We start from the raw sequence: 42,059 nt of genomic DNA, 5'->3' as shown, positions 1-42,059 counted from the left end.
GTGATTAGCGCAGCTTGGTAGCGCATCTGGTTTGGGACCAGAGGGTCAGAGGTTCGAATCCTCTATCACCGACCACTTTTATATTTATAAGCTTGGTAGCGCATTGTCGCGAAGCTTATAGATGGTTGGACTAGAGGGGCCGTTCTTAGGTTCGAATCCTCTATCACCGACCACATTTTAAAACCTGTGATTCTAAAATATTACAGGTTTTTGCTTTTAACTAAGCATAGTTTAGCGGCGGATGTAGCTCAGTTGGTAGAGCCCCGGATTGTGATTCCGGTTGTCGCGGGTTCAATCCCCGTCATTCGCCCCATCTTTTCTCGATGTAAAACAAGATTATCGGTGATTAGCGCAGTTTGTTAGTGCATCTCCTTGGGTTTATAAAGAGCTGGAACAGAGGGTAAAACCCGATAGTTAAGCAGAATTAAATCCTAAATAATACTCGGTGATTAGCGCAGCTTGGTAGCGCATCTGGTTTGGGACCAGAGGGTCAGAGGTTCGAATCCTCTATCACCGACCACATTAAAGAAACCGCTTTATGCCTAAACGCAAAAGCGGTTTTTTTTCGTCTGCAGTTTGAGTATTTCAATCAAACTAGCAGAGATAGAGATAAAAGACTGCTCAGACACTAAGCTGCCGCTTATTCGCTCCATCTATCACCGACCACATTTGATTAACCCGCTTAGTTCATAGAGCTCAGCGGGTTTTTTCATTTTAGAGAACCTCTACCCCAGAAACCCCGGGGGACATTCACTGGTTCGAATATTCTAGCACTGAGCACTTCGATTTTTTACTTTTTTAAAACGGCTGGTTAAGCATCACCCACATGCTTGAACCTTCGCTTCCATAAGCATACTCAAAGCGTACCGGCATTTTAGCCGCTAATGCGCGAAGACTGAAGCCGACATCATATTTCATATCCGAGAGTAAAATACTCAAGTCATAACTCTCAGCTACGCGTCCTGCTTCAACAAACAGTACTGTTTGAAACCAGTCAATGGCGAAGGGGCTCCAGCTTTGATCTTTCATTGGGTTTAGCGATGGAATCAGGCGGTACTCCATTGTTCCATAAACAGCCGCTTTATCACTGAAGCGGTTGTTGTCGTAAGCACGCATTCTGTTCCAGCCGCCTAATCGGGCGCCTTCCCACATTGGTGTCTGATGTTTTTCTAGGATACCGCCTTCAACCAGTTCCTGATCGGTCCGCCATGAAGGGGAGTAAGCCGTCCAGGCATTAAATGCTAATACATTCTGGCGAGTCCATGAAAAATTAAGCAGTTCAATATAATGTGCATAATCAAACTCCAGAGAATTCCAGCTTTGTGTTGAATTTCCTATGCCTAAGTCAGCTGAAAACTGGCCTTTAAAGGAGTAACCGCGGGAAGGATTACTCGGGTAATCGGTATTATCATGATCTAAATAAAAACGTATGCCGTTGGTATTGATTGAGGGGGCTTCTTTAAGTTTTTCCGCGCTCCATTTTGAATAAAACAGTTTACTGCCAAAAATAGTCTGCCCGGTTGAAAAAGGACGGCCGCCTCCAATGTCGGCCCGGTTAACCGGGATCCCACGGCTTAGCTGTATTATAGGTAGTATCTGTTGAGTGCTTTCTCCCCAGGGCAGTACGTAACGAAAATCAATATCAAACCAGTTATTATAGCCTTGGGACTTAAAGGGGGTTGAGCTGTTCGGATCTGTTGATTCTAAGTCTCTTGTGGATTCATTGCCGCCGTCCAGATAAAGGCGCTGATTAGGGTAATATCCATATGCGCCCATTGCCGTAATAAACATACGTTCAGAGAAGAAGCTCTGATAACTGTCGACTGCTATCATTGCGCCGGCGGCTCGTTCCTGTTTAACTTCCTGCTCTGCCTGCACATTCACGTCAAACTCTTCACCGACAAAAGTGCTGGCAACAATATTCATCTGCGGCTGTATATAACCGTTAAAAATAGCGACAGCACCTGCGGTAAGTCCCATGCTGTCTGAGCTGAAAATATAAGGCAAAATAACCCAGTTTTTCTGCCTGCCTGACCGCTTGATATCTTCGCTAATATATTCACCTGCGCCGGCCGGGCCTGCTGTTAACTGCAGAGTCAAAATAAAGGTAACAAAAATAAAGCGTTTTATTAAAGCTGCTCGAGTTATTTTCAACATAAGATCCGTTTATGTATTAGGAGGTAATACCCTGCAGGTGCGCTTTTCCCAGACGTTGACAGGCGACGATTGTTTATAATATGAAACTTAGCATCAGATTAAGATTTTATCTGAGAGAATTCTCGATTATCCCTTTAAATCCTATGATATATTCACTAAATATGAGAAATATCAGCCGGTTTTGTTAAGAAATAAACTTCGGCAGGAATTGATATGTGCATTACTTATTGAGGTGACTGCAGCAGGATACGCTGATCATTAATTATAACTTATTGAGGAAACAGAGCATGAAAAAAGCATTAATCGGTTTAACCTGTCTGGCTGCTTTATTTACAACTACGGCGGCTAATGCCGATATAAAAGCAGGTTTTGCTTTTGATCAGGGCTTCGGTATTACTGCACAGTTTGACAATATAAATACCTTTGTTGGCAACGATGGTGTGAGCATTGATTATATATTCAAGCAGGGAACATTTACGCAGGATGATATACCATTTAACTGGTATGTGGGCGGTGGTGCATTTGCAGGCTGGGATGACGGTTACGGTGTCAGGCTGCCGCTGGGAGTAACACTTCCTTTTGCACAGCAGTGGGAGCTGTACGGGCAGGTTTCCCCTGATTTAGATTTTGACGACAGTTTTAAATTTGGTGTTGATGCTGCTTTAGGTGTGCGTTACGCGTTTTAGTACTAGTACCTTGACTCAAAAGTTTTGAGCGATTCAGCGGGATTTAAAATTGTCAAATACAAGGCATTTGCTTGAATACATAGTTGTTCTATGTCGAAAACAAATAACGCAGTAGTTGGCGATTTAAAACCCGCCCGGAGGGAGCTCACCTGGCAAGCTTTCACTGCGTTACTTTAATTTGAAAGGCATCAGCCTTCCTAAATCAAAGTGCCTTGTGCTAACTCACCAGGTGAACTCTGAATCAATCAAAATCTCTGTGTCAAGGTACTAACTTTTGTTATAAATAATTCGTGTAAATCACCTCTGGCAGCAGACAGGGGTGTTAGACTGATTAGAATAAATTTTGTTAACGGACTGGTATTTTCTTCTAGGAGTATGTAAATGAGCATGGTTCAAAAAGTATTAATGGCGGAGCAGGGGCCTGAGTTTTCTCAGCTGGTACAGGGGTACTGGCGTTTAGGTGCGTGGAATATGGATGCACAGGCGCGTCTGACCTTCCTTAAGCAGCATGTTGAAATGGGTATTACAACCGTTGATAACGCTGCTGTTTACGGTGACAGCGAAGTATTATTCGGTGAAGCATTAAAGCTTGATCCTGCAATGCGGGAGAAAATTCAGATTGTTTCAAAATTTGGTATTAACAGTATTGCCCCGGCTACCGGCGAGATACGAGTATCGCATTATGACAGCAGCAAGGCGCTTATTTTAAGCTCAACTGAAAATTCCTTAAAGCGTTTAGGTGTTGAGCAGTTAGATGCATTACTGGTACATCGTCCTGATTTTTTAATGGATGCCGATCAGGTTGCCGAAGCATTTTATGAGTTAAAGCAAAGCGGTAAGGTAAAACACTTTGGTGTTTCTAATTTTAATGCCTCGCAGTTTGATTTATTACAGTCGCGTTTAGATACGCCGCTGATCACCAACCAGGTTGAAATAAATCCGCTTAACTTTGCTGTGCTGGAAGACGGTACAACTGATCAGCTGCAGCAGTACCGTATTCGTCCAATGGCATGGTCATGTTTAGCCGGCGGCAGTATTTTCAGTGAACAGAGCGACCAGGCAAGGCGTTTACGCGGTGCATTAATTGAATTAGCGGAAGAGTTAGGTGCAGACTCGATTGAGCAGGTTATTTTTGCCTGGGTATTGAAACACCCGTCAAATCCGGCTGCTTTAATCGGCTCCGGAAAAATAGAGCGGGTTAAAGATGCCGTTGGTGCCTTGGCGCTGGATATGAGCAGAGAGCAGTGGTATCGAATATGGGTCGCATCAAAAGGTCACGGTGTTGCTTAACTTTATCGTAAATTAATAAAATATCCTCGTTATAATACGGGGATATTTTTTGCCCGCTGTACCTCAACTTTTCAGTCAATAAGGTAACTCTATGTCAGTACTTGCAGATTTCCCGGTTCCTTTATTAGGTTTTGCCGCTTTTAGCGGTACAGGTAAAACAACCCTGTTAGAAAAGTTAATTCCTCTATTAACTGCTCAAGGTTTAAATGTGGCTTTAGTGAAACACAGCCATCATGATATTGAGATGGATAAACCCGGCAAGGACAGTTACCGGCTGCGCAAAGCCGGGGCCTCGCAAGTTGTTTTAGCAGGCACTCATCGTTCAATTTTATTTTCAGAATATGCTAGGCCGCGTGACAGCAAACTGCTTGAACAGTTGAGACTGCTGCAGACTGACAGCCTGGATCTGGTGCTGGTGGAAGGTTTCCGCGATGAAGTTTTTAATAAAATAGAACTGCACAGAAGCTGCCTGGATAAACCATTTCTTTTTGAGTCTGATTCGTCTGTTATTGCCCTTGCCTGCGATCACAAGGTAAAAAACTGCACTTTACCGCAAATGGATTTAAATGATCTAAATGCGCTTGCACAGTTTGTGTCTGAGTTTGTTAAGGCCTATAACGATTAACTGTTCTGCGGCTCTAATAATGAGTATAAATCTTTAACATCACTGAGCTGCGGGATTAAATCCAGCTGCCGGCCGATATTATACTGCTCTGCCAGAGAGTAAATTAACCTTAATACCGAATAATCTTCAAGTGAGAAACCGACCGAGTCATAGATAATCGTCCCGTCTTTATCTACATTAAGTATTTTTTCTCTATTTACTATCTCATGAAGTTCAGTGCAGGTGAAGTCTGCCGGCAGCTGCTGGATTTCGCCTTCAATTTTTGACTGCGGTAAATATTCAACCACCACAACTGCGCTTTCAACTAAGTCTTTTTCCAGTTCTGTTTTACCCGGGCAGTCTCCGCCTAGTGCATTAATAAAGACATCTTTGCTGATCATATCTTTTGTTAAAATAGTCTGAAACTTTTTATCTGCAGTGCAGGTGGTGATTAAATCGGCTCCATGCACGGCATCGCGGGCGTCTTTACAAGGCGTGAGCTTAATATTAACCTGTGCCAGATTGCGTTGAAACTTATCCATGGCAGCCGGGTCGATATCAAAGTACCTTATTTCCTGCAGATCAAAAATAATCGAATAAGCTGAATACTGGAATTCACTTTGCGCACCTGTGCCGATCAGCGCTAATACTTTGGAGTTTTTTTTAGCTAAATGCGATGCCGCCATTGCCGAGGCGGCCGCCGTGCGTAAGGCCGTAAGCAGCGTCATTTCTGAAAACATTAACGGTTCACCCGTTGCTGTTAATGATAACTGCCCGGTTGCCATTACCGTGGATTTTCCCTGCTGAGGGTTTTTAGGGTGGCCGTTAACATATTTAAAACTGTACATTTCATTGTTGGAAATGGGCATTAATTCAATCACACCGTCCTTAACATGATTAGCAAGACGCGGGCATTTATCGAACTGCCGCCAGTTTTTATAATCTTCTTCTAATGTCGATATCAGCTGTAGGAAAAATTCGCGGCAGCCGATTTTAGACAGCAATGTTCTGATATCTTTAATTTCGAGAACAATCATAAGCAGCCCTTACTATTAACCCTTAGCTGCTTTAAGTGTTGCTTTGTTTTTAATCATTAGCAAGCTGCTGCCGCTAAGTTCTTTGCGTCTGGTTAAACCAAATAGAGGAATACGACTAATATTAAAGTAGTAACATGTTATTAACATCACTGAACAGCAGTTCAGAATCATTTATAGGAGGATTGTATGGCTTTAATTCAGGCACCTAATGCTGTAATTATGATTCGTCCCTGGAAGTTTTTTCCAAATCCTGAAACTGCGGCTGACAATGTTTTTCAAGCTGAAAGTGAATTACCCGCGGCTGAAGTCACTGCTCGTGCCAGACAGGAGTTTGATAATGTCGTTCATATGGTGCAGAAATGCGGTATTAAAGCCCATGTGTTTGATGATTTCGGTGAGAAAAACACCCCTGATTCAGTTTTTCCTAATAACTGGATTTCCACCCACAGCGGCGGCCATGTTGCTGTATATCCTATGTGTTCGCTGAGCCGGCGCAGTGAGAGGCGTACAGATGTGATTGAAATGCTCAAGTCACAGTATCGTGTCCAAGATGTGGTTGATTTTTCAGGGTTAGAAATGGACGGTTTGTTTCTAGAGGGAACCGGTGCAATGGTCCTTGATAATGTTAATCGTGTTGCATACAGCGCTAAGTCTAACCGTGCCAGTGAGGTTATTTTAGAGCGTTTCTGCTCTCAGTTTCTCTATGAGCCGATGGCTTTTAATACGGAGGATGTCTCGGGAAAAGCTGTCTACCATACCAATGTTATGATGTGTATCTGCTCTGATTATGCGCTGCTGTGTTTAGAGATGATAAAAAATAAAATACGTCGAGTGGTGATTAAGCAGCGTCTGATTGACAGCGGTTTAGAGGTGATCAATTTAAGTTTTGAGCAGGTTAATAATTTTGCGGGTAATGCAATCGAGCTGACCGGCAGTAATGGTCAAAGTTATCTGTTTATGTCGTTACGTGCAAAAAATTCATTAACTGCGGCGCAGATAAATAAAATTGAGCTTTACTCGAAAATCATTGCGGTCGATGTTGAAACTATCGAGCTAGGGGGCGGTTCAATCCGCTGTATGATGGCTGGTATTCATTTAAATCCGAGATATTAACTATATTGGGGAAAGTGGATGGATAAGAGTTATGTAAAGTCAGCCTCGGGGATATTGAAAGAGGTTTTGTTATGCCCGCCGCAGTTTTTACGTTTAGAGGCGATAAATAAAATTGCTGTTTCCTGGTTAAATAAAGGCGTAAGACTGGACCGCGGTAAGTGCTTAAGGGAGCATCAGCAGCTGATTGATATTTATCGTGAAAATGCAGTTGAAGTTGAGTTTATCGAACCTAATGAGCTTTTATCCAGCCAGACTTTTTCACGTGATTTTGGATTTATTATAAAAGAGGGATATGTGCTTGGGCGTTTTAAAGAAAAGGTCCGGCGTCCTGAAAGTACTGAGTATGCGGCTAAGCTGCGGGCGCTTAATATTCCTTTAATTGCCGCCTGTGGCGAAGGTTTTATTGAGGGCGGTGATTTCTGGCAGTTAGATGAAAAAACCTTAGCGATCGGCTGCGTGCAGCGTTCTAATGAAACGGGAGTCGAGAATATCAGGCGCCAGCTGGCTCCTCTGGGTTACCGTATTCTTTCAGTACAGGCTGAGCCTGAGTACCTGCACCTTGATATGATTTTTAATATTGTCGGGGTTAAGACCGCTGTTACATATTATGAGGCGCTGCCGGAGCATTTTAAACGTTATCTGCATGATGCGGGATTTGATCTGATTAAAATTGAGCGTCAGGGAGTGTTCAAACATTTTTGTAATCTGCAGGCACTAGGTAATAAACGTGTTATCTCTTTAAAGGCGAATAAAACGGTCAATGCCGAGCTAAGAGAGAGGGGGTTTGAGGTGTTTGAACTGGATGCCGCTGAAATACTAAAAGCCGGCGGCGGGCCTCACTGTATGACTTTTCCGCTGCACAGATCTTAATATGTCAGCAGCGGAAAATTTTCTGACTGGTCAGGCAAAGGTTACAAGTACAAACTCCAGCATTCTTTCCTGTAATGTAGAAATATATTTATCATAGGTGGCCGATTTGAATGCAACAGTTGCCAGGGTGACATTCATTATGAGTAACTGCACAAAAATCAGAGCAAGCAGCCAGAATCCATATGATCGTTTTGACTTCTCTTTAACCACTGCAGTTTTTTTGTCTGCATAGTTATCAGGAAACAGTTCAAGAGTGCTCTTTCTATCTGAATACAGCTGTTGTTGTGACATACGATTCTCCTCAAAAATGATCTCAGTCTTAATCTGACGCGTTGAAAAATCCTCCCTGATCTAAATCCCGGCTCCCTGATTATATTGACAATATTTTATCAATATAATCAATTTGTCCGCGTATTAATAATGCTGCTTTCGAGAAATTTGATCTGCTTAGAGTATTCTGGAACAGACTCTTTATTATCTGTGTCAGAGGCTGCAATAACAGGACGTAGTTTTCTGCTGTTTTATCTGTACAAGCCGCTGTGATTTAGAGTGCTGCTAATTTTTCCGATAATTTATACTGAGCCGCATTTTCCGGCAGCTGCCGGCGTTGTTTACCTGTCATATAGTTTTCCTTAAAGGTTTCAAATAAAAGATCCATAAGGGCCGCATTCTCTGGCTCGCCGATGCTCTCCAGTACTCGTCCGGCAACCTCTGCGGTGGCAAGCTGATTATCTTTTACAGCTTTACGCACTAAGTAGCGGGAAAGTGTTTCGGGGGAAAATGACAATACCGGGAAGTTATTTAAGTAAGGACTTTTATGAAATATTTTCTTTGCCTGTGCCCAGCTGCCGTCTAATAAAATGAACAGGGGGCGTTTATTATCAGCAGGCGCTTTGTATTCGCTCAATACCCGTTCCGGTCTGCTGTATTCAGCAGGAAAAATAACCACAGGAAACCACTGCGGATTTTTTAATAAAGCTAACAGAGCCGCATCCGGCTGTGTACGTGACCAGGTATAAGCAAAGGTATCGGGAATTAAATCTGCAATTAAACGTCCGGTATTACTGGGTTTTAATATTTCATTGTCGTGCATGATTAATAAAAAGGCGCTGTCGCTAGCCACGGTTTTTTTAATGGCGCAGATGCATAGATAAGGAAGCAGCATGCAGTGAGTACAGCGTTCGATACTGCCGCCGCGAGCTAAAAAAGGGCGGGTGCACTGACTAAGGCGACGCTGGTAAAGTTTGTGCAGGGCATGGATGCGCATGGAACTGTTAACCGTTATTTAATAAAAAGAGTAGGATTATACCCAAGCGGCTTAAATATGCATATTCAAGTAGTTTGGGGATATATGTTATAAATACCTCTCAGTTAATAATGGTTAAGGTTTATCAATGCTTCAGTTACTTCAGCAGTACTTCGGGTTTTCTACTTTTAGAGCGGGCCAGGAGAAGGTTATCCAGGCTCTGGTAAACGGCCAGAGTGCGGCCGCTATTTTTCCAACCGGCTCGGGTAAATCCTTATGTTATCAGCTTCCTGCTCTGCACCTTCCTCATCTGACACTGGTAGTTTCACCGCTGCTTGCTTTGATTCAGGATCAGTTAGAGTTTCTACAGAGTAAAGGTATCAGTGCATCCAGTATTCATTCAATGCAGACTCCTGCTGAATCTGCCGGCGTTTATAAAGCGGTTGCTGACGGGCAGATAAAAATTCTGTTTATTTCGGTAGAGCGTCTTAATAGTGAACGTTTCCGGATGTTCTTAAAACAGGTGCCGATTTCCCTGTTAGTGGTCGATGAAGCGCATTGTATTTCTGAGTGGGGGCATAATTTCCGCCCTGATTATTTAAAATTAGCGCAGTACCGCCGTGAATTTCAAATTCCACAGGTGCTGTTATTAACTGCCACAGCAACCAGTAAAGTGATAAGAGATATGGGCGAAAAGTTTGCTGTCGAACCGCAGAATATCACTTTAACCGGTTCATACCGTGCAAATTTAAACTTATCAGTACTGGGTGTCACTGAGCAGGATAAACTTAATAAGCTGCTTCCCTGGTTAAATCAGCGCAGTCATCAGGCGGGTATTATTTATGTCACTCTGCAGAAAACCGCTGAAGAGGTTGCCAGATCATTAACTGCTTCCGGCATAAGTGCACAGGCTTATCATGCCGGTATGAACAGCGAACAGCGGGTTTCGATTCAGCAGCGCTTTATGTCCGGGCAGCTGCCTTTAATTGTAGCAACCATCGCTTTTGGTATGGGCATTGATAAAAGCGATATTCGTTTTGTGGTGCATTATGATATGCCCAAATCAATTGAAAATTACGCCCAGGAGATAGGCCGTGCCGGGCGGGATGGTCAAGCTTCGGATTGTCTGTTGCTGGCTAATAAAAGTAACTTAAATATCTTAGAAAATTTTGTTTATGCCGATACCCCGGAGCCGAGTGCCGTTGATTTTATTTTAAATGAGATTTTAAAAACACAGGGACAATGGGAAGTCCTGATGAACAGTTTGTCCAGCCAGTCAAATATCCGCTTACTGGCGCTGAAAACTCTGCTGGTTTATCTGGAATTAGAAGGGGTGCTGCAGCCTGCTTATAGTTATTATGCTGAGTATAAATATAAATTACTGGTGCCGGAAAATGAGCTGTTAGGACGTTTTAGGGATGAGCGTTATAACTTTGTGCAGGCAATTTTAAGTTCATCGGATAAAGCACGTACCTGGGCGACGCTTAACTTTGAAAAAATGCAGTCCGTTTATTCATCGGATAGAAGCAGGGTGATCACTGCTGTTGATTATCTGGATCAGCAGGGATTGATTGAACTGCAGACCAAGCAGATGACTAATGTTTATAAAGTATTTAAAGAGCAGATCAGCCCGGATTTACGGGATCGCCTGGTAAAACGCTTTGTAGATAAAGAAGACAGTGAAATTAAACGCATTCATTTTTTATTAGATTTCTTTGCCAGTAAAAGCTGCCTGAACCTGCTGCTGGCGAATTATTTTTCTGATCAGAATCTTCACCAGGACTGCGGGCACTGCAGTGTCTGTGCCGGCTCTCCGGCGGTGATGCCTGCAGCTGAAGTTCTGCAGCCTTTAAATAACTATGATTTTGCAGAGTTAAGTGGAGATATTAGTAAAAAATTAGGTGCACATAATACCTCTGTGCTACTGGCGCGTTTTTTTTGTGGTTTGACTACGCCGATTTTTACCCGTTTAAAAGTACGCAGTGTAAAAGGTTTTGCTGTGCTGGAGAGATACCGCTTTTCACAGGTAAAAAGCTGGATAGAGGGAAATAGTGAGAAAAAAGGATAAACAGCATTGTTCTGCTGTTTATCCCTGCTAGGAAATTGTTCAGTATTAATTATTAATAACTGCTGAACTCTGCCCTAAAGTTGGAGAATCACTGTAGACCGGTTCCTGATCCGGCTGTTCAAAATTAAATAAAGACAGCTGTTCTTCTAATTTGTCTGTCTGCTGTTTTAAACTATTGCTGGAAGAGGCTAACTTTCCAAGATCTTTGCTGGTTTCAGCCAGCTCGGTATTAAGCCGGTTGATATTCTGGCTCATGGTTTCAGCAACACTGCGCTGCTGTTCGGCCGCTGTAGCAATCTGCAGATTACTGTCATTAAGCTGTGTTATATCCTGGGTGATATCGGCAAATTCAGTGCCTGCTGATTTAGCCGCACTCATACCTGTCTCGGCTGTGCTGACACTTTTATCAACCAGAGCCACGGCAGATAAAGCCTGGTTATTCAGATTAGCAATCATATCGGTGATTTCACGTGTTGCGTCTTTGGTACGGGAAGCCAGCTGACGAACTTCATCGGCAACCACTGCAAAACCACGTCCCTGCTCCCCGGCCCGGGCTGCTTCAATTGCCGCATTAAGCGCCAGCATATTGGTCTGCTCGGAAATGGCATGGATCGTATCGACCACAGAATCAATAGAAACCACACCGTCTTTTACTTCAGTTACTGACAGTGCGCAGTTACTGAGATTGCCGCATAAAACTTCAAGAGCCTGAATGCTCTCTTTTATCTGCTTAGAGCCCTGCAGGGCACGCTGCTCAGTTGACTGTGTGCTGCAGCTTGCCGAGCCTGCATTTTCTGCAACCTCTGCAACGCTGCAGACCATCTCTTCCATGGCGCTTGCCAGCTGGTCTAAATTACCAAGTTCACTGCGGATCAGCTGATCGGTATGATTAAGGCTGTTGTCAATTTGTAATGAAGCCGCTGCGATATTTGTACCGTTATCTGCCTGCTGCTTTAAAACCTGTTTTAAACTTGTCTGGCTGATATTTAAGGCATTCGCTAAAAAGGCCATCTCATCACGTCCTTTCAAGATTGCCGGGGTACACAAATCTCCTTTAGCCAGGCGCTGCATTGCTCTGTTTAGATAGTCAGCACGACCGTTGAGGTGCCTGGTGAGAATAGAAACAAAAACTAATACAAAAAGCGTGATTAATGCCATTGGAGTGAATATTCTCTGATAGATAGTAAATAAAATGCTGTCAGACTTATCTAAATATTCACCGGCAATTAATACCGATTTACTTTCTTTGATTGGATATAAATAAGCAGCTTTTAAGTTTGTTGTATCAGATCCTGGTTTGGAATGCGGGTAATGTACCATTTCTGCAATACCGCGCTGACTGGTACGAATGATAGCCTGCTCTAACGTTCCCCCTTCAAGTAGTTCGATTTTTACCATTTTATTGCCCTCTTTAGCAGGTTTAGGGGGGTAAATGATATATCGCCCCGTTGCACCATCCGCTAAAAATGCATAACCAGAATTGTCACTGTGCCAGCGCGCAGGGTAGATAACTGCTTTTAATGCTTCGATTACTTGAGACTGAGGGCGTTGTGCTGATTCCTGGACGTGAGTGATAATTTTCGCAAGTGATGTTACATGTGATGAAAGAGCCTGATGCTCAACGGCAATAACGCCAGTTCGAACGCTGTTTGTTGATAAAACCGCGCTGATCAGCAGGGTTAGAATAACCGACATAGATAAAATTAACATTAGTCGTGATAACTTGAACTGACTAAGCAGGTAATAAATCGAACTCAACATATATAACTCCCTGTGCGTTTGTTTATCTTTAACAAAAAAATATCATTAGGAACTTTTGATAGAGTACATAATTCTAATTGAGTAAAAGAACAAGTACCCGTAACAGTGTGTCTGGCGAACTTTTTGAGCCTAGTTTTACTTGCTTTTAATATCAACTAAAAATCCAATTTAAATAAAGGTGTTGTATGTGTGTTTGTTTTAAATCAAGTTTACTGAAAGGCTGATATGTTGAATTAAGTGCCGCTGACGGCACTTAAGTTTTTTGACCGCTGGTGAAAGCAGCAGAGAGCTGAGCTAACAGCTGGTGGTACAGCTGAAAGCAGCCTGGGCTTTAGTTTCTGATGAATTTAGTCATTGTTATTATTCTGCTTTGAATTAAGCTGCAGAGAAGCTTTGCTGATATTAATATCCTTATCTGTCTGCTGTTTGAGTACCCTGCTTAAACTTACCTGGGTGATATTTAGTGCATTAGCCAGGAATGCCATTTCATTTCGTCCGCTTAGATAATCCGCTTCATATAAATCGTCTTTTGTCCGGCCGCGCATTGTTGTGCTGAAGTGATTTTCCCGATAGTTAATATATCTGCTGAAAATATAAATAAAAAACTGTACAAAAAGCGTGCTGAGGATGACCGGAAAAACGATCTGCTTATACAGCTTAAGCTGCAGAATATCTGATTTATTTAAATAAGTTCCTGCAATTAACACGGCTCCTCCCTGTTCAATAGGATATAAATAGGCTGCTTTTAGATGGATTTTATTAGAGCCGGGCTGCGAGTGCGGGTAGTGTATCATTTCTGCACTGCCGCGCCGGCTGGTGCGGATAATTGCCTGTTCTAAAGTGCCTCCTTCAAGCAGTTTTATATTTACCATTTTTTTTCCCTCTTTAGCCGGTGTAGGCGGATATACAATATACCGTCCAGTTACACCGTCGGCTAAAAATGCATACCCGGAATCATCATTATTCCAGCGGGTGGGATAGATAATATCTTTTAAGCTCTGCAGCTGCTGGCTCAGCTCCTGTTTTTTTACTGTTTCCAGCACTTCTGCTAATGCGCTGACGTGTGCCGCCAGCGTCTGATGCTCTGCTTCGAGCACTTCACTGCGCATATTCGTTGTTGATAAAAGTGACCCGATTGTCATGGTTAAAATAACCAGCAAAGCGATAAGCAGAATAAAATGTGAAATTTTAAGCTGATTTAATATATTTGAAATTGAAGTTAACATAATAAAGCACCTGAAATATGTGTTTGAAAGCTGTTAAGCGATCCAGCACTGTTCCTTTATAGAATGATTTCATTGTAAGTATCAGTTATTCGTATTTATCTTATTTTGACTTTTATAGTCTAGTTTACATTTTTGCAACATCAATTTAATGTCAGCCGTCAATGGCTTTACTTATTGTTTTGTGCGTCGGATCAAATTATTAAAAATAAATATTGTTGATTCTTATTAGCAGAAAATTAATAAAAATGCGCATAATATAAAAACTAATCATCTTGTTTTTTTGATAAATTGCTCTGCTCTGTCCGACACCCTACAATCAATAAATCAGAGTGAATGAATTAGGTGAAATAATTGATGAATGATAAAAGCGAGCATATATCTTGTTGTGCAATGCAGGTCTTAAAAGAGTCCGGCTGTGCAGGTTTCTCCATGGAAAATGTTGCCGAGCAGGCTAATCTGGAATTGAATGTTGTGCTGCAGTATTTTAAAAACAAAGAGTTATTAGTAGAGTTCATATTGATCTCTTTTGTTGAACAATGCACAACTCACCTTAGGTCTTTTAAAATAGAAGAGAACCAGCATGCTGATAAGGCTTTAAATCAATTTTTTTTGAATATTCTGGAATATCGTGAAAGTGATGCCTGTGCTGTTGTTTTTAAAGAACTCTGGGGAATTGCTCTGCACAATAAAGAGGTGCGTTTAGTTTTAGATCAATATTACCGAGAGCTCTATCAGATTGTATTTCAGCAGCTGCAGGTTATTGCGCCTGAATATTGTGAAGAGTCAAAAATAGACCATGCAGCATGTTTTGTTCTGCCGTTTATAGAAGGTTATAGTTTGACCCGTTCAACCCTGCCCGCCTCGGTTCTGTTTTTATCTGAACAGCTTAGTAAAGTTGTAAAAGGTATTTTATTTAACTGACAGCTCAGCGCTTTAATTCTGCTTCCTTTTCATCTGCAGGTACTGTTTGTATCGAACCAAAAATCAATAAACAACATTTTTAGACATTAAAGTCGAAATTGTTAAAGATAACCTTTCTGAATCTCTTCATTAGCTGTTAACTTACGGCTGAATTAAATCCAATAAAAAACTAGATAAAAAATTAGATAAAAGAGAATAAGCATGGCTGATAAAAAACGAATTTATATCGCATACACCGGCGGCACTATAGGTATGAAACCTTCAAAAGACGGTTTTATACCTGTGGCCGGTTATCTTTCGCAGACAATTGCAAATATGCCTGAATTTTATCATGAAGATATGCCGGAATTTGAGATTCATGAGTACAATCCTCTGATTGATTCGGCTAATGTTTCTCCGCAAGTCTGGCAGACTTTAGCTTTAGATATTCAGAAACGTTATCATGACTTTGACGGTTTTATTATTCTGCACGGCACTGACACTATGTCTTATACGGCCTCGGCATTATCATTTGTTTTTGAAAATTTAAGCAAACCAGTCATTGTGACAGGATCGCAGATTCCATTGTCGCAGTTACGCTCAGATGCGCGTGTTAATTTATTAAATTCTTTATATATCGCCGCTCATCACCCGATTAATGAAGTGTGCATCTTTTTCAATAACCAGTTATTCCGTGGTAACCGAACAACGAAACAGTATGCCGATGGTTTTGATGCATTTGTTTCACCGAATTATCCGGTGCTGTTAGAAGCGGGAATTGAGATCAAAAATATTGCCGGACAGACACAAAAATCAGTGAACACCCGTCTGCGTGTCAGTGAACTTGAAGCGCAGTCGATTGCTATTTTACATCTGTTCCCCGGACTGGACTGGCAGGTATTAGATAATTTATTAAAAAGTCCGCTGCAGGCACTGGTGTTATTAACCTATGGTGTGGGTAATGCACAGCAGGATGAGCAGTTATTAGCCACATTAAAAGAAGCCAGTGAGCGCGGTATTCTGATTGTGAACTGCAGCCAGTGTCTTAAAGGCAGTGTTAATATGGAAGGTTATGCAACGGGTCACGCACTAAGCGAAGCCGGGGTGATCAGCGGTTTAGATATGACTACTGAAACCGTGATTGCTAAGCTTTATTATCTGCTTAGCCAGGGATTATCCAACAAAGTTATCCGCGAGCTGCTGGTGACTGATTTACGCGGAGAAGTGCGTTAACTCTTTTTCTCGACGCAATAGCAGAAAGCCCTGAGTGTCAGGGCTTTTTTTTAGGGCAATAAATTTAACCAGCCTGCATTGTTAAACCATTTCTGATGGAGTTTCTGTAGATCTCCGGAGTTCTGTATCAGCTGCAGCTGCTCTGTTAGCCTGCTTTCTAACAAGGGCTCATTTTTATTAACTGCAATGCCGATTTTTTCAACGGCTAAGGGTTCTTGTAATTTAGTTAAGTCACTGCTTTGATCACGTATTACCAGCAGATCGCAGATGGTCAGATCGGCAATCAATGCGTCAGCCTGACCAGATAATATCGCCAGTACAGCATCTTCATAGTGAGTAACGGTTTGTAGATCTGCTTCTGATAAGCGCTCCCGGGCCAGAGTAATACTGGTTGAATTTTCCAGTGCCACTAGATTTACATTGGCGTGATTAAATCCGGTGCTGTTTCTAATTCGATCCAGTGTTTTTTTGCTGGTCAGCAATGATTTACCTACCCGCGCATAGGGGCCGACAAAATCTACTTTCTGCAGACGCTGCTCGCTGATAGAAAAGCCTGAGATTATCAGATCCACCCTGTTCTCCTGCAGTGCATTAAGCAGCTCAGGAAAAGGCATTAGAGCGATCTGCATTTTTACACCCAGCGAATCAGCCAGCTGTTCAGCTAGCTCAACATCGAATCCTATAATGCTCTCTTTATTGGTGACAAAATTATAGGGAGGCTGTTCACCTGACATGCCGACAACTAAAACACCATTTTCACTGATTCGTTTAAAGGTCTCATTATCGGCTTGAGCGCTGTGAGAAAAGAAAATAATAAAAATGCTGCATAAGAAAAAACCTAACAACGGAATTCTTACTGGTAATATATTCATATTGATCCTTTTATTTAGGCGGCACGTTTATTAATGGCGGCGCCTTAGGATAAAGAGACAGCAATAACTCCTATTAGTTTATTTCTTCTCGATAAATTTTAAATCCTCTTGCCTGGTAATTATTTAAAGCACTTTTATGATCTAATGTGCAGGTATGTACCCAGACCCGTTTGGTAGTTTTCCATGCCCATGCTGATTTGACTGCATGTGATAAAAGAGGACCGCCCAAGCCTAAACCGATAAATTTTTCACATAAACCAAAATAGGCTATCTCAACATCACCATCCTGCTGCTTTTCTAATTCATAATAGCCGGCAATTGAACCTTTATAATAAGCAGCCCAGGTTCTTAGATCTTCTCTTTCGGCGTATTCCTGCCACTGCTGATCTGTCAGCGACAGTTTGTCGGTCCAGCCCCAGTTAGCGCCGACAAACTGATATAAAAAACGGTTTAACTGATACTGTTTAATTTGTGCTTCCTGAATCTCAAAATCAGCAGGCAGAGCTTTTTCATTGAGAGAGTCTGCTGTTTTCATTTCCAGATAATAGGTGGTGACCTTAGACATAGTTTGCTTTCTCGTAATTGGAATTTTTTAATAACAAAACATATCTATTAATCACCGTTAATTCAACATCTTGATTATATCTAGTAAGATCCGCTAGTGCCGGAAATCGTTATTAAGGCTGTTTGAGCCGTTGTAAATCCCGGCACAAGCTATTCATACCAGCAGTCATCCGTAATATTTTCCAAACACTCTGAGCACATGCTTTTTTTACCTTCACAATGTTCTATTTCAGATACCGGCAGCCATCTGCCGCAGCGTCCGCAGCTGCAGTAATCTTCTGATTCTGCACATATCAGGCATTGCCCTTTTACGATATGATTATCGGCACCTTCTGCGCTTAACCTGACCGAGTAATTTCCACACCAGCCGCACCAGTGTGGTTCGCCCTGTGCTGAATCTTTTCTCAGTCTGCTTATCTCTTCCCGGCACTGCTGTACGGCTTCAGCCAGCTGCTTCTCTTCCTCTTCAAGCAGTTGCATTTCCTGCTGGGGAATTATTGCTGACAGCGGTTCGTTATAGACTTCGATTCTAAGCTCATGAATCAGGCTGCATAAACGCACAAAATCTGATTTAACTGCCATTTCATTGGTCTCAAATTCATGGTGCATAATTTTACCACGCAGCTCCATTGCTCTTCTCAGGGATTTCTGCACCTTGCTTTGTTCAGGTGTCTGATTAATATGAGAAAGCCTTTTAAGACATGACTTCATCGATACGCTTTTTTTAGGCTCGTCCACATTTTCATATAGGAGCAGAGAGGAGTGATTTGCCAGCTTCTGCTTCAACAGCAGCTCCACAGCCTGAACTAACAGTATTAAAGAAACTGCTTTTTTATGAAGTGTCGCGGGCTTACGGCAGTAAATGTTTACTGCTTCTTTAATAAAGCTTTCACAATTATCTTTAAGTGTAATACGTTCCATGACCCACCCCCGAATTATTGAGTGATACACTCAGTATGCTTTATGTACACTCGCTGTGATATTTATCTGTTTCTAAGCTGATAAATTTAGTGTAATCCATAATTCGCTTAGGTGTTTTACAGCTGTCGGAATGAAGCGGTTATTTATGCACCGGCATCTAAAAAACTTGCTCTAGAGCGGTTAAGTGTAAGGGCTGTGCAATTATTGTTTTATGGTATCGAATGCAGTATGAAGTTTCAGTATTGGAAAGTGATAGATAAAAGGAAGCCCCGAATACTCGGGGCTTATCTTTGTTAGATGAATGCTAATACTGGAGAAATACAAAGCAGGACACCAGTACCGATTATCAGGTTTGTACCAATACCTTTATATTTGTGTAGATGAGGCATTTTGTGAACCAGATAAGCAGGAATTAAGCAGCCTACCAGACCAAAGATCGGGCTGCAGATTGAAGTGAATGACAGAATTGGAGCATTTAATGCTACTGCACTCCAAGAAAGTAGAATGATAAAAGCAATAATCCCTTTATCCACCAGATCCTTTTTAATATCCTCTTCTTTAAACTTACGAAGAATAATGTTCATCGCTAAGCCTTTGCAGGCTTCGCGGAATGCTAGAAATACCCCAAAGAATGAAGTTACCACTGCAAAAATATTGATCACAATGCCTGCAATCGTCGCCCAGCTGCCGGGAAAGTAATGAGCAATGATAGCTAAAGCTGAGATGTTTTTGTTCATTGCATCGGCAGCTTGTTCCTGGCTGATAGCGAGCGTGAAAGACACGGCAAAGAAGAACACAATTACAAATAGGATTGAGAATGCAGTAGTCATCGCCCGGCTTGCTTTGAAGCGCGCAACTTCAATAGACTTCTCTTTAGAGCGGTAAGAAATAACCATTGGACTAAGAGACTGAATGAATAAAATCGATGTAAGGGTAAATGGCAGAGTAATGATCGCATCTTTAATCATCGGCATAACTTCGCCGGCTTGAGGGATATTGTTGAGATCCCATTTAGCTATAAGAAGAACTCCCATTACTGCCACAAGCGAAAGCACTGTTACCGCCATAAAACCTGACAGTTTAAATAGAAGCTTCTCACCTTTGCTGCCGATATAAGAAAGAACACAGATTAAGCCCAAACCATAAAGTACGTTTTCGCTTAACAGTCCTTCAGTCACTCCAAATGACTGCAGATAGGATGCGCTGTCGTTGGTTACTGCTAATGAATAAACCAGAACCCAGATCACCAGCATTAAGAAGTAAAGAATACCCAGTGCAATGCCCCAGTTCCTGCCTAGATACCCCGAAATAACACCAGGGTAATCCGTACATTTTTTTGATTCAGCAAGAGTGTTTATGAAGAGTTTTTGGAAAAGGTACATGGCCGGGTAGCCGATAACAGAGGAAAGCAGGAAAACCCATAGACCCATTATGCCTACTTGAACGGGTAAGAATACAATACCGGCTCCGATCGCCATGCCTATACTCATTACAATCCAGCCGACATCCACGCTGTCGAACTTGGTGGCTTTCTTCCACTCTTTTTTACTCATACCAGCTTGTTCCCAGGCTGCTGGTTTCGGTGTTACTGATATAGATCCAATATTTTCACTCATTGCTAACATCTCCCTTTAAGAATTTTCTCAAATGTATTTGAGATTTTGATTATTGGCAATCGATTACTGCTAAACTCATTAAAATATGAGAGATTAAGCGCAAAACCTGGTTTTTTGTGTTGCTCATCACAAAATAAATTGGTCTTTAACTTTTTTCTCAACAAATGTTGAAAAAAGTTGTTTCAGTTGAGATGATGTTTCCGAGGTTTAATAAATTAAATTAAAAAATATATGAGGGATTTATGAGAAAATTAATCAATTCACTTGAAGCGCCTGAAGCAATCGGCCCATATTCACACGCGGCTAGTTTTGAAAACTTAATCTTTACTTCCGGGCAGCTGCCGGTCAGCCGTAAAACAGGTAAAGTCGTTGAAGGTGGGATTACTGAGCAAAGCCTGCAGTCACTTGAGAACCTGAAAAGTGTGCTTGAAGCCGGCGGGGGGGCTATCGATACGGTTCTTAAAACCACCTGCTACCTGGCAGACATCGAAGACTTTGCTGCGTTCAATGCGGTTTACGCAGATCTGTTCAACCAGGACTGTCCTGCCCGCAGCTGTTTTGCAGTTAAAGATTTACCTATGGGTGTTCTGGTTGAAGTTGAAGCCATAGCTCACAAAGCTTAAGTGGAGCTGGTTATGAAAAAAGAGTGGCAGCAGTACATCGACATTATTAAAAGAGTTGTTAAGCCTGCCTTAGGCTGCACTGAGCCTATTGCGGCCGCGTATGCTTCAGCAGTTGCCGTAAGGGAGCTAGGCAATAAAATACCTGATTCAATTGAAGTTTTTGTCTCTAGTAATCTCTACAAAAACTCAATGGGCGTATTTGTGCCGGGGACGGGAAGAATCGGTCTGCCTATTGCCGCCGCTGCCGGGGCGGTCAATGGTAAGGCAGAAGCTGAACTGGAAGTGCTGTCCGGTATTTCAATGGATGATGTAGATAAGGCGCAGGCGCTTATCGACGCTGGAAAAGTAATAGTCAGGCGGGTGGACTGCGACGAATTTATTTACTGTTCAGTCGCTGTCTCTTTAGACGACATGCGCTCAGAGGTTACGATTAGCGGTGGTCACACTAATATCGTTAAAAAGACTCTGAATGATGTTATTACCTTCGAAGCTCACCTGGAAGATGTTCAGACAACTGCTTCTGTTTGTGACGGTGTTGATATAGATATCGAGAAAATTTATGATTTTGCCGTCAAAGCCGAGTTTAATGATATCTCTTTTATCCTTGAAGCGGCGGTAATTAATGAGATGCTTTCTGCTGAAGGTATTAAAAGTGGTTATGGTCTGGAAATAGGGCGCACAATGAAAGCTGATATCGAAGAGGGCTTTTTGAGTGAAGATCTGATGACTCGAATTCAGATGCTCACCTCTGCTGCTTCAGATGCTCGTATGGGCGGTGCGGCTCTTCCTGCTATGAGTAACTTCGGCAGCGGCAATCAAGGTATCGCGGCGACAATTCCGGTTTGTGTGGCAGCTGATCACTTTGACTCTTCTGAAGAACAGTTGGCTCGAGCACTAATTATGAGTCATCTTGGTGCAATATACATCAAATCGCATTATCCTCCCCTGTCTGCATTTTGCGGAAATACGGTGACCAGTGCGGCCGCCGGGATGGCACTTGTATATCTCGCCGGCGGTACGTTTGAGCAGTCCTGTTATGCCATTCAAAACGTAATTAGCGACAGTGCCGGCATGGTTTGTGATGGTGCTAAATCTTCGTGTGCAATGAAAGTATGTACCTCGTCAACGACTGCTGTGCGTTCATTTATGATGGCGCTGCGTAATAACTGCGCGGCTGGGCAGGGCATTGTTGCCAAAGAAGTAGAGCAAACAGTTAAGAATGTTGGTAAAATGGTGAGTAAAGGTATGTGCGGCACTGACACTGCCATTATCGACATTATGTCAGCTTAAATAGCCGAGAAGGTATAGAAATTGGAATTACGCAAGCTAACTAAAGGTGATTATGACATTCTCAACGCTATGGAAAACGTAGTGGACGGGATTGCTAGAATGTACGGTGAATATACCGAGGTAGTGCTGCACAGTCTCGATATTAACTCTCCGTCGGTACTTAAAATAGCAAATGGTCATGTTACTGATCGTGAAACTGGTGCTCCAATTACTAATATTGCGCTGTTGAAACTTAAGGACGGCAAAGACGTATCCGACTCGTATATGACCAAGAGCGCAACGGGTAAGACGCTGCGCTCAATAACTACCATTGTCCGTAACCCCAAGGGCAAAGCTATCGGGCTGCTTTGTATCAATGTTGATATGGATGCACCGATGCAGTCGTTTTTGAAAACAATGTTTCCTCTTGATTTTGGCGGCGAACCGTCGAACTCTCCCGAGACGTTCGCCAAAGATATTGACGAAACTGTAACCAGCACCATTGATGTGGTACGAAATGAGGTTTTGGATAACCCTGCAATTTCACCTTCAAAGAGAAATAGAGAGGTGGTTACGAGACTTCATGAGCTCGGTATCTTTAAGTACAAAAACAGTATTCTCTCAGCTGCTAAGATACTAGGAGTATCAAGAGATACCGTTTACCTCTATCTAAGAGAAATGGATACGAAATAAAAAGGTTTACCGCTGCGTTATCGCTGCAAAGTGGAGCCGTTTTAAACCGTCGTAACAGCTGAATTAGTACTCTTCTTGTGAACCATGCCGATATGACCTGCTATGAGATACCCCTTATTCTCAATCACTATTGTTTGTTTTGTCGATTCAGGTTTATTGCGCTTAGGGAATTCTAGCTTCGTTATTAACTTCGTAATTGCAAATAATCAGTTACATCAATTAATACCTTGCCGGCATTGATTTTTCCTGCGCCTGAAAATGACTATTTACTTAATCAGTCTGCTGTTACAGAAAAATAAGATGCATCATAACCTTGTGTTTAAATACAAAAGTGTAGAAACAAAAAACCCAGCAATAATGCTGGGTTAGTTATGAATTTAATATTTATTCTGACACTTTTAAATACATAGTATTTAGAACGGAATATCGTCATCAAAGTCCATTGACGGCTCATTGTATTGAGCTGGCGCCTGCTGCGGCTGCGCTGGTGTCTGCTGCTGTGCCGGAGCGGGCTGTTGAGCCGGAGCCTGCTGAGCTGGTGCCTGTTGAGCCGGCTGGTAAGCCGGTGCCATTTGCGGTGCTGCCTGCTGTGCCGGCGGCTGCTGCGGTGCATTACCCCAGCTCTGCTGCGGCTGTGCATTCTGCTGTGGTGCGTTCTGCTGGAACTGACCTTGACCCTGTGCCGGGCTGCGTGAATCCATCATCTGGATTTCAGCTACAACGATTTCAGTTGTATAACGATCCTGACCGTCCTGACCCTGCCATTTACGTGTTTGTAACTTACCTTCAACGTAGATTTTTGCACCTTTTTTCAGGTACTCACCACACATTTCACCAAGACGGTTAAAGACAGTCAGGCGGTGCCATTCTGTTTTTTCTTTACGTTCGCCGGTTTGCTTATCTTTCCAGCTTTCTGTTGTTGCCAGTGTCAGGTTTGCCACTGCGCCGCCGTTAGGCATGTAACGCATTTCCGGATCTTTTCCTAGATTACCGACTAATACGACTTTGTTTACACTACGGTTAAACATGTTTTTGCTCCGCTTGCTGTTTGGGTTTTCTTAAGTATTTGCTAAAATTTCTTTCGCTTTTTTCAGTGCAAACGCTTGGTTATTGACTTTGATATAAACTGTTTGTTCTTCGATGATCATTACTACTTCGATTACACCGCCAAGTGCAATGAGCTGCTGTGTTTTTAACTGTGCATCTGTTTCATCGTTTATTAATGCTGTAATGGTATGAGTGCGGACTTTGCTTGGATTATGCATACCCCGCGAAATGAAAAACCAAATCAGCATCAATGCGGCTAAACATAAAAATAAGCCGCTGCTGCCGAGTAGTTTATAGGATAAGCCCCCTAAAATACCACCGAAAAATGCGCCTAAAAACTGATAAGTGCTGTAGATCCCCATTGCACTGCCTTTTGCGCCTGCAGGAGAAAGCATTGAGATAAAAGCGGGCAGTGATGCTTCTAAAAAATTAAATGCGGTGAAATAAAGTAATACACAGATAAACATCAAAATAAGTGACTGAGAAGTCAGGGCCATTGCGGTTAAACTGGCCGCCATCAGTAAAATGGCAAACAGATAAAACTGCTTGTTCATATTTTTACGGGCGGCAGTGATCAGCATGGGAATAATTAAGGCAAATGAAATTAACAGTGCCGGTAGGTATAAATGCCAGTGGATCTCTGCTGCCAGATTCATCTCCTGCAGCTGCAGCGGCAGTGCGATAAACATGGCGGTAAGTGTCATATGTAAAATAAAGATACCGGCATCTAAACGCAGCAGCTGCGGGTTTTTGGCTAGTTTGCCGAGTAAAGCTGGAATAGCTATGGTTTCACCGCGCGGGGCTTTGTTGACTACATGCGGGACAACAAAATGAACAATTACAATAGCGGCTAATGCGCCGGCCGCTGTGATAAAAAATAAACCCTGCAGACCGATCAGCGGTGCTAAAACTGGGCCTGCAACCATAGCAGCTGCAAAAGCAAGGCCGATGCTTACTCCAATCATAGCCATCGCTTTAGGGCGCTGTTCTTCCCGGGTTACATCGGCGGCTAAAGCTAAAATGGCACTGGCAATAGCACCCGCTCCCTGCAGGGCACGGCCTGCTGTTACACCGTAGACACTGTCGGAATAGGCTGCTACTAAACTACCCGCTGCAAATATCACTAAACCGCCGAAAATAACCGGACGGCGTCCGAATTTGTCGGACAGCATGCCTGCTGGAATCTGCAGTAATGCTTGTGTCAGGCCGTATGCACCAATGGCAAAACCAACCCAAAGCGGTGAATAGCCGACCAGATCCTGTCCGTAGACTGCAAATACCGGCATGATCATAAAAAGACCTAACATGCGTAATGCAAAAACTAAGGAGAGTGAGAAAGCGGTGCGCTTTTCAATGGGATTTAGAGCATCAGGTTGCATTGAACATCCATTTTAGAGCAAATAATTCGGGCGGGGATAATAACATGCGTTTAAAGATTTAGGTGCTTATTTTTAGCGCAATAGCTGACAATTTTCATTATACCCGTTACCAATCAAAATGCATTTATCAGTCGCGAGATCGGACACCAAGACAAGGCGCAACATGATGATAATGGCTAGCCCTTATCGAATGTTGCAACGCAGTATTGGTTTTCGAGCTTGCGACCTATGAGGCAAGCCGTGAGGCAAACATCTTCGTTGTTGTGAAGTTTCGATTTAACCCGTTAGATCTTCATCTTCACGCCTAGAACCTGTCCACCTCACGACTTGCTGATTTTTGCAACTTGAATGATAACGGGTATATACTGCGCGGCTTATTATATTTTTGTTTTTGGAGTATTTTGTGCTGAGCTATCGTCATTCTTTTCATGCTGGTAATTTTGCGGATGTGTTAAAACACACCGTTGCGGCTTCGATCCTTGATTACATGCTGAAAAAAGATAAACCTCTGTGTTATCTCGATACCCACTCCGGCTGCGGCGCTTATTCATTTCAGTCTTCAGAGGCGTTAAAAACCAAAGAATTTAACAACGGTATTTTCCCGTTATGGCAGCGCGATGATCTGCCTGCACCCGTTGCGCGTTATGTTGAACAGGTTGCTGAATTTAATGCCCAGAGCAAGCTGGCGCATTACCCGGGCTCACCAAGTATTGCCCGGCAGATGCTGCGTGATACCGACCGAATGTTTCTTTTTGAGCTGCATCCTAATGAGTTTACCAGTATGCGTGAAAACTTCGGCGGTGATCGGCAGATTAAAATGGCTAAAAAAGACGGCCTGGAAGGTCTGGTTGCGAACATGCCGCCCAAGGAACGCCGTGGTTTTATCTTAATTGATCCTTCCTATGAAATTAAAAATGAATATGATCTAGTTGTGGAAAGACTTATTCAGGCGGTACGACGCTTTGCAACGGGGACCTACGCACTCTGGTATCCGGTAGTAAACCGTCAGGTAATTAACCGCATGGAAAGAGAGCTGAAAAAATCGGGCATTAAAAATATGCAGCTGTTTGAGCTGGGAATTCAAGGTGACTCGGCAGAAAGAGGCATGACTTCCAGCGGTATGATAGTTATTAATCCGCCATGGACGTTGAAAAAAGAGATGCAGGAGTCTCTGCCGTTTTTAGCTGAAACATTAGGGCAGGATGGACAGGGTTTTTATCGTATTGAAACGTTAGCTGCGGAATAAAAACAGTAGAGCAGATTCTGCTGTTTTTATTGAGTTTTGTTAACGGCGCTTTTTAAAATGCAGCAGCGTTCTTAGTTTTGAATAACGATCTGTCCGAGGTTTATCTTTACTCTTTGTCTCGCCGGCTTTTTCTATTTCGATAATTCCGGAGCGGTTCAGGGTAATTTTGTAACGTTCAAACTGCTCTGTATAGTAGCCTTGATCCAGTGCTACCACCACATTGATCTGGTAGCGCCGTTCAATGGATGTAGCCTGAATTTTTTCTTTGTTAGAAGCCGCGTCATTCTGTTCGTAAACCTTACCAGTACCGCGCTCCAGATAACGGGCAAAGGGACGCAGACTGAATAAAATTGTTTCTTCCAGTGTATCGTAACCCGCCTGAAAATCGTGGTTATCAACTTTTGTTTCAATGCGGTAATGTAAAAGCTCTGCGCTTTGTATATTCTGCATATGGCGTCTTGCTAATAACTCTTTACTCTGCGCCGGCAGTTTTTTTGTTTTGATATAATCTAACCATACTCTCTGCCGGGCAATCTCTGACTGACTGGTTGAATCTTTTAATATACGTGACCATTTCGGTTTGCCTTTACGGATCCAGCGCCACAAAATATTTTTAAAATCGTCCTTAAAGACTTCACGTACGCCGTATATAACAGCCAGCACCAAAATCATCACTGAAGTCAGCTTGCTCAGTGCACCTTGAGTTTTGATAATTAAAACCAGCACCACACACATAATTAAGGCCGTCGCAACACCGGTTACAATCTTGCGGGTTATATTACCCAGCTCCTGCGTTTCACTTTTAAAAATAACGCCGTATTCAATTAACCGCCGTAATAAACGCATTTTATTAGCAATACGATTAGGATCTTTGAGTGTAGCTTCGGAGTTATAAGCTTTTTCTTTGCGGTAATTACTTTCTTCTTCGCAGACCTTAAGCAGTGCCAGACGAGCATCAGCGAACTCGGCATTACGGGGTTTCTTTGCCAGCATACGTAATATGCTCTGTTCGGTATACCAGGACAGGTAGTTGTCGACATTATCAAAAATAGACTGCAGTTTAGGATCTTTAAGGGTGTGGCTGCGGTGTTTTTTTAAAATAGCCAGGCTATGTTCGGTCATATCCGCGGCCGCATGGTAGAAATCACGCAGACTTTCGCTGTCATCAATGCTTAATGTTTCATCGGTATCGGTATCGAGTGCAGTAATGTACTGGTAGGCAAACAGGTTAAGATTAGTTTTGTATTCTTCAGGAGAACGTTTCATACGGCTGGCAAAACGCGTATGTAATAGAGGCAGATGCAGGCCTTTGGTAAAATAGGCACGACGCCCCTTGATGGCTGAATTAAAATAGTCGGTTTCAGACAAGGTATTTTTATTGATGCCCATCTCTTTCGGCAGTGAGAAATATAAGTCGATTCTCCGGGACTCGCCCTGTTTTATCTGATGGGTTACTTTGATGGATAGTTTTTCCTGCTGCTTAAGTTTGACTTTACGCAATCAATTCTCCTGTGTTTATAAGCAAACTGTTTAAAAATATTGTTCTTAGCTTTAATTATATATCTAAGTTATTGACTTGTACTGGCTATTTAATAATTAGGGCCTGTTTATCTTTGAAAATTGCCCCTGTTGAGCCTGAAAGCTTCTCAATCAAGGCGCGAAGAATGAAGTTTAGTCGTTCTAAATGAGTGATGAGCAACGCAGAGTGAGGAATTTTCAGCCTCAACCCGAAGGGCTGGGGCTATTTTTACACTCAACTTCGTTATCAGTCATTAATGTAGAGTGACTACACTGCATGACTTCTGCCTTGCTGAGCATAAAAATAGCCTCCAGCAGGAACAAAGAGCAAAGATAAACAGGCCCTAAAATGAGGCTGTTTTTTTTACAGGCATTTTGTTAACTTAGCGCGCTGAATTTTCCCTTATTTAAAAGGCCTAAGCCATGAAATTATCACTATTAACCCAGCCTGTTTATGATCATTTATACCGTGATATTGTACAGTTCCGAGAAACCTTTGATCTGCCCTGTGAAGATCAGAATTCATTAGATGCTAAAGCCGACACCCTGCATACCTCTTTGATTATTGAAGAGTTAACCGAATTAGCTGAAGCAGACTGTAAAATTGAACAGGCAGATGCCATTGTTGACAGCGTTTATGTTCTGATGGGGCGCCTGGTACATTTAGGAGCTTCTAAGGTAAATGACAATCTGGAAATCAGTTACCTGATTGATCTGCTGCTGAATGTTGCCAAGCACCGGGACATAAACTTTCTGCCCTGCTGGGATGAAGTCCATTCAAGCAATATGAGCAAAGTCTGCCGTAATCAGCAGGAATTCCAGGAAACACAAGCCTTTTACGCCAAGCAGGGAATTGCTCTGGTTGACTCTGTTCAAGGTGACTTTGTTATTGCCAAATGTGCGCAGGATGTTGAGATGGCCGGTAAAACTGTCCGTCAGGGTAAAGTGCTGAAGTCCGTTTATTACCGCCCGGCTGATCTGGCAGAGTTAGTGAGCGTTTAAACCTTTTATATTAAAAGGCGCTTTATAATATTTACAGCTCAATACAAAAAACCACAAGCAGTATAACTTGTGGTTTTCAGCAGGGTTATCCGGACATTCGCTGCCGGTTAACGAACCCCGACAAGTATTAAACCGGGTAAGACAAAGAAAGTCCCTACTACATAAGAAAATGCTAAAAGCTTATTTTTAGTACCGACTTCAGCAAGATGCTCAGAAGCTTTAAGCGGCAGTTCACGCAGGAACGGCACTCCGTAAATTAAAGCAACCGCTAAAAAGTTAAACAGGAAATGTACCAGGGCGATGGTTAGGGCTGCTTCGGCCATTTCACCGGAAATTGCGGTGGCCGCTAATAACGCCGTGATGGTTGTACCGATATTCGCACCTAGTGTAAACGGGTAAATCTGGCGAGTGCTGAACATGCCGCTGCCGGCTAACGGGATCATCAGGCTGGTTGTGGTTGACGATGACTGCACCATCACCGTAACTAATGCGCCTGAAGCTATGCCTGATACCGGACCTTTACCTATGGTGTTATGAAGAATATCTTTGGCTTTACCCACTAATACTTTCTTCAGTACTTTACCCAGAAAAGTAACCGAAAATAATATTATGCCGACACCGGCAATAACCATGGCGATACCAGCCATTTTGCCTGGAATAAATGAAAGCAGATCCGTCACCAGGTTAACGCCTGGTTTAGTGAGCGGCTTCATAAAATTAAGACCTTTCATGGAAATATCTGCACTGCCGACAAAAAGGTGGGCTGCGGAGGACGCCAGCTTTTCTAAGATACCAAACATTATTTCTAAAGGCAGGAAGATCGCAACAGCAATCAAATTAAAGAAGTCATGCACAGTAGCTGCACTGAAAGCACGTTTAAAGTCCTCTTTTTCACGGATATGACCGATGGAAACAATCGTATTAGTGATTGTTGTACCCATATTGGCACCCATTATAAGGGGAATGGCAATGGATACCGGCAGGCCGCCGGCAACTAAACCAACGGTTACCGCGGTAACCGTTGAGGATGACTGTACTAATGCAGTGGCTAATGTGCCTAAGATTAATGCTACAAACGGGTTGGTGGCAAACTGGAATATCTGCTCTGCACCGCTTGCGCCGCCCGAAAATATTTTGAAACCGCCGCTAACCGTACTTACTGCAACTAACATGCAGTAAACTAAAAAGACAACGGCTGTCCAGTTGAACAGTTTATTTAGTGACTGATTATTTTGATTTAAACTCATATTTATTACCTGTTGTAATTATGACGATTATATTTCAGTTTTTTGACAGGCAGATTAGAACAGAGAAATGTGACAGAAATATTTCAGTGGCTGTTTATTTAGCAAACAATTAACCATAGCCAATAAAATCAGTATCTTAGTGTGATGAATTTTTCTTGAAAGTAGGTGTTTAGAGTGTTGAACTGCTCTGATTTAGGCATTTTTTAGCGTAAACAGTAATAATAGTGCGGCTATGTTTGAACATATCGGGCAGTGCGCCCGGCACGCTGTTGTTAATTAAGCCGATAAATTTACTTATCTTTGCGTCGGTCCGACACAGATACAAATAAATAAAAGGCGCAGAAGGCAATTGGAATACTTCTGCGCCTGTTTCTTCCAGCTGTTAGGCTTTTTCTTTAAGCAGATAAATTAACTCTAATGCTTTTTTCGGGGTTAATTCATCGGGATCAATACTCTGCAGCAGATCCACTGCAGGATGTGCTTCCGGCTCTGCAAAGCTTAATGCCGCCTGTACGGGCAGTTGATTTACATCTAAGTTATGGCTGGATGCCAGCTCTAACTGCTGCAGTTTACGTTTGGCGTTCTTAACCACCTCTTTGGGTACACCTGCCAGTGACGCTACCTGTAAACCGTAACTTTTATTGGCGGCTCCTTCCTGTACGGCGTGCAGAAAAGCAATACCGTCACCATGCTCAACGGCATCTAAGTGAACATTTACCAGTTCTGGAATACTTTCCGGAAGGCTGGTTAACTCAAAATAATGGGTAGCAAACAGAGTGTAAGCCTGGATTTTTTCCGCTAACTCCTCGGCACAGGCCCAGGCCAGCGATAAACCGTCAAACGTACTGGTGCCGCGGCCGATTTCATCCATTAATACTAAGCTGTTTTTAGTGGCATTATGCAGGATATTCGCCGTTTCTGTCATCTCCACCATAAAGGTTGAGCGTCCGCTGGCCAGATCATCCGATGCACCGATACGGGTGAAAATGCGGTCTACAGGTCCGATTTTTGCGCTTTGTGCGGGAATGAAGCTGCCGATATGCGCCATCAATACCATTAATGCCGCCTGGCGCATATAGGTTGATTTACCGCCCATATTCGGACCGGTGATAATCAGCATGCGGCGCTGGTCATTAAGGTTGATCGGATTGGCAATAAACGGGGTTTTACTAACCTGTTCAACAACCGGGTGACGGCCTTCCTCAATCTCTATGCCGCTTTTCGCCTGCAGCGTAGGGCGGATGTAATCGAGTGTTAATGCGCGCTCTGCCAGATTATTAAGTACATCCAGCTCAGCTAGTGACTGCGCAGTAAACTGTAAGCTGTGCAGATGCGGCAGGAGCAGATCAATCAGCTGTTCATAAAGTTTCTTTTCCAGTGCTAATGCCTTGCCCTGACTGGAAAGCACTTTATCTTCATGCTCTTTAAGCTCTGCAATAATATAACGTTCGGTATTTTTCAGGGTCTGGCGGCGAACATAATGTGCAGGTACAGCATCTGACTGTGAACGGCCGGTTTCAATATAATAACCGTGAACCCGGTTATAACCTACTTTCAGGGTTGCAATACCGGTTGCTTCACGCTCGCGCAGCTCCAGTTTCTCAAGGTAGTCAGTGGCGCCCTTGGCTAAATTACGCCATTGATCCAGCTCTTCGTTATAACCCGGTGCAATTACACCACCGTCACGGATAATCACCGGCGGGTTATCGATAACTGCTTTTTCTAATAATTCTAAAAGTTCAGGGTATGAGCCCATCTCTTTGCTGAGCTTGCTGACCAGTTCCGCCGGCATTTCGCCAATCAGGTTCTGCAGTTCCGGTAATAACGAGAATGCGGTACGCAGACGGGTTAAATCTCGCGGGCGTGCTGAGCGCAGTGCTAAACGTGCAATCACACGCTCAACATCGCCGATCTGTTTTAAAGGTTCAGCTAATGCACTGGTTAGATCCTGATCAATTAGGGTCTGAATCATACTCTGGCGGTAATTTAAGGTATTAAAATTGCGGATCGGCTGGTGGATCCAGCGTTTTAATAAACGGCTTCCCATGGGAGTAACCGTAAAGTCTAAAACTTCCGCCAGGGTATTGTCGAATCCGCCGGAAAGATTCTGCGTCAGCTCTAAATTTTTACGCGTGGCGGCATCTAAAATAACGCTGTCAATATTCTGTTCAAGTTTAATCGACTGCAGATGCGGCAGGCTGGTACGCTGCGTATCTTTTATATACTGCAGCAAAGCACCGGCTGCACAAAGGGCAACTTCTGCTTGTTCGACACCGAAACCGATTAAATCCTTGGTGCCGAACTGCTGATTTAAGGTTTTTTTACTGGTTAAAAGTTCAAATTCCCATTCCGGACGGCGGCGGATAGTCGGAAGATGTTCGATTAAATTAATATGTTCAAAATTTTCCGGGTATAAAAGCTCTGCCGGGTTGAGGCGCTGCATTTCCGCCTGCAGTGTTTCCAGATGCTGAAACTGGTTAACAATAAAACGGCCGCTGCCTATATCTAATGACGCAACGCCGAAAGTATTCTGCTGCTGGTACACTGCACATAAAAGATTATCGCGCCGATCATCAAGCAGTGCTTCGTCGGTAATTGTTCCGGGTGTGATAATGCGGACAATTTTGCGTTCAACGGGGCCTTTTGCGGTAGCCGGATCACCAATTTGCTCACAAATTGCAATCGACTCGCCCATTTCAATTAATTTCGCTAAATAACCCTCTACACTATGATAAGGAACGCCGGCCATTGGAATGGCGTTGCCGCCGGTTTTACCGCGTTGTGTTAAGGAGATACCAAGCAGTTGTGAGGCTTTACGAGCATCATCAAAAAACAATTCATAAAAGTCACCCATACGGTAGAACAGCAGGGTGTCGGGTACTTCGCTTTTGATGGTTAGAAATTGCTGCATCATCGGCGTATGTTGTTTTAATTCTTGCGCAGTTGGCTTCATAATGAATACACTTAATTATTATTGGTTAAATAAGTTGGAGAAAACTTATGTTTACTGAAAAAACCGTTCAAGAATTAGCGCAGGTATTAGGTGAAAAGCTGACTAATGCAGGGCTGGTTGCAGCAACTGCAGAATCCTGTACCGGTGGTGGCGTAGCATACGCTATTACGGAAATTTCTGGAAGTTCGCAGTGGTTTGACCGCAGTTTTATCACCTATAGTAATGATGCGAAAAATCAGATGGTCAATGTGGATCCGCAGCTGATTGATAAATTCGGCGCGGTTTCTGAGCCGGTTGTAGAGCAGATGGCAATCGGCGCGGTAAAGAATTCCGATGCGGATCTTGCTGTTGCCATCAGCGGCATTGCCGGACCGGACGGCGGTACGATTGAAAAACCAGTAGGCACAGTGTGCATGTCGTGGTACAACGCTCATACATGCAGTAAAACCGAAACTTATCTGTTTGTCGGAGATCGTTCGGAAGTCAGGACGCAGGCGATTCGTCTGGCACTTCTTGGACTGATTGAAGCTGTCGAATAATAAATAATTTAAACAAGCAGTAAAAAAGCACTTGATACTGTTCAAATCAACAGTATACTAATTGTCGTGTACTGAGTGCATATACAGTTAAAAATAACAAAAGCACTTGATACGGCATATCAGCCGCAAATTTTATTTGTGTATACAGTTAAATAAATACGTTTATACGTAAATCTGGAGAGAACATGAGTCAGGATAAAAACAAAGAAAAAGCATTATCAGCGGCACTTGGTCAAATTGAAAAGCAGTTTGGTAAAGGCTCAATTATGCGTCTAGGTGACGGTGCAGCTGCAATGATGGAAATTGAATCTGTTTCGACCGGCTCACTTAGTCTGGATGTTGCGTTAGGCATAGGCGGTCTGCCGTTCGGCCGTATTGTTGAAATTTACGGTCCGGAAAGTTCGGGTAAAACAACATTAACTCTGCAGGTTATTGCAGAAGCACAAAGAATGGGCAAAACCTGTGCCTTTATTGATGCTGAGCATGCCCTGGATCCTATCTATGCGAAAAAATTAGGTGTAGATATTGATAACCTGCTTATCTCTCAGCCGGATACAGGTGAGCAGGCGTTAGAGATTTGTGACATGCTGGTACGCTCTGGTGCGGTTAATGTGGTCATTATTGATTCCGTTGCAGCGTTAACACCAAAAGCAGAAATTGAAGGCGACATGGGTGATTCGCACATGGGTCTGCAGGCACGTTTAATGTCTCAGGCACTGCGTAAACTGACCGGTAATATTAAACAAACTAACTGTTTATGTATCTTCATTAACCAGATTCGTATGAAAATTGGTGTGATGTTCGGGAATCCGGAAACCACAACTGGCGGTAATGCACTTAAGTTCTATGCCTCTGTACGTTTAGATATCCGCCGTATTGGTGCGATTAAAAACGGTGATGAGATTATCGGTAATGAAACACGTGTGAAAGTAGTAAAAAACAAAGTATCGCCGCCGTTCAAGCAGGCTGAATTCCAGATCCTGTACGGTGAAGGTATTAACCATGCCGGCGAGTTAATCGATCTGGGTGTTAAACAGGACTTTGTTGAAAAAGCGGGATCCTGGTATTCATATAACGGCGCTAAGATCGGTCAGGGTAAGAGCAATGCCAGCAAGCATCTTCTGGAAAATCCGGCTTTAGCTGAAGAATTAGAAGCTAAAATTCGTGAGTCATTGATGCCTAAAAGCGAACCTGAACAAGAGAAAACAACGACAGCAGCTGAAGAAGCATAAGCTTCAAAGAAAAACAGCTTCCGATAAGGCGTGAAATTTCACGCCTTATTCATTTCTACAAAGCAGTTACCTAAATATCCAGCAGCGCTTCAGTTTTAAAGTCAGATCAGCATCCATTTTAAAAACAGAAAAAACACCATGCCTAAGCCGATAGTTTTCAGCAGGTTCTTAGTCACTAATGCAACGATCAGAGAAAACAGTGCGGCAGTTAAATAAACATTGCTGAAACTGATATCTAATACACCTGTGGGCATAGTAACGGAGGGTACTATAATTGCCGTTAGTACTGCTGGGGGTACAAATTTTAACGCTTTTTCCATCCAGGTGGGAAACTGCATCCTGCCGGCAAATGCAAACATCACAAAACGGATCGCAAATGTGACAACAAACATGCCGAAAATAAGATAAAACTCATTCATAAGAAAGCTCCTTTTTAGCAAGCTGGATAACACTCAGCCCGACTGCTACGCCGATAACTGCACTGATAATTAACCCCAGTTTATTGGGCAGATCAGCGAAAACAAGTGAACTTAAACCTGCGCAGATAATAGCTGCTATCATGGCTTTGCTGTTCATATAAGGCACAACCATGCCGATAAACGTTACTGACATGGCAAACTCTAATCCCCAGCTGCTCATATCCGGGATCAGATTACCCAGCAGCAGCCCGACGATAGTGAAACTAACCCAGGTAACATAGAAAGTAAGCATGGATCCCAAATAAAAATAATGCGCATAGGTATGATCTTTCTGCTGATAACGCTGACTCATATTAGCAAAGGTTTCATCGGTGAGACCAAAAGCGAGCAGCGCCCGTAAAGATAACGGCAGGTGTTTTACATATTCAACCAGCGCAGTCGCATAGAGCAGGTGGCGTAAATTCACTACAAAGGTGGTGAGAATAATAATTTCTAAGGGGGCCTGAACGGCAATTAAAGCCAGTACAATAAACTGTGCAGAGCCTGCAAATACAATTACTGACATAGCAACCGTTGCCAGCGCGGATAGGCCGCTGTTCGGCGCCAGCGTGCCGAATAATAATGCAAACGGGATTGCGCCGACAATTAATGGTAGTGAAGCTTTTGCACCGCCGAAAAATTCCCTTTTCTGGATTGAAGTAAACATAGTTTTTATGCCTTTGTAAGTTGTAATTCCATATACATATCAGCTCGGGGATATGAACTTTTGCCCTTGGGATGCTCTTGTGTTGTGAAACCGAAATTAGAATAAAGCTTAACAGCGCGTGTCAGTCTGCTGTTAGTCTCCAGCCAGACCTTGTCGGCGTGCAGCCGGCGGGCCTTATTAAGAGCGGTTAAAAGCAGCTGACGGCCGATACCCAACCCCTGTGCCTGCGGATCTACAGCCATTTTGGATATTTCAAAGCTGTTGTTTTCACACAAGCGCAATGCCAGGGCCGCGGTTATTTTGTCTGCCTGCCTGGCAAAAAACAGATAGCCGCCGCGAGCCAGATAATAGTCTTCCGGTGAATTTAATGAGCGGCGGTCGGTTTCGGTTAATTCGCCGTTAAAATAAGTATTTAACCAGTTCATATTCAGTCTTTTAAAATCATCTTTATACTGCGGTGCCCAGTTTATAATTTCAATATTCTGTGCTTCGCGGTTAAGTGCCTGCAGCACATTGTTTTTAAAATTCTGCTCCTGAAATAACTGTTCAAACTCATTCACTGCATCAAGCAGCGGCAGACTCTGGCGGGCTTCAATAAAATGGAGCTGCTGCTGCAGTGCTGCCCAGACCGGTTTTGCCTGTTCAATAACCTGATCCGCTTTATCGGATAAGCCTAACCGGCTTGCACGTTTGTCTTGAGGGTGGGGGCTTTTAATTAAATAACCTTCACGGATCATTTTATCGGCCAGTTTGCTGATCGCCGGGTGGCTGACGCCCAGCATTTCAGAAGCCTGGGTAATTCCCTGCGGTCCCTGATGGTGGATAAGCGTAAGCAGCGGGAAATAGCTGGGATTAAGTGAAATACCCGCTTCATTGTAAATATGGGTAACTTCAGACATAAGTGTGTCGCTTAAACGTTTAAGACGGCTGCCTAAGCTCAAACTGCCAAGCTGGTGCATATAATCCATGGTTATTCCCTTAACTGATTACGTAACTGGTTACGCATCTAGTTTCTCTATTTTTTAAACTGCTGTCAACTGATCATAAATAATACATTTTTTCAGTGATAAAGCGCTTATTTGTCTACTTTCCCCGCACCACGCTCCATGTTATATTAGTCGGCATTTATTTTTCACCCGTTTGCATTTTTATATTTCTCTATAAAACTGCAAAACAGATACTTTACATGGAATAACTCATGATCAAATCGACTTCTGAAATCCGTCAGGGATTTCTCGATTTCTTTGCTAAGAAAGGGCATCAAAGTGTAAGCAGCAGCTCACTTGTGCCGGATAACGATCCAACCCTGCTATTTACCAATGCGGGCATGAATCAGTTTAAAGATACATTTCTTGGCACTGAAAACAGAGCTTATACGCGTGCGACTTCAAGTCAGCGTTGTGTACGTGCCGGCGGTAAACACAATGACCTTGATAACGTAGGTTATACCGCTCGTCACCATACATTTTTTGAAATGTTGGGTAATTTCAGCTTTGGTGATTATTTCAAACGTGATGCGATTGTTTTTGCCTGGGAATATCTGACTGTTGAATTAAAGCTGCCGAAAGAAAAATTATGGGTAACTGTATTTGATCAGGATCTTGAAGCTGAAAAGATCTGGTTAGAAGAAGTGGGCGTTGATCCTGCTCGTTTATCACGTATCGGTGCTAAAGATAACTTCTGGTCAATGGGTGATACCGGCCCTTGCGGTCCTTGTACTGAGATTTTTTATGATCACGGTGAGCATATCTGGGGCGGCCCTCCGGGAACACCTGAAGAAGACGGTGATCGTTATATCGAGATCTGGAACCTGGTATTTATGCAGTACAACCGTCATGCCGACGGTACTATGGAAGATTTACCAAAACCGTCTGTTGATACTGGTATGGGGCTTGAGCGTATTTCTGCAATTATGCAGGACGGTCACTCAAACTATGATATCGATATTTTCCAGGCGTTAATCGCTAAGGTTGCAGAAGTAACCGGTGCGAAAGATCTGCAGGATAAATCACTGCGTGTTGTTGCCGATCATATTCGTTCATGCGGCTTCCTGATCTGTGACGGTGTGATGCCTTCTAATGAAGGCCGTGGTTATGTACTGCGTCGTATTATTCGTCGTGCTGTGCGTCACGGACATAAACTGGGCGCAAATGAAGTTTTCTTCTTCAAAATATATGAAGAGTTAATTAAACAGATGGGTGACGCTTACCCTGAGTTATTACAGCAGCGTGTCTTTGTTGAAAAAATATTACGTTTAGAAGAAGAGCAGTTTGCTAAAACACTGGATCGCGGTTTACAGATTCTGGATATCGAATTAGATAACCTGGAAGGCTCTGTTATTCCTGGTGACCTTGTTTTCAAACTATACGATACCTACGGTTTCCCTGCTGATTTAACGGCTGATATTGCTCGTGAGCGAGAACTGACTATCGACCAGCCTGGTTTTGATAATGCAATGGCAGAGCAGCGCGCGCGTGCACAGCAGGCAAATAATTTCGGCACAGATTATAACGACGTACTGAAAATCGAGCAGACAACTGAGTTTGTCGGTTACGACTCGTTAGAAATTACTGCCGGCGTTACCGGGTTAATTCATGACGGTGTCTTTGTTGAAAGCCTGAATGAAGGTGACAATGGTCAGGTTATCTTAGAAAAGACCTCTTTCTATGCGGAATCGGGTGGTCAGTCTGGTGATGCCGGTGAGTTAGTTTTCCCTGGCGGCGTTTTTGTTGTAACGGATACTAAAAAATCGTCTGATGCTGTCTTACATATCGGTTACTTAAGTACCGGTACATTAAAGCTTAACGATAATGTGCAGGCTGATGTTGATCCTGTTCGCCGTAAGTCGGTTGCTCTGCATCACTCGGCAACACATCTGCTGCATTCCGCGCTGCGTCATACTCTAGGCGAACATGTTACCCAGAAGGGCTCATTAGTTGAGGCGGATAAACTGCGTTTTGATTTCTCACATTTTGAAGCATTATCTATGGGCACCATACGCCAAGTCATGTTCCTGGTAAATGAAGCGATCCGTAATAACTTTGAAGTTGTCACTAAGCTGATGGATATCGAGGAAGCGAAAGCGTCCGGCGCAATGGCGTTATTCGGTGAGAAATACGATGACATGGTGCGTGTTGTACAGATGGGTGATGTCTCTATCGAACTGTGCGGCGGTACTCATACGGCTCGTACCGGTGATATGGGGGCGTTTTTAATCCGCTCAGAATCAGGTATTGCTGCCGGCGTCCGCCGTATCGAAGCTTCAGTCGGTATTGCTGCCGGCCAGGCAATCGATAATGTTTTACAGGAAGTGGAAAAAGTCTGCGGCCTTGTGAAAGGTGATCACTTTTCTCTGGGAGAGAAGGTTGAGCAGATTTTAGATCGTAATAAACTGCTGGAAAAAGAGATTGCGCAGCTGAAAGCTAAAATGGCTAGTGATGCCGGCTCTAATCTAACCGGTAATGCGGTTGAAATTAACGGTGTTAAAGTCGTTGTTGCTAATATCGAAGGCATTGATCCTAAATCACTGCGTGACAGTGTTGATGAAATGAAAAACAAACTGCAGTCTGGTATTGTGGTTTTAGCTACTGCGGTGAGTGACGATAAAGTCAGCCTGATTGCCGGCGTAACCAAAGACTTAACTAAAAAAGTTAAAGCAGGTGAGCTAGTTAATTTAGTTGCCGGCCCGGTCGGCGGCAAAGGCGGCGGTCGTCCTGATATGGCTATGGCGGGTGGTAATAATCCAGCTGCTTTAACTGAGGCGCTGGCGTTAGTTGAACCTTGGTTAAGTGAACGTTTATAAAAAGACAGGCCTGTCTGAATAGAGGCAGGCCTAAAGGTGGGATATAACAATGGCATTAATAGTTCAAAAATATGGTGGTACCTCAGTAGGTAATATCGAACGAATAAAAGTTGTTGCTGAGAAAGTAAAAGCGGCAAAAGATGCAGGCAATGATGTTGTAGTTGTTTTATCTGCAATGTCCGGTGAAACCAACCGTATGATTGCACTTGCTAAAGAACTGAACGCAAATCCGAGTCCGCGTGAAATGGATGTCTTACTGACAACCGGCGAGCAGACAACCATTGCCCTGCTGGCAATGGCTTTACACCAGTTAGATATTGATGCGGTATCTATGACGGGTGATCAGATTCGTCTCAAGACTGATGCAAGCCACAGCAAAGCGCGAATTTTAGATGTTGAAACCGACAATATTGTGGACAACTTAAAAGCCGGGCGTGTTGTTGTTGTCGCTGGTTTCCAGGGGCGCTGTGAAAATAATAATATCACTACCTTAGGCCGCGGTGGTTCCGATACTTCGGCTGTGGCAATTGCGGCTGCATTAAAAGCCGACGAATGTCAGATCTATACTGATGTTGACGGTGTTTATACAACCGATCCGCGTGTTGAACCTCATGCCCGCCGCCTGGACAGCATTACCTTTGAAGAGATGCTGGAAATGGCAAGTCTGGGTGCGAAGGTTTTACAGATTCGCTCTGTGGAGTTTGCCGGGAAATACAATGTCCCGCTGCGTGTATTATCAAGCTTTAAAGACGGCGGTGGTACATTAATTAGTTATGAGGAAAATAAAATGGAATCTCCAGTAATCTCTGGTATTGCTTTTAATCGTGATGAAGCTCGTTTAACCCTGTCCGGTGTGCCGGATCAGCCGACTGTGGCCGCGCAGATTCTTTCTCCGATCGGCGAAGCCAATATCGATATCGATATGATTGTGCAGAATACCGTGGGTAACGGTAAAACCGATTTTACTTTCACAGTGCATCGTGATGATTATCAGCAGGCTAAGGAACTTCTTGAAGCTGTCTGTGTCTCACTGCAGGCTGATGCCGTTCAAGGCAACAATGAGATTGCAAAAGTATCCATTGTTGGTGTCGGTATGTGGAATCATCCTGGTGTTGCAAAGAAAATGTTTGATACCTTAGGTCAGGAAGGTATTAATATTCATCAGATTGCTACATCAGAAATTAAGATTTCAGTGTTGGTTGACAGTAAATATCTTGAGCTGGCAGTACGTGCTCTTCATAAAGCATTTGAATTAGCGACAGAACCGACAGAAGAAAAATAATTGAGATATTACCCGGTAAAAAAATCTGAATTTTACTGTGTATTAGTTCATAATAAAAAAAAATGGATAATCTAATTGAATAGGAGCAGGATATGCTTATTTTGACACGTCGAGTTGGTGAAACTCTGATGATTGGCGACAACGTAACAGTAACAGTTTTGGGTGTGAAAGGTAATCAGGTACGCGTTGGTGTTAATGCACCGAAAGAAGTATCTGTTCATCGTGAAGAAATTTATATGCGCATACAGGCAGAAAAAAACAGCGAAGCTTAAGCTTAGTTGTTTAACTGTTATAAAAGAGCCTGAGGGCTCTTTTTTTGGGCCTGAAATTCATAGCCTGCGTACTCTTGTACTCTGTTTGTAAAAATATCTTCCAATACTTCCAATACCAGCCTGCTGATAACTTCCTTTATTGCACCTCTGTCTGCTTAGAACAAATCTCTGTTTATTAGGGCACTTTGCTATTAGTTGAGCATGCTCTGTTGTTTGTTTTTGCCGGTTCGACATTTATTAGTGCGATTATTGTGTCTTTTACTAAGTTGATAAGGACTTTTGAGCCGCCGCCGCTTTTTAACTCGAAATTGAACCGTACTATGGAAGGGCGATTATTAGCCGCTTAACGGTGATATTCTGCTCTACAAACTGCTGATATTAGATAATCTGCCTGTTTAGTAGGCAAACGCAATTTAATCACTAAAAAAAGTTTGACTTGTTTTCATAAGACAGTAATATGTGCGCCAACAAGACGACGGTGGGGTGGCCGAGTGGCCGAAGGCGCTCCCCTGCTAAGGGAGTAACGGGTTTATAGCCTGTTCGAGGGTTCGAATCCCTCCTCCACCGCCATTCTTGTAGATTCTTAAAGCGGGTGTAGCTCAGCTGGATAGAGTACCTGGCTACGAACCAGGCGGTCAGGGGTTCGAATCCCTTCACCCGCACCAT

36 protein-coding genes and 4 tRNA genes are annotated in these 42,059 nt (G+C 43.1%); 22 read left to right on the top strand and 18 right to left on the bottom strand.

Annotated features, from left to right (window positions below):
* The first annotated feature begins 237 nt into the window (after positions 1-237).
* Positions 238-313 (top strand) — tRNA-His (locus tag G337_RS0114515).
* Between the two features lie 130 nt (positions 314-443).
* Positions 444-520 (top strand) — tRNA-Pro (locus G337_RS0114510).
* A gap of 278 nt (positions 521-798) precedes the next feature.
* Here the strand turns inward: G337_RS0114510 and G337_RS0114505 are convergent.
* Entirely contained in the window at positions 799-2,157 is a 1,359-nt protein-coding gene (locus tag G337_RS0114505; protein WP_028864541.1) for a BamA/TamA family outer membrane protein, read from the bottom strand.
* 287 nt (positions 2,158-2,444) lie between these two features.
* Here G337_RS0114505 and G337_RS0114500 point away from each other — a divergent pair, with 287 nt between their 5' ends.
* The 3 genes from G337_RS0114500 (at position 2,445) to mobB (ending at position 4,758) form a co-directional block, all read left to right on the top strand.
* Positions 2,445-2,843, top strand: a complete 399-nt coding sequence (locus tag G337_RS0114500; protein WP_028864540.1) for a hypothetical protein — start codon at positions 2,445-2,447, stop codon at positions 2,841-2,843.
* Positions 2,844-3,224: 381 nt separating this feature from the next.
* Complete coding sequence (locus G337_RS0114495; protein WP_157619326.1) at positions 3,225-4,133, top strand: aldo/keto reductase; 909 nt, start codon at positions 3,225-3,227, stop codon at positions 4,131-4,133.
* Between the two features lie 91 nt (positions 4,134-4,224).
* Positions 4,225-4,758 (top strand): molybdopterin-guanine dinucleotide biosynthesis protein B, encoded by a 534-nt coding sequence (gene mobB, locus G337_RS0114490; RefSeq protein ID WP_028864538.1) that lies wholly within the window; start codon positions 4,225-4,227, stop codon positions 4,756-4,758.
* Here mobB and G337_RS0114485 read toward each other — a convergent pair.
* On the bottom strand, positions 4,755-5,774 hold the full coding sequence (locus G337_RS0114485; RefSeq protein ID WP_028864537.1) for an ornithine cyclodeaminase: 1,020 nt from the start codon (positions 5,772-5,774) through the stop codon (positions 4,755-4,757). The genes mobB and G337_RS0114485 overlap by 4 nt on opposite strands.
* Before the next feature lie 186 nt (positions 5,775-5,960).
* Here G337_RS0114485 and ctlX point away from each other — a divergent pair, with 186 nt between their 5' ends.
* Positions 5,961-6,887 carry a citrulline utilization hydrolase CtlX gene (gene ctlX / locus G337_RS0114475; protein WP_028864536.1) on the top strand — a complete coding sequence of 309 codons (927 nt, stop codon included), beginning with the start codon at positions 5,961-5,963 and terminating at the stop codon, positions 6,885-6,887.
* Between the two features lie 18 nt (positions 6,888-6,905).
* A complete protein-coding gene (locus tag G337_RS0114470) occupies positions 6,906-7,757 on the top strand; it encodes a dimethylarginine dimethylaminohydrolase family protein (protein WP_028864535.1) in 852 nt (283 codons plus the stop codon).
* Positions 7,758-7,787: 30 nt separating this feature from the next.
* Here the strand turns inward: G337_RS0114470 and G337_RS0114465 are convergent, their stop codons facing one another.
* Together G337_RS0114465 and G337_RS0114460 are read right to left on the bottom strand one after the other, a co-directional pair.
* Positions 7,788-8,048: a hypothetical protein gene (locus G337_RS0114465; protein WP_028864534.1), complete on the bottom strand. Its 261-nt coding sequence runs from the start codon at positions 8,046-8,048 to the stop codon at positions 7,788-7,790.
* Between the two features lie 253 nt (positions 8,049-8,301).
* Entirely contained in the window at positions 8,302-9,024 is a 723-nt protein-coding gene (locus G337_RS0114460) for a tRNA-uridine aminocarboxypropyltransferase (protein WP_028864533.1), read from the bottom strand.
* 127 nt (positions 9,025-9,151) lie between these two features.
* Between G337_RS0114460 and G337_RS0114455 the strand changes: the two genes are divergently transcribed.
* Positions 9,152-11,071: a RecQ family ATP-dependent DNA helicase gene (locus G337_RS0114455; protein ID WP_028864532.1), complete on the top strand. Its 1,920-nt coding sequence runs from the start codon at positions 9,152-9,154 to the stop codon at positions 11,069-11,071.
* A 45-nt stretch (positions 11,072-11,116) separates the two neighbouring features.
* On the opposite strand, the gene G337_RS27765 is transcribed toward G337_RS0114455, so the two are convergent.
* Entirely contained in the window at positions 11,117-12,832 is a 1,716-nt protein-coding gene (locus G337_RS27765) for a methyl-accepting chemotaxis protein (RefSeq protein WP_028864531.1), read from the bottom strand.
* A gap of 347 nt (positions 12,833-13,179) precedes the next feature.
* The gene (locus G337_RS0114445) at positions 13,180-14,058 is read right to left on the bottom strand and encodes a cache domain-containing protein (protein ID WP_028864530.1); all 879 of its coding nucleotides are present in this window, start codon (positions 14,056-14,058) and stop codon (positions 13,180-13,182) included.
* Positions 14,059-14,412: 354 nt separating this feature from the next.
* Here G337_RS0114445 and G337_RS0114440 point away from each other — a divergent pair, with 354 nt between their 5' ends.
* Positions 14,413-14,979, top strand: a complete 567-nt coding sequence (locus G337_RS0114440) for a TetR/AcrR family transcriptional regulator (RefSeq protein WP_028864529.1) — start codon at positions 14,413-14,415, stop codon at positions 14,977-14,979.
* A gap of 201 nt (positions 14,980-15,180) precedes the next feature.
* Entirely contained in the window at positions 15,181-16,191 is a 1,011-nt protein-coding gene (gene ansA / locus G337_RS0114435) for an asparaginase (RefSeq protein ID WP_028864528.1), read from the top strand.
* A 50-nt stretch (positions 16,192-16,241) separates the two neighbouring features.
* Here ansA and G337_RS0114430 read toward each other — a convergent pair whose 3' ends face one another.
* The 4 genes from G337_RS0114430 to G337_RS0114415 form a co-directional block, all read right to left on the bottom strand.
* Positions 16,242-17,063 carry a transporter substrate-binding domain-containing protein gene (locus G337_RS0114430; protein WP_028864527.1) on the bottom strand — a complete coding sequence of 274 codons (822 nt, stop codon included), beginning with the start codon at positions 17,061-17,063 and terminating at the stop codon, positions 16,242-16,244.
* A 73-nt stretch (positions 17,064-17,136) separates the two neighbouring features.
* Positions 17,137-17,628, bottom strand: a complete 492-nt coding sequence (locus G337_RS0114425) for a GNAT family N-acetyltransferase (protein ID WP_028864526.1) — start codon at positions 17,626-17,628, stop codon at positions 17,137-17,139.
* A 149-nt stretch (positions 17,629-17,777) separates the two neighbouring features.
* Positions 17,778-18,548: a DUF3644 domain-containing protein gene (locus G337_RS0114420; RefSeq protein WP_028864525.1), complete on the bottom strand. Its 771-nt coding sequence runs from the start codon at positions 18,546-18,548 to the stop codon at positions 17,778-17,780.
* Positions 18,549-18,841: 293 nt separating this feature from the next.
* Positions 18,842-20,164, bottom strand: coding sequence for an SLC5/6 family protein (locus tag G337_RS0114415; RefSeq protein WP_157619324.1), 1,323 nt, complete (start codon positions 20,162-20,164; stop codon positions 18,842-18,844).
* Positions 20,165-20,406: 242 nt separating this feature from the next.
* Here G337_RS0114415 and G337_RS0114410 point away from each other — a divergent pair, with 242 nt between their 5' ends.
* Genes G337_RS0114410 through G337_RS0114400 form a run of 3 tightly spaced genes read left to right on the top strand, consistent with a single transcriptional unit; the run spans position 20,407 to position 22,749 of the window.
* Positions 20,407-20,787 carry a Rid family detoxifying hydrolase gene (locus G337_RS0114410; RefSeq protein ID WP_028864523.1) on the top strand — a complete coding sequence of 127 codons (381 nt, stop codon included), beginning with the start codon at positions 20,407-20,409 and terminating at the stop codon, positions 20,785-20,787.
* 12 nt (positions 20,788-20,799) lie between these two features.
* Positions 20,800-22,077, top strand: a complete 1,278-nt coding sequence (locus G337_RS0114405) for an L-cysteine desulfidase family protein (RefSeq protein ID WP_028864522.1) — start codon at positions 20,800-20,802, stop codon at positions 22,075-22,077.
* Between the two features lie 21 nt (positions 22,078-22,098).
* A complete protein-coding gene (locus G337_RS0114400) occupies positions 22,099-22,749 on the top strand; it encodes a helix-turn-helix transcriptional regulator (protein WP_028864521.1) in 651 nt (216 codons plus the stop codon).
* A 413-nt stretch (positions 22,750-23,162) separates the two neighbouring features.
* Here the strand turns inward: G337_RS0114400 and ssb are convergent, their stop codons facing one another.
* Both ssb and G337_RS0114385 read right to left on the bottom strand, forming a co-directional pair.
* Positions 23,163-23,777, bottom strand: a complete 615-nt coding sequence (gene ssb / locus G337_RS0114390; protein ID WP_028864520.1) for a single-stranded DNA-binding protein — start codon at positions 23,775-23,777, stop codon at positions 23,163-23,165.
* Positions 23,778-23,807: 30 nt separating this feature from the next.
* Positions 23,808-25,175: an MFS transporter gene (locus G337_RS0114385; RefSeq protein WP_028864519.1), complete on the bottom strand. Its 1,368-nt coding sequence runs from the start codon at positions 25,173-25,175 to the stop codon at positions 23,808-23,810.
* Between the two features lie 403 nt (positions 25,176-25,578).
* On the opposite strand from G337_RS0114385, the gene G337_RS0114380 reads away from it, so the two are divergent.
* On the top strand, positions 25,579-26,421 hold the full coding sequence (locus G337_RS0114380) for a 23S rRNA (adenine(2030)-N(6))-methyltransferase RlmJ (RefSeq protein WP_028864518.1): 843 nt from the start codon (positions 25,579-25,581) through the stop codon (positions 26,419-26,421).
* Positions 26,422-26,460: 39 nt separating this feature from the next.
* Here G337_RS0114380 and G337_RS0114375 read toward each other — a convergent pair whose 3' ends face one another.
* The gene (locus tag G337_RS0114375) at positions 26,461-27,921 is read right to left on the bottom strand and encodes a hypothetical protein (RefSeq protein ID WP_028864517.1); all 1,461 of its coding nucleotides are present in this window, start codon (positions 27,919-27,921) and stop codon (positions 26,461-26,463) included.
* Between the two features lie 441 nt (positions 27,922-28,362).
* On the opposite strand from G337_RS0114375, the gene G337_RS0114370 reads away from it, so the two are divergent.
* A complete protein-coding gene (locus G337_RS0114370) occupies positions 28,363-28,941 on the top strand; it encodes a nucleoside triphosphate pyrophosphohydrolase family protein (protein ID WP_028864516.1) in 579 nt (192 codons plus the stop codon).
* A gap of 107 nt (positions 28,942-29,048) precedes the next feature.
* On the opposite strand, the gene G337_RS0114365 is transcribed toward G337_RS0114370, so the two are convergent.
* Entirely contained in the window at positions 29,049-30,188 is a 1,140-nt protein-coding gene (locus tag G337_RS0114365; RefSeq protein ID WP_028864515.1) for a Na/Pi symporter, read from the bottom strand.
* A gap of 382 nt (positions 30,189-30,570) precedes the next feature.
* Complete coding sequence (gene mutS, locus G337_RS0114360; protein WP_028864514.1) at positions 30,571-33,141, bottom strand: DNA mismatch repair protein MutS; 2,571 nt, start codon at positions 33,139-33,141, stop codon at positions 30,571-30,573.
* Between the two features lie 47 nt (positions 33,142-33,188).
* On the opposite strand from mutS, the gene G337_RS0114355 reads away from it, so the two are divergent.
* Together G337_RS0114355 and recA are read left to right on the top strand one after the other, a co-directional pair.
* Positions 33,189-33,680, top strand: a complete 492-nt coding sequence (locus G337_RS0114355; RefSeq protein ID WP_028864513.1) for a CinA family protein — start codon at positions 33,189-33,191, stop codon at positions 33,678-33,680.
* Between the two features lie 185 nt (positions 33,681-33,865).
* On the top strand, positions 33,866-34,912 hold the full coding sequence (gene recA, locus G337_RS0114350; protein ID WP_028864512.1) for a recombinase RecA: 1,047 nt from the start codon (positions 33,866-33,868) through the stop codon (positions 34,910-34,912).
* 101 nt (positions 34,913-35,013) lie between these two features.
* On the opposite strand, the gene G337_RS0114345 is transcribed toward recA, so the two are convergent.
* From G337_RS0114345 to G337_RS0114335, 3 genes are read right to left on the bottom strand one after another with little or no spacing between them, the layout of a single operon-like run.
* Positions 35,014-35,331 (bottom strand): AzlD domain-containing protein, encoded by a 318-nt coding sequence (locus G337_RS0114345; protein ID WP_028864511.1) that lies wholly within the window; start codon positions 35,329-35,331, stop codon positions 35,014-35,016.
* Complete coding sequence (locus tag G337_RS0114340) at positions 35,324-36,037, bottom strand: AzlC family ABC transporter permease (protein WP_037027565.1); 714 nt, start codon at positions 36,035-36,037, stop codon at positions 35,324-35,326. The genes G337_RS0114345 and G337_RS0114340 overlap by 8 nt, the downstream gene beginning before the upstream one ends.
* A 5-nt stretch (positions 36,038-36,042) precedes the next feature.
* A complete protein-coding gene (locus G337_RS0114335; RefSeq protein ID WP_051303268.1) occupies positions 36,043-37,005 on the bottom strand; it encodes a bifunctional helix-turn-helix transcriptional regulator/GNAT family N-acetyltransferase in 963 nt (320 codons plus the stop codon).
* A gap of 230 nt (positions 37,006-37,235) precedes the next feature.
* On the opposite strand from G337_RS0114335, the gene alaS reads away from it, so the two are divergent.
* The 5 genes from alaS to G337_RS0114310 all read left to right on the top strand — a co-directional run bounded on the left by alaS (position 37,236) and on the right by G337_RS0114310 (position 42,058).
* The gene (gene alaS, locus G337_RS0114330; RefSeq protein WP_028864508.1) at positions 37,236-39,839 is read left to right on the top strand and encodes an alanine--tRNA ligase; all 2,604 of its coding nucleotides are present in this window, start codon (positions 37,236-37,238) and stop codon (positions 39,837-39,839) included.
* A 49-nt stretch (positions 39,840-39,888) separates the two neighbouring features.
* Positions 39,889-41,121, top strand: coding sequence for an aspartate kinase (locus G337_RS0114325; RefSeq protein ID WP_028864507.1), 1,233 nt, complete (start codon positions 39,889-39,891; stop codon positions 41,119-41,121).
* Positions 41,122-41,213: 92 nt separating this feature from the next.
* Complete coding sequence (csrA, locus tag G337_RS0114320; protein WP_028864506.1) at positions 41,214-41,393, top strand: carbon storage regulator CsrA; 180 nt, start codon at positions 41,214-41,216, stop codon at positions 41,391-41,393.
* Between the two features lie 477 nt (positions 41,394-41,870).
* Positions 41,871-41,963 (top strand) — tRNA-Ser (locus G337_RS0114315).
* An 18-nt stretch (positions 41,964-41,981) separates the two neighbouring features.
* A tRNA-Arg gene (locus tag G337_RS0114310) sits at positions 41,982-42,058 on the top strand.
* The last annotated feature ends 1 nt before the right edge of the window (position 42,059 follow it).

Origin of the sequence: Psychromonas aquimarina ATCC BAA-1526 (assembly GCF_000428725.1) — a bacterium.
GTDB classification, from domain to species: domain Bacteria; phylum Pseudomonadota; class Gammaproteobacteria; order Enterobacterales; family Psychromonadaceae; genus Psychromonas; species Psychromonas aquimarina.
Note: the sequence above shows the minus strand (reverse complement) of the source record. Positions and strands in the feature narration are given on the sequence as shown.

Excerpts from the sequence above, each read along its gene's own strand:
- G337_RS0114505 (WP_028864541.1), bottom strand. The coding sequence starts at position 2,157 with ATGTTGAAAATAACTCGAGCAGCTTTAATAAAACGCTTTATTTTTGTT.
- G337_RS0114500 (WP_028864540.1), top strand. The coding sequence starts at position 2,445 with ATGAAAAAAGCATTAATCGGTTTAACCTGTCTGGCTGCTTTATTTACA.
- G337_RS0114495 (WP_157619326.1), top strand. The coding sequence starts at position 3,225 with ATGAGCATGGTTCAAAAAGTATTAATGGCGGAGCAGGGGCCTGAGTTT.
- mobB (WP_028864538.1), top strand. The coding sequence starts at position 4,225 with ATGTCAGTACTTGCAGATTTCCCGGTTCCTTTATTAGGTTTTGCCGCT.
- G337_RS0114485 (WP_028864537.1), bottom strand. The coding sequence starts at position 5,774 with ATGATTGTTCTCGAAATTAAAGATATCAGAACATTGCTGTCTAAAATC.
- ctlX (WP_028864536.1), top strand. The coding sequence starts at position 5,961 with ATGGCTTTAATTCAGGCACCTAATGCTGTAATTATGATTCGTCCCTGG.
- G337_RS0114470 (WP_028864535.1), top strand. The coding sequence starts at position 6,906 with ATGGATAAGAGTTATGTAAAGTCAGCCTCGGGGATATTGAAAGAGGTT.
- G337_RS0114465 (WP_028864534.1), bottom strand. The coding sequence starts at position 8,048 with ATGTCACAACAACAGCTGTATTCAGATAGAAAGAGCACTCTTGAACTG.
- G337_RS0114460 (WP_028864533.1), bottom strand. The coding sequence starts at position 9,024 with ATGCGCATCCATGCCCTGCACAAACTTTACCAGCGTCGCCTTAGTCAG.
- G337_RS0114455 (WP_028864532.1), top strand. The coding sequence starts at position 9,152 with ATGCTTCAGTTACTTCAGCAGTACTTCGGGTTTTCTACTTTTAGAGCG.
- G337_RS27765 (WP_028864531.1), bottom strand. The coding sequence starts at position 12,832 with ATGTTGAGTTCGATTTATTACCTGCTTAGTCAGTTCAAGTTATCACGA.
- G337_RS0114445 (WP_028864530.1), bottom strand. The coding sequence starts at position 14,058 with ATGTTAACTTCAATTTCAAATATATTAAATCAGCTTAAAATTTCACAT.
- G337_RS0114440 (WP_028864529.1), top strand. The coding sequence starts at position 14,413 with ATGAATGATAAAAGCGAGCATATATCTTGTTGTGCAATGCAGGTCTTA.
- ansA (WP_028864528.1), top strand. The coding sequence starts at position 15,181 with ATGGCTGATAAAAAACGAATTTATATCGCATACACCGGCGGCACTATA.
- G337_RS0114430 (WP_028864527.1), bottom strand. The coding sequence starts at position 17,063 with ATGAATATATTACCAGTAAGAATTCCGTTGTTAGGTTTTTTCTTATGC.
- G337_RS0114425 (WP_028864526.1), bottom strand. The coding sequence starts at position 17,628 with ATGTCTAAGGTCACCACCTATTATCTGGAAATGAAAACAGCAGACTCT.
- G337_RS0114420 (WP_028864525.1), bottom strand. The coding sequence starts at position 18,548 with ATGGAACGTATTACACTTAAAGATAATTGTGAAAGCTTTATTAAAGAA.
- G337_RS0114415 (WP_157619324.1), bottom strand. The coding sequence starts at position 20,164 with ATGAGTGAAAATATTGGATCTATATCAGTAACACCGAAACCAGCAGCC.
- G337_RS0114410 (WP_028864523.1), top strand. The coding sequence starts at position 20,407 with ATGAGAAAATTAATCAATTCACTTGAAGCGCCTGAAGCAATCGGCCCA.
- G337_RS0114405 (WP_028864522.1), top strand. The coding sequence starts at position 20,800 with ATGAAAAAAGAGTGGCAGCAGTACATCGACATTATTAAAAGAGTTGTT.
- ssb (WP_028864520.1), bottom strand. The coding sequence starts at position 23,777 with ATGTTTAACCGTAGTGTAAACAAAGTCGTATTAGTCGGTAATCTAGGA.
- G337_RS0114385 (WP_028864519.1), bottom strand. The coding sequence starts at position 25,175 with ATGCAACCTGATGCTCTAAATCCCATTGAAAAGCGCACCGCTTTCTCA.
- G337_RS0114370 (WP_028864516.1), top strand. The coding sequence starts at position 28,363 with ATGAAATTATCACTATTAACCCAGCCTGTTTATGATCATTTATACCGT.
- G337_RS0114365 (WP_028864515.1), bottom strand. The coding sequence starts at position 30,188 with ATGAGTTTAAATCAAAATAATCAGTCACTAAATAAACTGTTCAACTGG.
- mutS (WP_028864514.1), bottom strand. The coding sequence starts at position 33,141 with ATGAAGCCAACTGCGCAAGAATTAAAACAACATACGCCGATGATGCAG.
- G337_RS0114355 (WP_028864513.1), top strand. The coding sequence starts at position 33,189 with ATGTTTACTGAAAAAACCGTTCAAGAATTAGCGCAGGTATTAGGTGAA.
- recA (WP_028864512.1), top strand. The coding sequence starts at position 33,866 with ATGAGTCAGGATAAAAACAAAGAAAAAGCATTATCAGCGGCACTTGGT.
- G337_RS0114345 (WP_028864511.1), bottom strand. The coding sequence starts at position 35,331 with ATGAATGAGTTTTATCTTATTTTCGGCATGTTTGTTGTCACATTTGCG.
- G337_RS0114340 (WP_037027565.1), bottom strand. The coding sequence starts at position 36,037 with ATGTTTACTTCAATCCAGAAAAGGGAATTTTTCGGCGGTGCAAAAGCT.
- G337_RS0114335 (WP_051303268.1), bottom strand. The coding sequence starts at position 37,005 with ATGGATTATATGCACCAGCTTGGCAGTTTGAGCTTAGGCAGCCGTCTT.
- alaS (WP_028864508.1), top strand. The coding sequence starts at position 37,236 with ATGATCAAATCGACTTCTGAAATCCGTCAGGGATTTCTCGATTTCTTT.
- G337_RS0114325 (WP_028864507.1), top strand. The coding sequence starts at position 39,889 with ATGGCATTAATAGTTCAAAAATATGGTGGTACCTCAGTAGGTAATATC.
- csrA (WP_028864506.1), top strand. The coding sequence starts at position 41,214 with ATGCTTATTTTGACACGTCGAGTTGGTGAAACTCTGATGATTGGCGAC.